We start from the raw sequence: 56,863 nt of genomic DNA on the forward strand, positions 1-56,863 counted from the left end.
GCGCGTATGGACGCGCCGCCCGCCCGCACCGCTGTGGGGACGCCGTCTCATCGTGAGCCTTCTCTCGCTTGGTGCAAGAAGTAACGAAAGGGTCTTAATGGACGTCCGGCGTGCGGGTGGGGTGCATCCGGCGTGTATGTTCCGGGGCCGAGAGCCATGGAAGGGACCAAACCGGTGAACAAGAAGCTCGCGGCCGCACTGTCCGGCGGTGCGGTACTGGTACTGGCGCTGTCGGGCTGCGGCGGTGACGACGACAACGAGAAGCTGGACTCCTGGGCCAAGCAGGTCTGCGACGCCGTGCAGCCGCAGGCCAAGAAGATCGAGTCGGCCAATGCCGCGATCCAGAAGGTGACCTCGGACAACAGCACGCCGGAGGACGTCCAGAAGACGGACGCGAAGGCCTTCCAGGACATGTCCGACGCCTACAAGGCGATCGGCGGAGCGGTGACCAAGGCCGGGGCACCGGACGTCGAGGACGGCGAGAAGAAGCAGAAGGACGCGGTCAAGGAGCTCAACTCGATCTCCGCGTCGTACGCCGACCTCAAGAAGCAGGTGGACGACCTCGACACCAAGGAACAGGGCAAGTTCGCCGACGGCCTCAAGGACATCGCCACCGAGCTGGACAAGCTGAGCCAGAGTGGCAACGACGCGCTGGCGAACCTGGAGGAGGGCGAGGTCGGCCAGGCCATGGCCCGCCAGCCGAGCTGCAAGGCGGCCACGCAGTCCGCGGGGGCCACGCAGAGCTGAGCGCCGCCGTGACCCGGGCGACAGCCGCCACCCGTCGAGGACGGTGCGGCGGCCGAGCCGTGTGGGACGGCTCAGGCGAGGGCCGGATGAGGCGGGAGCGGGGAACGCGCGCGTGCGGGAGCCGGTCCGGCGGCACACAGGGTCAGGACCACGGACGCCGGGCATGCGCGCGTGCGGGAGCCGGTCCGGCGGCCACAATGGGGGCGTGAGTAACGCCAGCCAGTCACCCCTGCCCCCGCTGCCCGCCTCCGACCGCCCCGATGTCGCCGCCCGGCTCAGGAAGGCCCTGCTCGCCGCCTCCTTCACCGCCGACGGACTGCTCGACCTGCTCGGGGCCGGCGCGTACGCCGCGCTGGCCCGGAGCGAGACCGTGCCCGCGCTCCGGGCGACCCGCGGGGACACGCCGTTGGAGATGCTCGTCCGGCTGTTCCTGCTGCAGCAGCCCGTGCCGCACGCGCGCGTGGCGGAGGTCCTGCCGGCCGACGCGTGCCTGGAGAGCGGGTGGCTGACCCGTTCCGCGCAGGACGAGCTCGCCGCGACGGTGGACGTGCGGCCCTACGGCGGGCCGGGCGGCGAGGACTGGTACATCGTGTCGGACCTGGGCTGCGCGGTCGGAGGCGCGGGCGGGATCGGCCGGCGCCACGAGGGAGTCGTCCTCGGCGTGGGCGGCGCCTCCACGACCCTGGCCGGCATCACCGTCCGCACGCCCGCCGCCACCGTGCTCGACCTCGGCACCGGCTCCGGCATCCAGGCGCTGCACGCCACGCTGCACGCCACGCACGTGACGGCCACCGACCTCAACCCGCGCGCCCTGCACATCACCGCCCTGACGCTGGCGCTGTCCGGAGCCCCGGCAGCCGAGCTGCGCGAGGGCTCCCTCTTCGAGCCGGTCCGGGCCGGCGAGACGTACGACCTGATCGTCTCCAACCCGCCGTTCGTGATCTCGCCCGGTGCCCGGCTCACCTACCGAGACGGCGGGATGGGCGGGGACGATCTGTGCCGCACACTCGTTCAGGAGGCGGGGGAGCGGCTGAACGAGGGCGGGTTCGCGCAGTTCCTCGCCAACTGGCAGCACGTGGAAGGGGAGGACTGGCAGGACAGGCTCAGGTCATGGGTGCCCCGGGGCTGCGACGCGTGGATCGTGCAGCGCGAGGTGCAGGACGTTCATCAGTACGCCGAGCTGTGGCTGCGGGACGCGGGCGACCACCGCGAGGACGTGGCGGAGTACCAGACTCGGTACGACGCATGGCTCGACGAGTTCGAGGCGCGCAAGGTGAGGGCCGTCGGCTTCGGCTGGATCACCCTGCGCAGGACGGGTGCCGCCGTGCCCTCCGTCACCGTGGAGGCATGGCCGCATCCGGTCGAGCAGCCGCTCGGGGAGACGATCCGGAAGCACTTCGACCGGCTCGACTACCTGCGGGCGCACGACGACGCCGCCCTGCTCGAGGGACACTTCCGGCTGGCCGCCGAGATCGTGCAGGAGCAGGTCGGGCTGCCCGGCGCGGAGGACCCCGAGCATGTCGTGCTGCGCCAGAACCGCGGCATGCGCCGGGCCACCCGGGTGGACACCGTGGGCGCGGGCTTCGCCGGGGTGTGCGACGGAACGATGAGCGCGGGCCGCATCCTCGACGCCATCGCCCAGCTGGTCGGCGAGGACCCGGTGCTGCTGCGCGACCGTACCCCTGCACAGATCCGGATGCTGGTGGAGCAGGGCTTCCTGGAGCCGGCCGACCGAAGCCGACGATGAGGGCCCTCGGCTCGGCTCCGCCCGCGACGCCGCTCACCGGCCCGCGCACGGTTGTCGCAAGGAGGCCACGGGCAGAGGTGTCCAGGGGCAGAGGGGTCCACGGGCAGAGGGGATCTACGGGCAGAGGGGATCTACGGGCAGGGGGGATCTACGGGTTCGCGAAGGTGCCCGCGGGACGTCGGCCAATAATTTCGAGTCGTTTTGGACACCTCGTCCGGAACGGGCCGCGAGGGCGGCACGTCCTTGATCCACTGACGTGGCGGCCCGGCGTTCACCCGGGGTTCGCCTGCCCGCCGCCCGCGCGTGTCAGCCTCCCGGGGCTGGGCATGGGCGGGTGGAGGAAGAGGGGCGCGGGGCGTCATGGAGAGCGGACCGGCGATCTTCGCGGGAGCGGTGTTCTCCCTGTTCGGGGGCGGGCTGCTGGCCTGGACCGTGACGCGCGTGCGGCAGGACCGGCCGGTCGCCGAGGGTGTCAGCCCGGTCGCGTCGGCGACCGTCGCGAGCGTGATCGCGGTGCTCGCCCTGGTGGTCGGAACCTGGTGCTTCACGCGCCTCTGAGGCGGGAAGCGGCGACGCTCCGGAACGTGACCGGGGGGTCGCGCTCCGCGAGAGGGGCGGAGTGCGCCGGGCACTCCGGGCGGCAGGAACGGTGGTAGTCGGGTTACCGTTCGAGTGGCCGTTGCGGGCTTTTCCCGTTTGACACGGGGGCGGGCTGTACCGTCACACTCCGCAGCGTCACCACGACCCAGCCCCGGAACAGCGACCCCGGGGAGGACCCAGCGTCGACCGGAGAGAAGAGCGAAGTTGTCCCCGACCAGCGAGACCGCGAAGGGCGGCCGCCGACTCGTCATCGTCGAGTCGCCTGCCAAGGCGAAGACGATCAAGGGCTATCTCGGCCCCGGATACACCGTCGAGGCGAGCGTCGGGCACATCCGCGACCTTCCCAACGGCGCCGCGGAGGTGCCTGAGAAGTACACCGGCGAAGTCCGCCGCCTCGGTGTGGACGTCGACCATGACTTCCAGCCGATCTATGTGGTCAACGCCGACAAGAAGGCGCAGGTCAAGAAGCTCAAGGACCTACTGAAGGACTCCGACGAGCTCTTCCTCGCCACCGATGAGGACCGCGAGGGCGAGGCCATCGCCTGGCACCTGCAGGAAGTCCTCAAGCCCAAGGTCCCGGTCAAGCGGATGGTCTTCCACGAGATCACCAAGGCCGCGATCCAGGCCGCCGTGGCCAACCCGCGCCAGCTCAACCAGAAGCTCGTCGACGCCCAGGAGACCCGCCGCATCCTCGACCGCCTCTACGGCTACGAGGTCTCGCCGGTCCTGTGGAAGAAGGTCATGCCGCGGCTGTCCGCGGGCCGTGTCCAGTCGGTCGCCACCCGTCTCGTGGTCGAGCGGGAACGCGAGCGAATCGCCTTCCGTTCCGCTGAGTACTGGGACCTGACGGGCACCTTCGCGACCGGCCGCGCCGGAGACCGGTCTGACCCGTCGTCGCTGGTCGCGCGCCTGCAGACCGTCGACGGCAGGCGGGTCGCGCAGGGCCGCGACTTCGACTCCCTGGGACAGCTGAAGAGCGCGAACACCCTCCACCTCGACGAGGCGAACGCCCGCGCCCTGGCCGCCGCCCTGGAGCAGACGCGGTTCGCCGTCCGCTCCGTCGAGTCCAAGCCCTACCGGCGCTCGCCGTACGCCCCGTTCCGTACGACGACGCTGCAGCAGGAGGCCAGCCGCAAGCTCGGCTTCGGCGCGAAGGCCACGATGCAGGTCGCGCAGAAGCTGTACGAGAACGGCTACATCACGTACATGCGTACGGACTCCACGACCCTGAGCGACACGGCGGTCTCCGCCGCCCGCGCCCAGGTCACGCAGCTGTACGGCGCGGACTACCTGCCGCCGCAGCCGAGGACGTACGCCGGGAAGGTCAAGAACGCGCAGGAGGCCCACGAGGCGATCCGCCCCTCGGGTGATCGTTTCCGCACTCCCGCCGAGACCGGGCTGACCGGCGACCAGTTCAAGCTGTACGAGCTGATCTGGAAGCGGACCGTCGCCTCCCAGATGAAGGACGCCACCGGCAACAGCGTCACGGTGAAGATCGGCGGCACCGCGGCCGACGGCCGGGACGTCGAGTTCAGCGCCTCCGGCAAGACGATCACCTTCCACGGCTTCCTGAAGGCCTACGTGGAGGGCGCCGACGACCCGAACGCCGAGCTCGACGACCGCGAGCGCCGGCTGCCGCAGGTCGCCGAGGGCGACGCGCTGTCGGCCGAGGAGATCACGGTCGACGGGCACGCCACCAAGCCCCCGGCCCGCTACACCGAGGCCTCCCTGGTCAAGGAGCTGGAAGAGCGCGAGATCGGCCGCCCGTCGACGTACGCGTCGATCATCGGCACGATCCTGGACCGCGGCTACGTGTTCAAGAAGGGCACGGCCCTGGTGCCGTCCTTCCTGTCCTTCGCCGTGGTCAACCTCCTGGAGAAGCACTTCGGGCGGCTCGTCGACTACGACTTCACCGCCAAGATGGAGGACGACCTCGACCGCATCGCCCGCGGCGAGGCCAAGGCCGTGCCGTGGCTGAAGCGCTTCTACTTCGGCGAGGCCAACGGCATCGGCGGCGCGGCGGAGGCGGGCAACGGCGACGGGGACCACCTAGGCGGCCTCAAGGAGCTGGTGACGGACCTGGGCGCGATCGACGCGCGCGAGGTCTCGTCGTTCCCGGTGGGCAACGGCATCGTGCTGCGGGTCGGGCGCTACGGCCCGTACATCGAGCGCGGCGAGAAGGACACCGACCAGCACCAGCGCGCCGACATCCCCGAGGACCTGGCGCCCGACGAGCTGTCCGTGGAGCTGGCCGAGGAGCTGCTGGCCAAGCCCAGCGGCGACTTCGAGCTCGGCACGGACCCGGCCACCGGCCACACCATCGTCGCCAAGGACGGCCGCTACGGCCCGTACGTGACGGAGGTCCTGCCCGAGGGCACACCGAAGACGGGCAAGAACGCGGTCAAGCCCCGCACGGCGTCCCTGTTCAAGTCGATGTCCCTGGACACGGTGACCCTGGACGACGCCCTGAGGCTGATGTCGCTGCCGCGGGTCGTCGGCACGGACGCCGAGGGCCAGGAGATCACCGCGCAGAACGGCCGCTACGGCCCGTACCTGAAGAAGGGGACGGACTCGCGGTCGCTGCAGTCCGAGGAGCAGCTCTTCACGATCACGTTGGAGGAGGCGCTGGCGATCTACTCCCAGCCCAAGCAGCGTGGCCGGGCCGCGGCCAAGCCGCCGCTGAAGGAGCTGGGCACCGACCCGGTCAGCGAGAAGCCGGTCGTGGTGAAGGACGGCCGCTTCGGCCCGTACGTCACCGACGGGGAGACGAACGCGACCCTGCGCTCCGGCGACAGCGTCGAGACCATCACCCCCGAGCGCGGCTACGAGCTGCTCGCCGAGAAGCGGGCCAAGGGCCCGGCGAAGAAGACCGCGAAGAAGGCGGTCAAGAAGGCCCCGGCGAAGAAGACGGCGACGGCCAAGAAGACCGCGGCGAAGAAGACCACGACCGCGAAGAAGACGACGGCGAAGAAGACCTCCGCCGCGAAGAAGACGGCCGCGCGGACGGCGGCCGCGGGGACGGCGGCCGCGGGGACGGCGGCCGCGGGGACGGCGACCGCCTCGAAGCCGGCGGAGGACTGAGCCCGTTCGGCTCCGGGGGACGCTTGCCTGCCCCCGGCGTTCTCCTCTTCACCCGGGTTTGGAAAGCGAACGCCCCGGCAACACTTCGGTGTCGGGGCGTGCGCATGTCAGCCCGGGCGCCCCGGGGTGACGGTGCCGCCCGATAGGCTGAACGCATGACGCGAGCCGAGCATCCAACGGCCCCTCAGCCGGCCCCCGACGACGCCCTGGTCGCGGACTCCCGCGAGCGTGCCGTCCGCGCCCTGCTGCGCCGACCGCAGCTGAAAAGGTTGTGGAGCGCACAGCTCGTGGGCGGTGTGGGGGACATCCTCGCCCTTCTCGTACTGGTCCTCCTCGCCCTGCAGGCGGCTGTCGCCGAGGGCGCGTTCGGGGGCGGGTACCGGGGCGTGGCGTTCGCAGTGACGACCGTTCTCGGGGTGCGCGTCCTCGCGACGCTCCTGTTCGGCGCCGTGCTCCTCGGCCCGCTCACGGCGCTCACCTCCAAGGACGGCCCGCTCGACCGCCGCTGGACCATGGTCGGCGCGGACGGGCTGCGTGCGGCGCTGCTCATCGTCGCGCCGCTGTGGATCGACTGGATGCCCGAGGACGCGCTGACCGTGCTCCTCGTCACCACCTTCGTGATGGGAGTCGCCGAGCGGTTCTGGACGGTGTGCCGGGAGAGCGCGGCCCCCGCGCTGCTGCCCGCCCCGCCCCCGGAGGGCGCGACGGTCCGCCCGCTCCCCGACCACATGGACGCCCTGCGCCGCCTGTCGCTGCGCACCGGCTTCGTCGCGATCCCCCTCGCCGCCGTGGTGCTGGTGGTCGCGTCCCTGTTCAACAACGTGCTGGGCGCCGGCATCGACTGGTTCGGCCAACACCAGGCGGCCCTCGCCTCCTACGTCGCGGCCGGGCTGTTCGCCGCGTCCCTGTCGGTGCTGACCTTCCTGGAGCTGCCCGGCACGCGCACCCCCCGCGCGCGCTCCCCGCTCGAGGGCCTGCGCCGCCCGAAGACCGGCACGGGCGCCGACAAGGGCCGCACCGGCGCCGTGACGCTGCTGGTGCTGGCGTGCGCCGCCGTCGCCACCGCGGTCTCGGCGGCCGTCGCCGTCGCCGTGCTGCACGCCCGGGACCTCGGCGGCGGGCCAGTGCTGTACGGCCTGTTCGCGGGTGCGCTCACCGGCGGTGTCGTCGTCGGCATACGGACCGCGCCCGCCCTGCTGCCGGCCCTGTCGCGGCGCCGGCTGCTCGCGCTGACGATCGCCTTCACGGGCGTCGCGCTGCTGGCCGCCGGGCTGGTCCCGGACGTCACGACCGTCCTGCTCATCCTGGCCCTGGCCGGTGTCGGCGCGGGCCTGTCCGCCAACATCGGGCACACCCTGCTCGACCAGGAGACCGAGGAGTACCGGCGGCCCCGCACGACGGAGCACCTGCACGCGGTCGTCCGCGTCTGCGTGGCGCTCGGCGCCGTGACCGCCCCGCTGGTCGCGGCCGCGATCGGACCGCACCGGCTGGAGAGCGGCAAGTTCGTCTTCGCGCACGGCGGCGCCGCGTTCACGCTGATGCTGGCCGGCGCCCTGCTGCTGCCGGTCGCCGCGCTGGTGCTGGCCAAGGTCGACGACCGCTCCGGCGTTCCGCTGCGGCAGGACCTCAAGGACGCGCTGCTGCGCGGCGACGACCCCGAGCAGGCACCCGCGGCCCACGGCTTCTTCATCGCCCTGGAGGGCGGCGACGGGGCCGGCAAGTCCACGCAGGCCGAGGCGCTCGCCGAGTGGATCCGCGGCAAGGGCCACGAGGTCGTGCTCACCCGCGAGCCGGGGGCCACGCCGGTGGGCAAGCGGCTGCGGTCCATCCTGCTCGACGTGTCGAGCGCGGGCCTGTCCCATCGCGCGGAGGCGCTGCTCTACGCGGCCGACCGTGCCGAGCACATCGACACCGTCGTGCGGCCCGCCCTGGAGCGGGGCGCCGTCGTCATCTCCGACCGCTACATCGACTCGTCCGTGGCCTACCAGGGCGCGGGCCGCGACCTGTCGCCCACCGAGATCGCCCGGATCAACCGCTGGGCGACGGACGGACTGGTTCCGCATCTGACCGTGCTGCTGGACGTCGCCCCGGAGACCGCGCGCGAGCGGTTCACAGAGGCGCCCGACCGGCTGGAGTCCGAGCCCGCCGAGTTCCACGCGCGCGTGCGGGCCGGTTTCCTCACCCTGGCGGCCGCCGACGCCGGACGTTACCTGGTGGTGGACGCCGGCCAGGAGCCGGAGGCCGTCACCACCGTCATCCGGCACCGGCTGGACCAGGTGCTGCCGCTGTCCGAGGCCGAGATCGAGGCCCGCGAGGAAGCCCGGCGGAAGGCCGAGGAGGAGGCCCGCCGCAAGGCCGAGGAAGAGGCCGCCCGCAGGGCCGAGGAGGAGCGCCTGGAGCGCGAGCGCCAGGAGCAGCTGGCCAAGCTGCGCGCCGAGGAGGAGGAGCGCAAGCGGCGCGAGCTGGAGGAGGCGCAGCGGCGCGAGGCCGAGCGGCAGGCGGAGGAGGCCCGGCGCCGGGCCGAGGAGGCGCGCCGGAAGGCCGAGGAGGAGCGGGCACGGCTTCTCGCCGAGGAGAAGGCCCGCGCCGAGGAGGAGGCCCGCCGCAAGGCCGAGGAGGAGCGGCGCCGTAAGCAGGCCGAGGAGGAGGCCCGGTTGCGGGCCGAGGCCGAGGCGCTCCGCCTGGAGAAGCAGCGCAAGGCCGAGGAGGCGCTGCTGCGGGCCGAGGAGGCACGGCGGCTCGCCGAGGCCGCCGCCGCGGCGGCGGAGGCCGGACCGAGGAACACCACCCCGCGGGGCGGCTCTCCCGGGGACGCCCCGGACCGCTCCGCGGACGAGACGACCGTGCTGCGCCCCGTCCGCGACGATGAACGTCGACAGCGGGAAGACCGCGGTGTTGACGCGGTAGGCGACGCCTCCGGCCACGACCGGGGCACCGGCGTGTCCGAGGCCGAGGTGACGGCCCGCCTGCCGAAACCGCCGGTGCCGGGCGCGGGCGACGAGACCGAGGTGCTGCCGCCGGTGCCCTCCGGGGCGGCGGACGAGACGGCGGTCCTGCCGCCCGTCCGCCCGGGAGACGCCGAGGACACGGCGGTCCTGCCGCCGGTGCGCGGTGACGGACCGGCGGACCGGGTGCCGCCCGGCTACTTCCGGGACGACGACCGGGCCTCCCCGGCCGGCGAGGACCGCACGCGGGAGCTGCCCCAGGTCGACGCCGACGGCGCACCGCGCCGCCGCCGGTCCGACTGGGCCGAGGAGACGCCGCTGGACGACCTGCCGTCCCTGGCGGACGAACTGCTCGGACCGCGCGACGACGACCCGGACGAGGGACGCGGACGCCGGGGCAGGGGCGGCCGGGGCCGCCGCTGAGACCCCCGGCACGCGAGCAGGCCTGACCGACGCGGGCCCGGACCGAACCGCGAACCGGTCCGGGCCCGCGGCCGTGGGCGTCGCGTGGTCCGCGGTGCCCGGACGGCCGCCCCGCGGTACCCGCCCGTCCGGCACTGTCAGTGCCCACCCGCACAATGGAACCCGCACCGCAGAACATGACGGAAGGGCGGCCTGACCCATGACCGTGTGGGACGACCTCGTCGGGCAGGAGAGGGTGAGCGCGCAGCTGGACGCCGCCGCCCGGGACGCCGACGCCCTGGTCACCGCGGCCGCCACCGCCACCCCGCCGCCCGAGGCGTCCAAGATGACGCACGCCTGGCTGTTCACGGGCCCGCCCGGCGCCGGGCGGAACCAGGCGGCGCGGGCGTTCGCGGCGGCCCTGCAGTGCGTCAGCCCGGACCGGGCCCTCGGCGGCGCCCCGGGCTGCGGCTTCTGCGACGGATGCCACACCGCGCTGGTGGGCACGCACGCCGACGTCACCACCGTCGCCGCGATCGGCTCCCAGATCCTCGCCGACGACATGCGCGACACCGTCCGCAAGTCGTTCACGTCGCCCGCGAACGGCCGCTGGCAGGTCATCCTCGTCGAGGACGCCGAGCGGCTGAACGAGAAGTCGGCCAACGCCGTCCTCAAGGCCGTGGAGGAGCCCGCCCCCCGCACGGTCTGGCTGCTGTGCGCCCCCTCCATCGAGGACGTGCTCCCGACCATCCGCTCCCGCTGCCGCCACCTGAACCTGAGCACGCCGTCGGTCGACGCCGTCGCCGACATGCTGGTGCGCCGCGAGGGCGTGGAGCCGGAGGTGGCCGCGGCGGCGGCCCGCGCGACCCAGGGCCATGTCGACCGGGCGCGCCGCCTGGCCACCGACCCGGCCGCGTACCAGCGCCGTGCCGCCGTGCTGCGGCTGCCGCTGCGCGTCGAGGACGTCGGTGGCGCGCTCAAGGCCGCCCAGGAGCTGGTCGACGCGGCCTCCGAGGACGCCAGGCAGCTCGCGGAGGAGACGGACGCCAAGGAGACCGAGGAACTGAAGGCCGCCCTCGGCGCCTCCCCGGGCGGCCGTATGCCGCGCGGCACGGCGGGCGTGATGAAGGATCTGGAGGACAAGCAGAAGCGCCGCAGGACGCGCACGCAGCGCGACAGCCTCGACCTCGCCCTGACCGACCTCACGGCCTTCTACCGCGATGTCCTCGCCCTGCAGCTCGGCTCCCGCGTGGCCATCGCCAACGGGGACGCGGAGGACGCCCTGGAGCGCCTCGCCCGCGGCAGCTCACCGGAGTCCACGCTCCGCCGCATCGAGGCGATCGCCGCCTGCCGTGACGCCCTCGACCGCAACGTGGCGCCGCTGCTCGCCGTGGAGGCCATGACCATGGCCCTCAGAGCCGGGTGAGCAGACGGGACGGCGGCACGGCGGCGCCGCATCGACGCCGGAACTCGTCCGAGGCACGCCCTGTACGCAGGGCTTCCAATCCATCGCGCAGAGTTACGCTCACTGGATGCACACAAGGCGCTCCCCCCGCACCGCCTCCGGCTCCGCCCCCCGCTCCGGTGGCCTCCACCGCAGGACACGGAGCACGGCCAGGACCGCGGCCGGCCTGCTCGCCGTGGCCGCGCTGCTCGTCTCCGCCTGCTCCTCCGGAAGTTCCACGACGTCCGCGGCCTCCGCCGCGCCGGGTGAGGAGGCGGCCCTGGCCGCGCTGCCACGGGCCACGCCCCCGGCACTCTCGTCGTACTACGCGCAGAAGCCGTCCTGGCGCGGCTGCGGCGTGCCGGGCTTCCAGTGCGCCACCGTCAAGGCACCGCTCGACTACGCCGAGCCGTCCGCCGGCGACGTGCGGCTCGCCGTCGCCCGCAAGAAGGCCACGGGCCCGGGCAAGCGGCTGGGCTCACTGCTGGTCAACCCGGGCGGGCCGGGCGGCTCCGCGATCGGCTACGTGCAGTCGTACGCCGGGATCGGCTACCCGGCCGAGGTGCGGGCCCGCTACGACATGGTGGCGGTCGACCCGCGCGGCGTGGCCCGCAGCGAGCCCGTCGAGTGTCTGGACGGGCCGGCGATGGACACGTACACGCAGACGGACACCACGCCCGACGACGCCGGGGAGACGGACGGTCTGACGGCGGCGTACCGGGCCTTCGCCGAGGGCTGCGGGGCCGACGCGCCCAAGCTGCTGCGGCACGTGTCCACCGTGGAGGCGGCCCGGGACATGGACATCGTCCGTGCGGTGCTCGGCGACGAGAAGCTGAACTTCGTCGGCGCCTCCTACGGCACGTTCCTCGGGGCGACGTACGCGGGGCTGTTCCCGGACCGGGCGGGCCGGCTGGTGCTGGACGGCGCGATGGACCCCTCGCTGCCCGCCCGGCGGCTGAACCTGGAGCAGACGGCGGGCTTCGAGACGGCGTTCCGGTCGTTCGCGAAGGACTGCGTACGGCAGGCCGGCTGCCCGCTGGGCGGCAAGGGCACCCCGCCCGAGAAGGTCGGCGCGAACCTCAAGGCGTTCTTCGACAGGCTCGACGCGCGCCCCGTGCCCACCGGGGACCGCGACGGCCGCAGGCTCACGGAGTCGCTGGCCACGACCGGCGTGATCGCGGCCATGTACGACGAGGGCGCCTGGGAGCAACTGCGCGAGGCGCTGACGTCCGCGATGAAGGAGAACGACGGCTCCGGTCTCCTGGTCCTCTCCGACAGCTACTACGAGCGGGACGCGGACGGCGCGTACAGCAACCTGATGTTCGCCAACGCGGCCGTGAACTGCCTGGACCTGCCGCCCGCCTTCGACACCCCCGACGAGGTGCGCAGGGCGCTGCCCCAGTTCGAGAAGGCGTCGCCGGTCTTCGGCGAGGGCCTGGCGTGGGCGTCCCTGAACTGTGCGTACTGGCCCGTGGGGGCCACGGGCGAGCCGCACCGCATCGAGGCGAAGGGCGCGGCGCCCATCGTGGTCGTCGGCACCACCCGCGACCCGGCCACCCCCTACCGCTGGGCCCGGGCCCTGGCCGGCCAGCTCTCCTCGGCCCGGCTCCTCACCTACGAGGGCGACGGCCACACGGCCTACGGCCGGGGCAGCTCCTGCATCGACCGCACGATCAACGCCTACCTCGTCCGCGGCACCCCTCCACAGGACGGAAAGCGCTGCTCGTAGCCGGTCCGCCCGGCCCCGGAGGGACCGCCTCCGGGGCCGGTACGGAGCACCCCCGGAAACTGTGTAGACTTACCGTCGTTGCTGGTCGCACCATAGTGCGGACAGCGCGCCGCCTTAGCTCAGATGGCCAGAGCAACGCACTCGTAATGCGTAGGTCTCGGGTTCGAATCCCGAAGGCGGCTCCGAAAAACCCCAGGACAGATAGCCGCTGACCTGGGGTTTTCTGCTGCTCGGGGCATGATGCGTCACACGGCCGGGGTGCCGCGAGATGGCTTGCGTGAGCGATGCGTGAGCGGAGCGGTCCGGTGCCCTACTTCTTGGGCTTCTTCCGCTTGGCCTTCTTCTTGGCCCTGGTCTCGGCTTTCGCCTTGGCCTTCTTTGCGGCCTTACAAGGCCGAACGCCTCGGCTGGAACCAGACCAGCCCCGAATGGCTCCAGGACCGCATCCGCGCCGCCATCCCCCACGTGACAGACGCCGAGGAATTCATCGCCTACCTCGAGGCCGGCGGCGTCGAGGTCCAGGTCCGGCGCGGCCCGTCAGGAGACCTCCTCGGCTACGCCACCGGCCGACCCGGCGACGTCAACGAGGCCGGCGAGCAGATCTACCACCCCGGAAGCAAGATCTCCCCCGACCTCTCACTGCCCAAAATCAAGGCCCGCCTCGAATCCAGCCGATCCGAGGAACACCCCACCGCCCGCCGCAACCACCCCAGCACTCCCTGGCACCAAGCCACCGACGCCCTCAACAGCGACCACACCGACCTCGCCCACGACACACACGCCCAGGCCCACATCACCGCCCTCGGCGAACTGATCGAAGCCACCGCCCAGACGGCACCCGCCCACCTGCAGGCCGAACTCCACGCCGCCTCCAAGGCGTTCGCACGGGCCCAGCGCTCCCAGATCCGGGCGGAAGACCGAGCCGCCCACGCCCTGCGCAGCGCGGCACGCGACATCGTGCACACGGCCACCGGCCCCGACGGCAGCGCCCGTGACGAGCATGATCGGGGCGGTGAAGCTCTTGATCCAATCGACTTGCTGCAAACTCGCGCAATCTTCCTGGGGGTTGAGAGACAGCCGTCCTACGGTCGTCTCCAAACCCGAGCAACCAAGGGAAGCCGGCGGACGCGCCTGAGGTGCGGAGCCGAGAGCAACTTCCCTGCCCGTGAGGTGTGGAGGACAGCGATGGCTCTTGCCTTGCAGAGTGCAACCGCTCCCGAGGCGACGCGCGGCAGATTACGGAGCGCTTCCGGCGGCATAGCCAGTGCAGTTCCGCCGCAGGGACGGGTTCCGCAGGTACACGGTCCGGGGAGAGACATGGACCAGCCAGTTCGCTTCGTCGCCTCCTGCACCCGCTCACCGCAGCGAGTAGGGAGCTGCGCCGGATCAGTGCCGCTCACCTCCGGCTGTGGGCGACGTGCTCCGACTGGTGGAACTCTTCACGATGCTGAAGCGAGGAGGGGCAGAGGCCAGCATCACGTACGCGTAGGCACCGTCATCCTGAGTGCCAAGGGGAGGGGGGCCGCGTGCCGAACGGCGGACGTTTGACGCGCCGCCAGGACTGAGGACAGCGTCGGGGGCCCCCATCGCGGTACCGCTGCTGACGACGTCGGGGTTCACACCGCCCGCCGCGGCCGGCGAGCATGCGGGCGCACTCAACGTGATGACGTACAACCTGCGCTTCGCGAGCCCTATCGGCACGCACCGCTGGTCCGATCGGCCGCTGTGGTGCTTGAGCTTGCCCTGTGGTGGCCGCGTCGGCCCATATGCGGCGTCACTGCTCATGGATGGGCCGGTGGCGGATGCGGAGGGTTGGCAGCAGTGCGGCATGGGGGGCGACGTAAGCGGATTTGAGGATTCCACGGTCCTTTCATGGAGGAGAACCGGTCACTCCATTACCTGGACATTACTCGTGGCGCGTGGGTGTCGTTGGAGAAATCCCAGGTCGATCACCATGCCGAGGCCGGGGCTGCCGTCATCCGGCATGCTTCGGTTCCGGCCAGGATGGCTTCATGGCCTGTTCTCCCTGTTCAACAGTCGCTAGTGTGGCGTTGCCTTCGGGAAGTGCAGCGGCCTTCTTGCAGGGAACTGCGGGTAGGCCGCTTGGTTACTGCATTCGAGTCATGCGGGATGTCGTCCTGCTCGACAGCCGATAGGGGCTAGTGGCTGACCATCACGGGTCCATCGGTTGTGAATTGTCCCGGAAATATCGAAAATCTGAGGCATGAGATGACCGAAATGGGGGATAGGTACGTGAGGTCGAATCTGGATACGGGTATTGACGCCCGTGGTGCTGCGAACATTCCCTTTATGCAGGGAAAGCATGCGGGTCTGTAGTGTCCCACTACCTGGCATGTCTTCTTATATAAGCCCTGCCAGTTGAAGGTCGCGCACAAAAAAAAAGCCAGGAGACTCCGGATCTCAAGACCGCCCACGCCTCGGCGAGAAATTTTACGGCGCATTATCCACTTTCGGTGTGACGCGCGTAGCAGCCGATTTCGCGAGGTTGATACACAAAGCCGCGCGGCCCCCTGCAATACCTCTCACAGACTTGCTTGACGTTTCGCGTCAGGCATGGTCGGTCCATGTCTTGGTCCGGCAGTACCACCAGCAAGAATCGGAATGCACCGCAACGCAATAGAGAGACGGGAGACAACGCGATGGAACAGAAGATCGCCGCGTTCATGAACGAGCAGGACCTCGGTTCGCTGGAGCAGGGCTACCGGGACGACGCCCCGATGCCGGTCCTGGCCACCCCCGCTGCGGCCGTCGCCACCTGCTGGTACGTCGGCGGTGCGGCCGCTGGTGCGGCCGCTGTTGTGGGTGCCTACGTCACCGGCCGCGTCGTCGGCTGAACCTCTCACCACGATCAATCTCGAAGGAGAAATGCCATGAGCAGGATCGTAGACAGTGTTGTCGCCGTCACCCCGACGGACCTGACGGACGACAGTCAGGGCGAGTTCGGCGCGATGGCGCCCGTTCAGGCCACCCCGACGCTGGTCGCGTTCGGCGTGGGCTTCGCCGGCGGCGCCGGTGTTGCGTGGGTCACTGTGCAGGCGTACGAGGCGGGCGCCAACGACTGATCGGTTCAACCCGACTGAGCATCACCTGCTGAGGAGCCCGGCGGGCTTCTGAGTGTGCTGCCACCTGGGAGTTGCTTCCGGGGAACGACAGGCTGTCGGGCCGCGGCGGAATCGCGGCCCGACAGCTTTTCCAGCCTACCCTCAACAGGTTCAACGTGGAGGAAAAATTCGGCATGATGCGAATAAAGAGACTTGCTTCTTCAGTATTTTCGCCAATTCCGATTTCCCGCGATCGCGCGATAGGGATATCCGAACGCCTCGCGGCCCTCTCCAGCCTTTCTTCTTCTCTCGAATACCTGCACCAGCATCGCAACCTGGCGCCGGGTGGTCTCAATGACTGGGAGATCATGAAGCAGACGCCGGAGAGTAAGATCCCGGTGATCCAGAAGCTCACCAACGCCGTGAGCGGCAGGCGGACCACGCTGACTCTGCACGCCACGCGCGTCGCCTGCAGCCTCGGAATACTGTTGCCCGGCAACGGCACGTGGCGGGCGGCGGGCAACCTCTACCTCGCCGCCACCACCACCCTTCTGCAGGCCCGTCACCGCTATGGCACCGACGGCTCGGACCAGGTCGCCACACAGGTGCAGACGGTCACCGGACTTGCTCGCATGTCGAAGAGTCCGCAGGTCAGTGACGCCTTGATGTGGTACCTGGCGATCCAGGCCAACATGTCCTACGCGACGTCCGGCTGGGCCAAGCTGGCGGGAACGAAGTGGCGTGACGGTTCGGCTCTCCCCGGCGTGCTGCGGACCCGCACCTACGGCTTCGAGCGCGCGTACCGGCTGACGCAGCGCTATCCCAGGGCCAGCAAGGTGACGCAGCACGCCGTACTGGCGATGGAATGTCTTTTCCCCGTCGTCTATCTGGCAGGCGGGAAGTTGACGCGACCGATGATCGGTTCGGCCGCGGGTTTCCATGTCGCCAATGCGTTCGTCATGGGGCTGGGCCGGTTCATGACCGCGTTTCCCGCCATGCATCCCATGATCGCCTATACGACGGCGCCTCGGACGCTCCCGGCGGTCGCCGGGCGGGACGACCGGATGGTCAGGACCGCGCTGGTGCTGCTGGCCGGTGGTGTCGCCGGTGCGGGTGTGCTGGCGTCCCAGCGGCGCGCGCGGGCCGTGGCGGGCTGGCCGAACTCGCGGACCGTCACCACCCGCAACGGCAACGTCCTCTTCTACGACACCGGAGGTCAGGGCCTCGACGACCGCCCGGTCCTGGTGTTCAACCACGGCCTTGCCTCGACCCCCGAGCACTTCGCGTGGATGGTCGAGCGGTTGGCGTTCGACCTCGGACACCCCGTGGTGACGTACGCCCGCGCCGGCTACGGCCCCAGCCGCCGGGTGAAGCAGGCCCCGTACACCATCCAGGAGTCCGTGGACGACCTGGAGGACCTCGTCCGCCAGGCACTTCCCGAGGACCGCAAGGTGGTGCTGGTCGGGCACTCCCTGGGCGCGGACCTCAACCGCCGGGCGGCGGCGCAGCTCGGTGAGCGGGTGGCGGGCGTCGTCTACCTCGACCCCACCCACCCAGGGCAGCTCGTGCGGTCGGAGAAGCAGCGCAAGGGCAGTGAGATGTTCACCTACTCCCTGACGGAGATGGCGCGCTGGACCAAGCTGGGCAGCGGTGCGTTGATGTCGCGTCCTCGCTGGGTGGACGACCTGCCGTACGCCTATCGCCAGAAGGTCTTCGCCCTCTACACCGACGCGCGGCTGTGGAGTGCGGCGGCGCGGGAGTGGGAGGTGGTCAGGGAGGAGTTCCGCTCCTTCGACGAGAGCCTGACCCCGGTGCCGGCACCGGGACTGGTCGTCGCCGCGCAGGTGACCGTGGACATGGATCCCGAACAGCTGCTCATGTACAACGACATCGTCCGCACCCACCAGGCGGCGAGCCGGCACGGGGACGTCGCCGTCGTGGAGCGTGCCGGTCACGACACCATCCTGACCGACGCTCGCCACGCCCGAACCGCCGCGGACCTGATCGCGGCCTTCGTGGACCAGCACTGCGCGCCGACCGTGGTGGCCCCGGCCGGGAAGCTCGCGGACAAGGCCGGGGAGGAGAAGTGAGCATCTCCGCATCCCTCAAGGAGGCACTCACCGGCCCCGGTGCGGTGACGCGTCTCGCAGGCGCCGCCCTGCTGGTGACGACCCTGGCCGCGCAGCATCCGAATCCGGCTTTCGAGCGCGCACGGGAGAAGGACCTCTTCTCTCTCGTGCCGAACTGGAAGTTCTTCGCGCCGAACCCCGCGACGCACGACTACCACTACCTCTACCGCACCCTCGACGAAAGCCATGAGACATCCCCCTGGATCGAACTCGACCTGATCCAGAACCGCAGGATGATCCAAGCGTTCTGGTTCTCGTCCCGCCGGACGGAAAAAGCGGTGTTCGATATCTGTACTGCCATCATCAAGAACATCGCAAAGGGCAGCGACCCGACCGGCACTCCACCCTTCCGGGTCCTGTCTGAATTCATCCGGAGGCAGATCAGGGACGCCCCGAATGTAGCCGATGTCCGTGGCTTCCAATTCGCTGTGGTCCGTGCCGCAGGTCATGACGACAGTGAGGATCCGGAGGTTCTCTACGTTTCCACCTATCAGGCGATGAACGCTGCGCCACCAGTCTTTCTGCGGGCCGCCTGAGACCGACTACTCCCGCTACGAGGAGTGTCCTCACCCAAGAGAAACGGAGAGCCGATGACAATCGCGGACATTGGCTATGGCAAACAGTTCGAGGGCTGGTACGACCGCATCTTCCAGGACGACGCCTCCACACGGGTCACCGTTGAGGCCCTGACCGGACTCCACCCCGACCCTGCCTGGGGCACATTGGAGTTCGGCGTTGGGACAGGCCGGATCGCACTGCCACTGTCGCATCGCGTCGGCCTGGTCGCCGGCGTGGACTCCTCTCAAGAGATGCTCAGGGCTCTGGAGAAGCGGGCGGGGGAAGGGCAGGTGATCGCCGAGCTCGGCGACATCCGGACCTACCGTGGCGACCGGCAATACGGCCTGGTCTACTGCGTCTGCTCCACGCTCGCGCTGGTCCTCGACCCCGAGGGACAGCGCGAGGCCATCGCCCGCGCGGCCGAACACCTCCGGCCCGGCGGCCGACTGGTGGTCGAGACCCACAACCGCCCGGGAGTCGTCTCTCAGCACGAGGGCCTGACGCGCACCACGATGTTCGTGCCCTACCCGGAGCCGAACACCGGCATCCAGATGCACGCCACGCTTTTGATGGACAACCGGATCTGGCAGGTGTCCACCGTGTGGTTCGAGGCCGACGGCACCCACCGCATCGGCACCGAAGTCGCCCGCCTGCTCACGCCCGACGAGGTGGACGGCTACGCGCAGGACGCCGGGCTGCAGACCGAGGGTCACTACAGTGACTGGCAGCGGACCGAGTACGTCCCCGCGACCGGCCTGTTCATCGCCACCTACACCAAGCCGGCATGAACCTCAGGGAGATAGTCCTCCGCCACCGGGGCCTGCTGATCGCCGGTATCGGCATGGGCCTGCTCGGCGCGGCGGCCACCCTCGCCCAGCCCTGGATGCTGGGCCGACTGATCGAGGCCGTGGCCCTGGACAAGCCGATCGCCTGGCCCATCACGTTCATCGCGCTGTTCTTCGTCGCGGACGCGGCGCTGAGCGCCGGCCATACCTATGCCATCGGCAGGGCCGGCGAGAACATCGTGTTCGACGCCCGAAGCATCCTCGGCGGCCGTCTGCTGCGCAGTCGGATTCCGCACTTCTCGCGCTGGGAGCACGGTGACGTCTTCTCGCGCACGGTGTCCGACACCTCCATCGCCTGCTTGATCATCGCCCAGGCCCTGGCACAGGTGGTGACCTCCGTCTTCATGGTGATCGGCGGCATTGCGCTGATGGCCAGGCTCGACTGGAAGCTGCTGCTCACCACGCTCGGTTGCCTGGGGCTGGCCAGCGTCAGCGCGCTCCTGCTGGCTCGTCAGGTCCGAATCGCCGCGCTGCAAAACCGGCAGAACATCGGTGCGTTCGGCTCGGGCCTACAACGGGTGCTCGGTGCGATCACAACGGTCAAGGCGTCCCGCGCCGAAGGGCGGGAGACCGAGCAGCTGATACGCCTGGCCGACCGGGCTCGACGCAGTGGAATCCGGGTCACTGGATTCAGCTCTCTGCTCACCCCGATGATGAACGTTGGCACGCAGCTCTCGCTCGCCGTCGTCATCACCTGGGGTATGGCCCGGGTCGCCACCGGATCGCTCACGCCCGCCGACCTCACATCATTCGTGATGTACCTCTTCTATTTGGTGGCACCGCTGGTGATGCTCTTCATGTCGATCGCCCAGATCCAGCAGGGGCGCGCCGCCATCCAGCGCGTGACTGAGCTGGGGACGATCCCGCAGGAGGAGCAGGAGGACGGGCAGCCAACGGAACGGCAGGAGCGCGCGTCCGTCGTGGAATCGGAGCCGGCGGTCAGCTTCGAGGGCGTCGGCTTCGCTTACCACGAGAATGCCCCGGTCTTGAGGGACGTCTCGTTCACCGTGCCGCGTCGCGGCCTGACCGCGATCGTGGGCGCCTCCGGCACGGGCAAGACGACGACGTTCCAGCTCATCGAGGGCTTTCACCAGCCGGACACCGGCACCATCCGGGTCACGGGCCACGACATCGCCGCCCTTCCGCTTACCCAACTGCGCTCGCTGGTCGGTTATGTCGAGCAGGACGCACCGCTCCTGCGCGGTACCATCCGCGAGAACCTGACGTACGCGAACCCGGAGGCCGACGAGGCCGACATCGCTCGCGCGCTGCGGCTTGCCAGCCTGGAGGAGTTCATCACCGCGTTGCCCGACGGCCTCGACACTGAGCTGGGTGAGCGCGGCGCCGGCCTGTCCGGCGGCCAGCGGCAGCGGCTCGCCATCGCACGGACGTTGCTGCAGCGTCCGGAGCTGATCCTGCTCGACGAGGTCACCGCCCACCTCGACAGCGACACCGAGGCGGCACTGCGCGACGCGATCATGGAAGCCGGCCGTGAATGCGCCGTGCTTGCCATCGCGCACCGGCTGTCCACCATCGTGCAGGCCGACCGCATCATCGTGATGGAGGAGGGACGGGTACGGGCGACCGGCACCCACCGAGAGCTCATCGAATCCGACGCGGTCTACCGGCGGCTTGCCAGTGGGCAGTTCGCGATCGAGGACGCGTTGGCATGACACGGGTCGATGTCGCGGTCGTAGGCAGTGGCCCCAACGGTCTGACCGCCGCCGTCACCATGGCGCGCGCCGGGCTGACCGTGGAGGTCCACGAGCAGGCTGCCGCCATCGGCGGCGGGCTGCGCGGCGAAGCCCTGTTTGACTCCGAGGTACGGCACGACCTCTGCGCTGCCGTCCACCCGATGGCGGCCGCCTCCGCGTTCTTCCGCGCGTTCGACCTGGAGGCCCGCGGCGTACGGCTGCTGCAGCCGCCGATTTCCTACGCACACCCGCTGGATGGTGGTGTCGCTGCGTTCGCGTACCGCGACCTCGCCGAGACGCGCGACCGGCTGGGCCCGGACGGGCAGCGCTGGTACCGGTTGATGGCGCCGCTGGTGAGACACAGCCCAGGCGTGACCGACTTCCTGCTTTCCGGCCAGCGGTCCCTGCCGCCCGACCCCGCTGTACCGCTGTTCCTGGGCCCGCGGGTGCTGGGTCATTTCCTGCGGGGCAACGGGCTACGTACGGAGGCCGCCCGCGCGTTGCTGACGGGAGTCGCGGCGCACGCGGTGGGTCGGTTGCCCAGCCTGCCTGCTGGCGCCATCGCGATGTTGCTCGGCCATCTGGCCCATGCGACCGGCTGGCCGCTGCCACAGGGCGGCAGCCACCGCATCGCCGAGGCCCTGGCTGATGACCTGACGGCGCATGGCGGCGCTGTGCACACCGGCCGACGGGTCACCGACCTCGCGGAGCTGGACGCACGGGTGATCATGCTGGACACCACGCCGCGCGGTCTGCTGGCGCTGGCCGGCGACCGGTTGCCACCCCGATACCGCTGGGCGCTGGATCGCTTCCGTTACGGTCCGGGCGCGGCGAAGGCCGACTTCCTGGTCAGCGAGCCCATTCCGTGGGCCGATCCGGAGGTGGGGCGAGCCGGGACCGTGCACCTGGGCGGTACCCGTGCCGAAACACTCGCGACGGAGAACGCCGCCGCCCGGGGCCAGGCCGGACAGGAGCCTTTCGTCCTGCTGGTCGACCCAGCCGTGACCGATCCCGGCCGAGCCGTCGGCGGGCGCCGCCCGATATGGGCGTACGCGCACGTCCCGAACGGCGATACCCGGGACCCGGTGCCGCTGATCACCCGAAGGGTCGAGCGGTACGCGCCCGGTTTCGCCGACACGGTCATCGCGGCGCGCGGCGTGTCGGCGGCCGCGTACGAGACCTACAACCCGAACTATCCCGGCGGGGACATCGGCGCCGGAGCCATCACACTCACGCAGTCGGTGTTCCGGCCCGTACCCGCCTGGAATCCGTACCGCACCCCGCTGCCCGGGGTGTACCTGTGTTCGGCCTCTACACCACCCGGCCCCAGCGTGCACGGCATGTGCGGCCACCTCGCCGCGATGGCCGCCCTGCACCGGGAGTTCCACATCACCGCCGTGCCGCCCCTGGGACCCGACGGCGGACTCACCCCCACACAGAACAGTTCGACCCCCACAGAGGAAAGCAGGACAGCGTCATGAGCATCAGTCACCGCCCCACCGCCGCGGAGGACTTCGCCGGGTATCTTCGCGCCTACCATGCCGATGCCATCGACGGCGGCGACCCGGTCGCGGAGGTCTGGGACCGCTATCACCTGCCCGACGGCACACACCAGGTCAACGGCCGGATCTGGGACCGCGACAAGATCCTGGGCAGCCTCCGCTCCCGGCGTTCCCTCGGGGCGCCGTACGAGCTGTACATCCACGAAGTGACCGTGGAAGGATCTCGCGCCGCCGCCCGGTACACGATCAGCACGCCCATGCTGGGGAAGATCCAGTCTGCTACGGAAGCGGCCGTCTTCGCCGAACTGGCCGAGGACGGGCGGGTGGCCCGTACGATCTCCTTCTCCGCCACCCGGCCCGGCTGGTCGGGGCGGGACCGGGACGAGCCGTTCGACAGCGAGGCCCGCCCCGCGCCGGGCACCTCGCCCGCACTGCCGCCCGCCGAGGGAGAGGAACCGACTCCCGCCCAGGACCCGGCGCACTACCTGCGGGCCTACTACGCGGCCGGGTACGACGTGACGGTGCCGGCCGCCGAGGCGCACGACCGTTTCCACACCCCCGACGCGCTGCACCAGGTCGGGCGAAAGGTGATGCAGCGCTCGGGCGTCCTGAAGGCGCTGGAGGAGGGGCGCAAGCTGGGCCACACCTATCCGGTGGAGGTTCACGAGACGCTGCGAGAGGGCAACCGCTTCGCGGCCCGCTACACCACCAGCAGGGACGGGAATCCGGCGCGGCCGCAGGAGGTCTTCGCCTTCGGCGAGTTCGCCTCGGACGGCCGTGTCCGGTCGGTTCGCTTCGCGCTCGATCCCGGCTATGACGCGGCGTAGGGGTTCGACGAGTCGGCTGGGGCGCGCCGGACGGGGACGAAGCAGGTGTTGTCGGCGGGTACGCCTTCGTGCTCGTGGCCGTCGTCGTCCTGGTACCGCCAGGTGAAGCGCAGGCCGTGGGCGGTGGTGAGGTCAGGGCTGTCCATGAGCTGGAAGTGCAGGTGGGGCTCGGAGGAGTTGCCCGAGTTGCCGCACTCCGCGAGTGACTGACCGGCCGTCACATGGTCCCCGACAGCCACTTTCAGCGAGTGGCGCCGCAGGTGCGCGAAGACGGCGTACGCTCCGTTGCCCAAGTCGAGGATCAAGTGGTTGCCGAGCAGGTGGCGCGGAAGGCCGAGGGAGCGCATGAAGCCCTCAGGCAGCACGTAAAGCAGGCCGGCCAGGGAAGTACGCGTCAGGTGGTCACGCTGGCCGTCTCTGGCAGCGACCACCTGGCCGTTCGCGGGGGCGAGCAGCGGTTCACCGAAGGACGGGTAGGACTCGGGGCGCCGTGTCAGCGGCCACAGCCACACGGGTTCGGGCGCCGGGCGGCGGGCCAGGTCAATCGCGTAAGTCTGCGCGAGGTTGTGGGTGTGGCTGGGCACCTTGGTGGCGGGCCCGTTGCGGGCCATCCAGCGGCCGTTCACGGGGATGTCCAGTGCCAACGGTGGGGCTTCTTCACTCGGCGGGCGCTGGGCACGCGTCATCGCCCGCCGCATCAGCAGACCTGTCACCAGCAGGGCAAGCCCGACGAGCCATAACGGCCCGATGCCCTTGCCGTTGACGAGGATGCACGCGGCGCCGGCGGCCAGTACCAGGCCGTGGCGTTTCCACAGGGACTGTGGCATGTGGGGGCCTTTCGATGGGGGGACTTGCAGGTGGCGCAGCGTTCCAGAGTCCTGGTCTGCCGGCCCACCCGGGACCTCAACGCGGCGGCGACTGTGTGTGGGAGGTGGCCTTCATCGAGTTGTTGATCGGCCACGTAGTGAGGGATGTGGCCGATCCGCAGTCTCTGGTGTCCGCGGTGCCCCGACACACCTTCAGCCGGCCGGTGGTGGTCGGTCGATAGGGGCTCAGCCGAAGGTTGACGGGAGAGACTTCGTCTCCGCATTGGGTGGCATGTTTGGTAGAGGGGGAAGGAATGAAGTCACGGGTCCACTGGACCCAGACCGAAGAGCATCCGGTGCCTGTGTTCCGGATTTCTCCCTTGGCCACGAGGACTGTCCCGCTGCCGTCATGTTCGGTCCAGCGGGTACCGGACGCGCTAGCCGAACTGTGGGTTGCCGACCACTCGACCGGAGCAGCCGCAGAACTTGCGGGACTCGCTGCCGCCGAGTTCGCTGAGAAAGATAAGGCAGCGATGACGACAGCGATTGTCGAGAGTGTTCGTTTTGATGGCTTGAGGTTCATCTGGAATCACCTGGGGTTTCCTGGAGAGATATGCACTGGATGGTTCCTGGCTCCTTGAAGCCGGCGCCTGTGTCGGCGCTAGCTGGCAGGTCAATGCTATGCGGGGAGAGGGGAAACGCAAGAGTGAGTCGAGTGAGAAGTCTGGTGTGTGACTCTTTCAAGTCAACTTTCCCTTGGCCGGAGCTCTGGACCGGTCCCTGCATTGGTGAGGGTGCCGTTCATGGCCGCTATGCTCACCCTGCTGCACTTGCTGGAATTTGTCACGCGACCGTTGATGCATTATTAAGTCCCTTCGCGTCTGCGCAACGCCTTGGTGGAGGAGAGTCTTTATGCTTCTCCTGGAGTGAAGCGGGTTGTCGGAGTCGGCTAATGTCTCTCATACCTTCCAGGCGCGGGGTGATACCGGTATCGGGTTGCGTGACATCTGGTAAGGCGGTGGCGATGCTTGTTGCCGGTGAACTGCTGTAAGCCAAGCCTGCTTGCCTGTGCTCGACCACCGCAGCGGTGACGACACCTACAGCACCGGCAGCGCCGTAAGCCACGCATGACGCTCGGTAGTGTGTTCGGTTCGGGGAGGGTGGCGGAGGGTAGGCGGCCGCGGCCGCAGACACGGTCCCGCGGCCCCGGACCACGGCCAACGGGGCTCTTGACCAGGCACACCGACAACCACGGACCACGGTCCGTGGGTCAGAATGGGGAACACCGATGACGACTGTTCACGCGTCGCTCGACGGACGGGGCGGTGCACCGCCGCAGAGCGACAAGGTCATCGACGTACGCGAATTATGGATGGGCTATTGCAGTCAGGACGTACTGAAGGGGGTCGGCTTCACGGCCCGGCGGGGTGAGGTACTTGTCCTGCTCGGCCCGAACGGCGCTGGTAAGACGACCACGATCGAGATCCTGGAAGGCTTCCGGATGCGCTCGTCCGGTGACGTCGCGGTGCTGGGCGCCGATCCGGCGCACGGGGACGAGCGGTGGCGAGCGCGGCTCGGTATCGTGCTGCAGTCTTGGCGCGACCACGGTAAGTGGCGGGTGCGGGACTTGCTGGCCCATTTGGGCTCATACTACGCGCCGTACTCGACCATGTTCGTGCGTCGTCCGTGGGGCGTCGATGAACTCCTCGCCGCCGTTGGGCTGACTGAGCAGGCGTACAAGCGGGTCGGAGCGCTGTCCGGGGGGCAGCGCAGGCGGCTCGACGTGGCCATCGGCATTGTGGGCAGGCCCGAACTGCTGTTCCTTGACGAGCCGACGGCCGGCCTGGATCCAGAGGCCAGGAGTGAGTTCCACGGCCTGGTGCGTGGGCTCGCGGACGAAAACACCACGGTCTTGATGACCACCCACGATCTCGCCGAGGCGGAGAAACTCGCTGACCGGATCCTCATCCTGGCCGGCGGCCGGATTGTCGCTGACGGGTCCGCCGAGGACCTGTCCCGACAGGCCTCGGCCGAGGCCACTGTGCGCTGGACGCGGGACGGGCGGCCTTTCGAGCAGGAGACGACGGAGCCCACTCAGTTCGTCCGTCGACTGTTTGAGGAGCACGGCGGCGCCATCGGCGACCTGGAGGTGCGCCGGGCAAATCTGGAAGACACCTACCTGACGATGGTCAGGCAGTGGGAGGCGGGGAACGTCTCCGGCGAGCGGGTGGCGCACACATTTGGGGAGGGATCGCGGTGAACCCGGTGTGGTATGCGGCGCGAGCCGGGGTGCGGCGCGGCTGGACGGAGCTGCGCCAGACCTTCACCACGGGTCAGGACCTGTTCGGGCACGCCCTGTGGACGGTTCTGCTGATCGTACCGATGTTCCTGGTCAGGGACGATCCGCTGAAGGGCGCAGGCATCTCGGCCGGCGCGTTCATGCTGCCGAGCATGTTGGGCATGACGCTTGCGTTCACTGGGGTGATGACCACGGCGCAGTTGCTCGCGGCCGAGCGTGAGGACGGCACCCTGCTGCGGGCGAAGGCCGTGCCGCACGGCATGGTCGGTCACCTGGTCGGCAAGATCATCTTGGTGTCGGGTACGGCGCTGGTCTCCATGGCTCTTGCCCTGGTTGCCGGTGTGTTCCTGGTCGACGGTGTGGCCCGGCAGGGCGGCGGAGCATGGCTGATGCTGCTGTGGGTCGTGCCGTTGGGTCTCCTGGCGAGCCTGCCGATTGGCGCCGTCATCGGGGCCCTTGTGGAAAGCCCTCGCACCGTCGGGCTGCTGATGCTCCCGGTGATGGGCCTGGTCGTGATCTCCGGAATCTACTTTCCGCTGACGAAGCTGCCCGAGTGGTTGCAGGCCGTCGGGCAGGTCTTCCCCGTGTACTGGCTCGGGCTCGGCCTCCGCTCGGCGCTACTTCCGGCCGACGCTGTCGCTGCTGAGATCGGCGAGTCCTGGCGACATCTGGAGACGGCAGGGGTGCTGGGCGTCTGGGCGGTCGCCGGACTGTCGCTCGCCCCCTCCGTCCTGCGCAGGATGGCCCGCCGAGAGTCCGGTTCGGCAGTGGCGGAACGGCGCCGGAAGGCAATGCAGCGGGTCGGCTGATGGCAGCCCCACCTACGTGTACAGGCTGAGCGGGCATGCCAGTCTCGGGCGGGACAGCGTGACGGAACGCGTGAGCGATGCGTGAGCGGACGGTGCGGCACTCGGTGGACTGGGTCTCATGGGGATCCACGGTCGCACCTCTCTGACCTGGCAAAACAGGATGCCGCGTCAGGTACTGACATCCACGATCACGATCCTGTCAGCCCTCGTAATGCGTAGGTCTCGGGTTCGAATCCCGAAGGCGGCTCCGGCAAAGGCCAGGTGGCATAGTCCGTGACCTGGCCTTTTGTGTTGCTCCGGCGGTGTCGGTGGCGGAGGAGACGGCCGACCTGGTCCTCCAGGGCATCAAGGCCGAGGAAGCGCTGGAGGCTCTGGTCAGCGGTACGGAGTGGGTCGCCGGTCATGCGGTGGGAATCCCCGCCCACGAGACGGTGATCCGCATCCCCGCTCGCATGGTGCCCGTTCTGAGGGAGGCGTGGGATGTCGCAGAACGGCGTGCCGAGCTTCGCTGAGCTGCTGGCCGGTACGTGCCGCAGCGCCGTGCATCTGGAGATGCGCGACGCGTAGGGCGTCGGTGATGAGGCCGAGGAGTTCGAGCACCTGCGCAAGGACGCCGGCCCCACCGGGAAGGAACGTTCCGCCCGGTGCGGCTGGCACCCTGCGAGAACCACCCTCTCCACAAGGGCGAGGTACAAGGGCGAGGTACAGCTGACGGGGACATCCGTGCCTGGTGTGCTGCCCGTGGTGCCGCCGGCCGGGCGGACCCCCTGTTCGCTACGGCCCGTGCCGTCGACTCGATGAACGTGGAGTGGCGCAGGAGCCAGCGGATGGGCATGCGCAAGACCCAGGAGGACATCTACGACCGCTACGCGCGGAGCGGCGTCACCCGCGCGTACGTCTCCGACGTCATGCCTGGCTTCTTCCAGACCCCGTCCACGGCAACGCTGCCCGCGCCTTGATTGAGACGGCGATCAGCTCCCTCGGATCACGTCGCGCAATTCCCCGCAATTCTGTTGAGGCGAAACTCCAGCTCTCCGTAAGGTCGTTGGAGTCACCGGGCAGCTCCAGGCTTCTCCTCGGCGGCAGTGGAGGAGAGTCCCGCCCGCGCCCCCATGGCGCGCGGGACGTCCCAGCCCCGAGGAGACGACCCCGTGAGCGTCATGACCAGACCCACCGCAGTCGGACCGCCCGGCTACGGCGAAACCCTCCCTTGCGGGCCCGAGACGGACCGCCGTGCCAGGCGCCGCGCCTCGGCCGCGCTGAACACCCGGGACACAGCGGAGTTGGTGGACCCGGGCGCGCTGATCGTCTCCGGGCTCGTGGGCAACGCGGTCCGCCACACCTCGTGCCGTCTGGACCGGGTATCCGTCCGGCGAGTCACGGACGATCTCGTACGGATCGGCGTCACCGACGAATCCCACGCCCTGCCGAGAATGGATCTGATCGCCGGCGGCGATGACACCGGGCGCGGCCTGGTACTGGTCGACGCGCTGTCACACCGCTGGGGCTACGACGAGACGGGCTGGGGCAAAACCGTCTGGGCCGAGCTGGTGGTCCCGGCGTGCTGACCTTGCGGCTGCTGCCCGAAGACGAACGGACAGGCGTCGCCGAGCAGGCCGGTCCTTCACTCACATCGTCGATACCCCGCACGCACGCGTGGCCGAACTGACCATCTGCGCCCAGGTACTCCAGCCCGCCGACCGTACGCCGTCCCACAAGGAGCTGGCGGGCCCTGTGGAGGAGTACCTGGACGCGACGTACAAGGGGGGCGTGAGCGTCGTCCTCCGGTCGACGGCCCTCGCCGAGGTTCCCGCCGCGCAGGGGATCCGAGGCGCATCGGCGGCGTCCCGCCCCCCACTGCCGACGGTGAAAGATCCCCTGAACAACACCCCCACTTCGACGACCTGCGCAGGCGGGCTAGGTAGCCGGTCACCTCACCGGGCACCGGGCGACCAGCACGTGAACGGGATCACCGTCAGTCGCCCGCGGCCCGCCCCACAGCGCAGGTCAGGCGTACCGTCCGCCGCTACCTCCACCTCCCCGGTCTCGCCCGTCCGACAGGACGGATCCGGTGGTGGGCATATACCTGACCCCGGACTCTTCACAAGATCGGACAGAGTCTTTACAGGACCGAACGCGTGCGCCATGATCGTGCGCGGCACCGTACAACTGCGGTCGGCAGCAACCTTGGACGAGCAGGGTTGTGTGTCAACAACGGGGGAGTTCCTTCATGTACAGCCACACCATCCGCCTGGGTGGCTCTGCGGCGCTGACCATCGCCGCACCTCTCAGGTTCAACGACTTCGATCCCTTCCACGAGGGTGTCGTGACATGTACAGGCACGGTTTCGGCATGACGTCGTACTCGGTTCTTGTGCCTTTCGTGCCCCGTCGGCCCGAGCAGGTGCTGCCGTACGCGGGCCTTGTCCACTGGACCCAGGCAGAACGACTGTGGCAAGGCCAGGCCCTGCTTGTGGAGCCTCACCAAAGCTTTGCGCACGCGGCAGGCTCGGGTTTCAGAGTGCCTACAGGGCTCGGTGTGACGCTCATGCCGTTGCGTCATCCCTTCGAGGCCGCGCTGCAGGCTCGGTCATTGGCGATGACCACCGGTCAGCCCGTGACAGCCGGGTTCGGTCCAGGAGCGAAGTCCCTCCAGCAGAGCCTGCTCGGCGCGCCCTACGCGAGCCCGCTGACCGCGGCGAGGGAGTATCTCACCGCCGTGCGCGGGCTGTTGGCGAACGAGATCGTCGACATCAAGGGTGAGTACGTCTCCTGCCACGGCTCTCTGCCGCCCTTCCCGGCGCCACCGGTGGAGGTCGGCCTCGGAGTTCTGCGACCGGGCATGGCCCGGCTCGCCGGTGAGCTCGCCGATGTCGCCATTACCTGGCTGACGCCTGCCGTCTATCTGCGGGACGTTGTGCTTCCGGCGATGCGTGCTGGGGCGGAAGCGGCGGGCCGGCCGGTGCCGCGCCTGACCGCGATGGTACCGGTTGCGCTCGAGCACCCTGGTCACGAGCCGGCGGATCTGGCGCTAGCCAGCAATGCCGCCCACTTGAAGGGGCCGCACTACATCGACATGCTGCGCCGGGCGGGTGTGGAGGCCGAGGGCCGGGACCCGGCGGCCGACGCCAGGGCTCTGGTGGACGGCGGGGCCTTCCTCAGCGGTGACACCGACCAACTGCTCGAAAAGCTCAAGGCGTACGAGACAGCGGGCGTGGATGAAGTCGTCCTGAACCTGACCGGCGTGTACAACCTGGTCGGTGCACAGGCGGCGATGGCCGACCTGAAGACGCTTCTGACTGCTCTGACCCGGTAGGCGCGTAGCCGCTCCAGCTCACAAGGCGCGCCGTCGACAGCGGATGTCGGTGCATCGACGCGTGCTGCCCTGGTCCAGGGCACGAGCCTGGCCAGATCAGCAACGGTTCAGCTTGTCTCCGAGCCTTTGGATCCTCAGATCAATTCGAGTCGTCAACTGAGTGTGCGAACAGGGGAAATGCATGTCTGCGGTGAAAGAGCACCTGATGAGCTGGGCAACCGGCCGCGCGGGGCGTTTCCCTCGTGGGCGGGAGTCCGCCCTGACGGTGGTTCTCGAGAACCCTGAGCATCTGTCGGCTCTGTTTGCCTCCGACGTGGTGGACGCCAGCACGATGGTCTTTGCGCCCGGTCATGCGGGCGGCACGGACGGTCCTGTGGTCGTCGGCTACGAAGGCTCACTCAGTGAACCGGGCGCGGAGTTCTCCCACGATCCCGGCTTCTACCTTCAGATCCAGGCATACGGCATCAGCGAGTACATGTCGGTGGTCGGCCCCACTCTGATCCGGGTGGCGGACGGTACGGACTTCGAGATCTATCTCCGTGATGCCGACCGCGCACGCCACGAGGGTGTGTTCGCCGAGTTCCTGACCAACCCGGTGATCCAGCTCGCGGATCTGCCCGCCCTGGGAGCGGGTCCGCAGGACGACGGCCCCGTGCTCCGGCTGCACGTGGGGCGGTCCGGGGAGTTGTCGACTTCCCCGGGTGGCAAGCGACTGGGCACCGTGGGTGACAGCTTGGACCAGGTCGCCGCCGAGTGGGCGCGCGTGAACTCCGAGAGCGCACAGCCCTGCGCGGTGTGCCTGGGCGGATCGCTGCCCGAGCCGACCCGGGCCTCCGCGCTGGCCGAACGGCCATGGCTCGGACGGTATCTCGCTGCCCTGCACGGCATTCGTGATCTCCGAGCGCGAGGTCTGAACATCACCGGGGTGTCCGGTTTCGGCCGTCGCCTCGTGGCCGCCCTCAGTGAGCTGCCCGATGCGGCGGACGCCGTCGATCCCGCATTGCCACTCCTCCTGTGGACAGACGACTCGGTGTACGCCCACAGCGCAGCCCACGGGCGGAGCTTTCAACTGGAGCACGTCACGGCCGAGGTGACGGAGGCTCTACTGGCGTGCGGTTCAGTGGAGGCCGCAGCTCGCTTCGCTGACCGGGAGAACCTCGAACAGGTGCGAGTGCTGTTCGACCGTGCGGGCATCGAGCTCGGCTCCCCCGTTCTCAGTGCTGCGGGGACGTGATGATGGACATGACACTGAACAGACCCCTGATCCCCGGCCGCGCCGGCGCGCTCCTGGCGGAGCTCGGCGACAGAGCGGTGTGCTGCGACCTCTACGACGAGGTCGGCGCGCCCGTCTACCACGACCTGGCGGGGCAGGACACACACGAGGTACGTGAACTACTCACACTGGTGCGGACCGTACCCGGGCCGGTGCTCGACCTGGCGGCCGGTTCCGGACGCCTGACCATGCCCTTGCTCGCGTCGGGGCGGGACGTCACCGCACTGGAGCTCTCCGGCAGCATGCTGAAGCTGCTGACCGCACGGCTTGCCGAGGCGCCCGAGGCCCTGCGGAACCGGTGTACACCGGTGCAGGCCGACATGAGCGACTTCGCTCTCGGGCGGGAGTTCGGTGTGATCGTCCTGGGCACGACGTCCGTGTCGCTCCTGGACGCCCCTGGCCGGAAGGGCCTGTACCACTCCGTACGCGCCCACCTCGCACCCGGTGGCCGCTTACTGCTGTCCACCGTGGACTTGACAGCTGGTGATCAGGCGCCGACCGAGACCGAAGTCGAGTTCACCGCCGACAGCGGCCGGAGTTACCGGATGTTCGAGTACTGGACGCCCGGAGCGGAAGCCCGCACCGTCACGGTGTTCCCGGCGGTGATCGGAGGGGAACAGGTCGACGTGTGCACCACCACCATCCGCGTCCTGTCGGCCGATCAGCTCGAAGAGGAACTGCGCCAGAGCGGGTTCGCCGTGTGCTCCCGGCGTCTGCTGCCCGACGTCGGCGCGCGCCACCACAGCGTGCTGATAGAGGCGGAGGTGACCGCGTGACCTCGCAGCGGAACGCACTGTGGCCCTCGCTGCTCACACCCGATCAGCATGGCCGGGACGACCTGTGCGCGGTGTCCGCGGAAGGCGTGCGCGTGAGGTTCGCCGACGGGCGGGAACTGCTCTGCGGCACCAGCGGCCTGTGGAACACCAACCTCGGATACGGCAATCAGGCCATCGCCGAGGCCGCTGCCGAAGCACTGCTCACGGCCTCGTACCTGAGCGTCTTCCGCTTCGAGAACGAGTACGCCCGACGTGCGGCGGATGCCCTGGTGGAGCTCGCGGGTGCCGGACACTACCGGCGGGTGCTGTTCTCCACCTCGGGCGGCGCGGCCAACGATCTCTCGATGAAGCTTGCCCGGCAGTACCAGGCCCTGCGCGGCAGGGGCGGGCGCAAGGTCGTGGTCGGCCTGCGCGGCAGCTACCACGGTCTGACCTTCGGCGGCTTCGCCCTGACCGGTGAGGACCTGGGGCAGCAGGTCTACGGGGTCGACCAGCGGCTGGTCCGGCACGTCACCCCGAACGAGCCCGGGGAACTGGCGACGCTCATGGCCCGCCAGGGTGCTCAGGTCGCGGCGGTGGTGGTCGAGCCGGTGCTGGGCTCGGGAGCCGTGCCGCTCAGTGAGGAGTACGTCGGCGAGCTGCTGCGGCTGCGTGAGGAGCACGGATTCCTGCTGGTGGCCGACGAGGTGGCCACCGGGTTCGGCCGCACCGGGGACTTCTTCGCCTCCCAGCGGTGGCCGGCCCAGCCCGACCTCCTCATCACCTCCAAGGGCCTGACCAACGGCACCAGCGCCGCCGCCGCGGTGCTGGCCGCACAGTCGGTGGCAGACGTCTTCGATGACACGGGCGTGGTCCTCAGCCACGGCGAGACGCAGGCCGGAACGCCGGTGACCTGCGCGACCATCCTGGCCACCATCTCCGAGATGCGCAGGCTCGACGCGGTCGCCCTGGGGCGGAGGCTGGCCGGCCGGCTGGACGAGGAACTGAGCACGCTTGTCGCCGAGCATCCCCTGGTGACCGGCACGACGGGCGTGGGCTGCTTCCGGTCGGTTCGGGTCACGGCGGCCGACGGGAGCGGAGTTCCGCTGCCGCAGTCCGAGGTCCCCTCGCTCGTCGCCGCGGTCCGGGAGGCGGGTGCCATCGTGCACCCCGGTCTGCACGGTATCCAGCTCTTCCCCGCACTGACCTACACCGACGCCGAACTGGACGAACTCCTCGCGTGTGTCCGGGCCGGTCTCGGCCTGTATGCCGACCGGGTCGCCGCGCGAGCGGAGGCCCGGGGATGACGACCATGGGCGACGACAAGCGGCAGCCGCTGAGGGGAACGGACGAACTGGCGCGGCTGCTGAGGAACGACGACGCCATCCGTGGCCGGAACGTCACGGTTCTCGTCGACGACGCGGTCCGTGACAGCGTGATCCACCGGCGGGTTGCGGGCGCCCTGGGCGGGGCCTGTGCCGAGACCCTCGTGTTCCACGGATCCGGCGATCTGCGCAGCGTGCTCGCTCTCGCGGAACGTCTGGCCGGTGCGGAACTGGTCGTCGGGCTGGGTGGTGGCTCCCTGCTCGATCAGGCCAAACTGGCCACGCTGGCGGTGGCCGGCCCCGAGGTGTGCGCCCGGCTGACGGTGCCCCAGCGCAGTGGCCTGATCGTGCTCGCTCCCAAGCCACTCCGGCCTGTGCCGCTGATCGCCCTACCCACCACCGTGGGCACGGGGTCGGAGTCCAGCGCTGTCGCATGCCTGACGTACCCGCAGGGAAAGCGGCTGGTCATGGGCAAGGCGCTGCGGCCCGAGATCGCCGTGATCGACCCTGAGGCCACAGTCACGCTGCCGCAGGAGCTGGTTGCCGAGGGTGTGCTGGAAGCGCTGTTCCGCTTGGCCAGCCCGTATGTCGGCGACCACGGCGACCTGCCGCCCCAGGACGCACGCGTAGAGGACGCCGCCAGGCGACTGGTGCGGCTCGGGTACGAGGTGCGAGACGCGGAACGGGCCGGACAGCGGTGCTCCGACGAGCTTCGGCTCGAGATCGCCGAGCTGAGCGGCAGCAGTCATGACGAGTGGTTCCACTCGGGCCGCGATCCGTACGCGGTCAAGGGCTGGCTTGTCGCCAACGAGCTTTCCTCGGCACTCGCCATCCGCAAGATGACAGCGGTGGCCGCCCTGTTGCCACCGTTGTGGCGGGCGATCGACTCTGGCGAGGGGCGGCTGGGCTCGGCCCGGCGGCTACGACGGCTGTGGTCCCTGCTCCGGTCGGAAGGACCGGGGCAACTTCCCGCAGACCCGGCCTACGGGGTGGCCGCACTCATCGACTCGTGGGGGATCGACCGGAGCGTCCTCCTGACGCCTGACCATGCCGGGGCCATTGCGCTGCGGATCGTACGGGCTTGGGGGGCAGGGCTGCCCATGCTCGGTGGTCTCGCCGCCGACGACCTGTTGAGCCTGCTGCGCGACGCCGCCGGAGGGGAACCTCCGCTCCAGGAGCTGCCCCCGGCAGCCTGAACAGCGCCACGTGCGCCCATTGAGGACTTCCGTTTCGGTCCGCAGTCCAGCGGCTCGAAGCGGGGGAAGTGAAGAACTTCGACAAGAGAAGGAGGGGAAATGCAGGAGATCGAGAAGATCCAGCCCGTGCTGGAGCTGGGTATGCAGGAGCTCGAGGCCATGGACGCGCCCGGTTGGTGGACCGCCGCCGGTGTCAGCGTCGGAATCATCGTCAGCGCCTCCGCTGCCTACGGCAGCGCCGCGCTCTCGGCCGCGGCGATCACCTGATCCCGTTGTCGTCAGGTCACCGGAGCAACCGGTGACGACACGATCGGGAAACGTTCGGACCTGAATGTGAGGGGGTGTCATCAATGCAGGAGATCGAGAAGATCCAGCCGATGCTGGAGCTGGGTATGCAGGAGCTGGAGGCCATGGAGGCCCCCGGTTTCTGGACCGGTTTCTCGTACGGCGTCGCCGTGAGCGGTGCAGCCGCCGCGAGCGCCGCTGTCAGCGTGGCCGTCAGCATCGCCACGTGATGAGCTACGGGAACTGAGCCGGGAGTCTGTGGTGGCGGGCATCATCCGCCACCACGGACTCCCGGCTGCCACACAGAAAGTAGCACCAAGCGGTGGATGAGGAGCAGGCATGAACACTAGGAGCCAGTTGGGCATCACCTCGGCGATGGCCGGCCTCTGTGCGCTGATCGCACTGGGAGTGGTGATGGCCACGATGAACCTGTCCGGAGGGGTACGTATCGGCGTCACCGCCGTACTCGTCCTCGCGCTGGCGGGCGCCATGGCCGTTGTCGGAGCCGCCTTGGCACGGAGCCGTCGTGAGTGAGGTTCCCGTCATCGAGTTCCGCGGCGTCAGCAAACGGTTCGGGCCGGTCTCGGCCGTGGAGGACCTCTCCTTCACCGTCCGGCCCGGACGGGTCGTGGGCCTGCTCGGCCGCAATGGCGCCGGCAAGACCACGTCGCTCCGGATGCTCCTCGGACTGGCCCGACCCACCGCGGGGAGTGCGACCGTACTCGGCCACGCCTACGGCGATCTGCCCCATGCCGCCCGAAGGGTCGGTGTCAGCATGGACGCGATCGGGCCCACCCCGGGCACCACAGGCCGGCGCGATCTCCTGGTCTGGGCCAGGACGCTGGGTCTGTCCAGGGCCCGGGTGGACGAAGTGCTCGACCTGGTCGGCCTCACCGACAGCGCCGATCGCAAGGTCAAGGGTTACTCGACCGGCATGAAACAGCGGCTGTCCCTGGCCACGGCACTGCTCGCCGACCCCGAGCTGCTGGTACTCGACGAGCCGGTCAACGGCCTGGACCCGGACGGCATTCGGTGGCTGCGCGGACTGCTGCGCTCCCTCGCCGCCGAGGGACGCACCGTTCTGCTCTCCAGCCATCTGCTCGCCGAGGTCGAGCAGACCGTGGACGACGTGGTGATCCTGCAGCGCACCCTGCGCTATGCGGGCGAGCTCAGCGCCCTGACCTCCAGCGGCACGGAGCGTCTGGAGGACCGATTCTTCGAGTTGGCGGGAGCGGGCGGCGGAGGGAGTACGCATGCGTGAGGCATTGTGGGGCGAGTGGACGAAGGCATGGACCGGCCGCGCCTGGGCCGTGCTGACCTCGATCGCCGTCTTCATGTCCCTCCTGACGAGCTTCGGCTACGCATCCGAGGGCGACAAGAAGATCGGCAGTGGCCAGACCGACATCGCGGCCATCACCGACGACGTGGTGCGTTCGTGGATGATGACCTTCCTGTTCGCCTCGCTGTTCGGCGCGCTTCTGGTGACCCGGGAGTACACCTCCGGCTCCGTCAGCCGCTCCGTGCTCTTGACCGGCAGAAGTCGCCTGTTCACCGCGAAGCTCTTGGTCGGCACGGCCGTGGGCGCTCTGTCCGGGCTGCTCGCCGTCCTGCTGGCGGCCGTATCGAGCTGGGTGACGCTCGCCGGGTACGACCGCAGTCCTGAGTGGACCTCGGAGACCTCGCTGATCGCCCTCGGTGTGTTCGCCTGCAATGTGCTGGCCGCCCCGTGGGGTGTCTTCATCGGCTGGATCATCCGGCACCAGATCGGCGCCGTTGGGGCACTGATGGCCTTGACCCTGCTCCTCGACCCCGCTCTGCAACGCCTGATACCCGATCTCGCGAAGTACCTGCTCACGATCGCCATGAGCTCGGTCTACCGCGATGTGCACACCGATCTGCTCTCCCCCGAGATCGCCCTCCTGGTCATAGCGGGCTGGCTGAGCGCGGCAGGGTTCGCGGCGCACAGGCTGTTCCGCTCCCGCGATATCACGTGAGGCGAACCATCATGTCCTCCAGGACCGCGCCGCCGGTCGAGATCGCTCCTGAGCTCCTGGCCCGGCCCAGGCTCGCTGCCGACGTGTCGGTGCACGAGCCTGCCGAGGAAGGAGCCCCCTGGGTCATCCAACGCGGCCAGCACAAGTACTTTCGTGTCCAGCCCGACCTGGCTCGACTGGCGCTCGCCGTCAACGGAACACGCGACCACGCCGGCCTGGCAGACATCCTGGGACCGCCGTGGACCGTGGAGGCGGTCGGCACTGCCGTCGACACACTCGCCGAGGGTCGGCTGCTCGACAACGGCGAGCGGGTCAGGCAGCACGGTCGGTGGGTCAAGTTCGTCCCGCCCCTGACCGTGCAGTTCACCGTGCTGAGACCCGAGCGCCTGCTGCGCCGGTTCTCGCCGCTCGTCAGGCTCCTGACGAGCCGAGCGGGGGGAGCTGCGGCCGTCGCGCTCGCGCTGTGCGGTCTGCTGGCGCTGGCCTCTCAGGCACCCCAGGTGAGGATGGCCTTGGGGCAACCGCTGCCGTTGTCCACGTACCTGGCCGTCGTCGGCGGAGTCCTCGCCACCACAGCGGTCCACGAGTTCGGTCACGGCGCCGTCCTCAGCCACCACGGCGGCCGCCCCGGGCGGATGGGCGTCATGCTATTCTACATGTCGCCCGCCTTCTTCTGCGACGTCTCCGACGGCTGGCGGCTCCCTCGTAGGCAGCAGCGTGTCGCGGTGGCCCTGGCCGGGATCGCCACACAGGTGGTCATCGCCGGCGCGGCAGCCATGGCCTCGCTGTTCGCCGAGGCGCATGTACGGGACGGCCTGATCGTCTTCGCCGTCGTCACCTACATCTCCGGGCTGCTCAACCTGACTCCGTTCGTCAAGCTGGACGGCTACATCGCGTTGATGAGCCATCTCGACATCCCGCACCTGCGGGACCGCGCCCTGGACGACGCACGGCGCTTCACAGCCCGGATCCTGTTCGGCGGACGCTACGAACGCCGACTTCCTCAGCGGTGGGCGATTCCCTTCGGCCTCGCCTGCATGGCCTTCCCCCTCTACATGGTCGCCACGGCCATGCGGCTGTGGGCGGACTCGCTGCAGCGCCTCGGGGCCTTCGGCGCGTCGTTGGTGCTGTGCGGCATCTGCTACCTCGTCTATCACCTGGTGCGCGGTCTGGTGCGCGTGGTCCGTGAGGCGAGGACCGGGGGAGCCCATGCCCTGCGGATCGGCGCCGTGGTGACGCTGGCCGTGGCCGTGGCCGGAGCAGCACTCACGTTCGTCAAGGTGCCGTACTCCGTCAGCGGCGGCTATCTCGTGCGAGACGGAGGGCAGGTCGAGCTCATCCTCGCCCCTTCGGCCGACCAATCGGTGATGCGCGAGAACACCACAGTGCGCCTGTACCGGGCGGGTGTGGCCGTCCGAACGGAAACCGGCCAGGCCGTCGTCGCCGGTGACGACGGCACGGACACGACCGCTCCCCTGTCGGTGTTCCTGCCTGTGCGCACTGACGCGCTGCCCGCGCCCGCTGTCAGTTATCCGCTGACGACGAGCAAGACCCCCGATGACCGGGTGGGTGTGGCCCAAGTGGACGCCGGGACCAGGTCAGTCGGGGCGTGGCTGTACGCCAGGTACGTCGCTCCGGCCTGGCGCTGGTAGACGAGCGAGAGAACGGCAAGGAAAACGCATGGACTTCCGGTACTTCACCTTCTGCCAGCCCGGCGGCTCCTTCTACGACGTGCCGGACACCTCTTCCTCGGAAGGGGACTTCGCCGCCGCGAGCGCCCCTCTCCCGGACGGCTGGCGCAGGAGCACCAACGACGACTGGGTGGTACTCACGCCCCCCGGCGTTCAACTCCCGTTCCAGGGCTGGAAGATCCATGTGTCCGCTACCCCCGGGAACGCCGAGAGGATCATCGAGGTGGTCAGCGCGTACTGCCTGCCACGCAAGGTGACCTTCAAGTTCCTCCGCGGAAGCGGCGTCCTGATGCGCCGCAACAGCAAGTACGGCGATCGCGGCAGCAGCGGCAAGTTCGTCACGGTATACCCGCTCGACGAGGCGCACCTGGCCGAGATCCTGACCGAGCTCGGCGAACTCCTCGACGGTGAGCCCGGCCCGTACATCCTCAGCGACCTGCGCTGGCGCTCCGGCCCGCTGTACGTGCGCTACGGCGGATTCGTGGCCCACCTCGTCCGCTCCGAGTCGGGTGAACTCGTGCACTGCATCCAGGACCCGGACGGCAAGTGGGTGCCGGATGTCCGCGGCCCCGGGTTCCGCCCTCCCTCGTGGGTGACCCTGCCCGCCTGCCTCGAGGAGTCGCTGGCGGCGCGCAACGCCGGAACTCTGGACGACTTCCCGTTCCGTCCCACGAAGGCCCTGCACTTCTCCAACGGCGGAGGGGTCTACGAGGCCACGGACATCAGGTCGGGCGACACCGTGCTGCTGAAGGAGGCTCGTCCGCTCGCCGGCCTGGATGCCGAGGGCGCTGACGCGCTGGAACGCCTGCGCCGGGAGCACTGGGCTCTTCAGCGTCTCGAACAGCTGGACTGCATGCCCGCGCTGGTGGACTTCCGCAAGGGGCGCGAGCACTACTTCCTGGCCCGCGAGTTCGTCGAGGGACAGCCCCTGGCGCGCGAGATGCAGCAGCGCAATCCCCTCCTCGTCCCACGCACGCCGACCGCCGACGACCTCGCCGACTACACGCAGTGGGCGCAGTCCGTACTCGACCAAGTCGAACGTGGCATCCAGGAACTGCACGAACGGCAAGTGGTCTTCGGCGACCTGCACCCGAACAACGTCCTCGTACGCCCCGACGGAACGGTCGCCTTCATCGACCTGGAGGCCAGCAGGGAGTCCGGCTCCGCCGCTCAGCAGGCCCTGGCGGCCCCCGGCTTCCAGGCCCCGGCGGGCTACAGCGGCCCGGACATCGACCGCTATGCCCTGGGCTGCCTGCGCCTGGGCGTCTTCCTTCCGCTGACGCAGGCGTTGCCCTGGAGCCCTGTCAAGGTCGATCAGTTCATCGAGCTGATCGCCGGAATCTTCCCGGTTCCCGCGGACTACGCCGAACAGGTCCGGCGTGACCTCGGCCCCGCCACCCCTCCCGACCGTAGCGAACCCGGCTTCGCGCCGCGGCCACTCTGGCCTGTGGCCGGCCCTGGGCGGGAGGACTGGCCCGCGCTGCGCTCGGGCATCGCTGAGGGCATCGTCGCCGCCGCGACTCCCGAGCGCGACGACCGGCTCTTTCCCGGAGACATCGAGCAGTTCCACGGCCAGGGAGGCGGGGCGAACTTCGCCTTCGGCGCGTCCGGTGTCCTCTGGGCACTGGCCGAGGTCGGCCTCGCCGTCTCCGACGATCACATCGACTGGCTCACAAACTCCACCAGTCGTGTGACAGAACCACGGCCGGGGTTCTACGACGGCCTCAGCGGTGTCGCCTACGCCCTCGACCGGCTCGGCCGCACCCAGGAGGCACGAGAACTCCTCGGCCGCGTCGCGGACCTGCCTGACGAGGATGTCGACCACAGCCTCTTCAGCGGCAGGGCCGGGATCGGGCTCACCCTCCTGCACTTCGCCCGCCGCTATGGCGAGAGCGCACTCCTGGAGCGCGCCGTTCGCCTCGCCGATCGCATCACCGGCCACGCAGAGCACGTCTCCGGGCCACGGCAGCGGCCGGGCCTGATGCACGGTGGCTCGGGCAGCGCGCTGTTCCTGCTGCGCCTGCACGAACAGACACAGGACCGAAAGCACCTGGACCAGGCCGTCGACGCGCTCAGGCACGACCTCGTCCACAGCGGCTGGGCGTCCGGGCAGTCCGCAGCGCAGGACGCTCCGTGGCGTACGCCCGTCCTGACCGCCGGTGCGGGGACAGCCCTGGTCCTTCACGAACTGCTCGCGCACGCTCCGGATCAGGAGCTGGGGAAGGCCTTCGATGACCTGCGGGAGACGATCGCCCCGCGTTTCTTCGCCCACGCGGGACTGTTCACCGGCCGCGCCGGTGCCGTACTTGCCCAACACCAGCTGCGCAGGTCCGCCGGGCCGGACGACACCCTGCGACAGCACCTGGCGGCCTTCGGCTGGCACGCCATCCCGCATGCCGACAACCTCGCGTTCCTCGGCGACCAGTGCCTGCGGTTGTCGACCGACCTCGCCACCGGCGCGGCGGGAGTGCTCTTCGCGGTCGACGCTGTCCTGGGCGGCAAGGACCTCGCACTGCCCTTCCTGACGCCCCGGCCGGGTGGCCGGCCGAGGGCCGAGCAGTGACGAAGACCCCATCGGCCCCCCGCATCTCGGTGGTATGCCCCACCTACAACCGCTCCCGGGCGATCACCAGCACGCTCGACTCGGTACGGGCTCAGGCCGTCACCGACTGGGAGCTGCTCGTCGTCTCGGACGGCAGCACCGACGACACGGACGACTGGGTACGCCGGGCCGCCGACGAAGACGCGCGCATCCGGTTGATACGCGCCGAGCGGCACGGCCATCCCAGTGGCCCCCGCAACATCGGGCTGGCCGAAGCACGCAGCGAGTTCGTCGCCTATCTGGACCACGACGACCGCTGGCGCGAGGAGCACCTTCAGCTCCTGCTGTCCGTCCTCGGCACCGGGGCCGATCTGGTGGCGACCGGCTTCGAATGCAGGGACATGTCCGAGGGCGTCACTTCCCGCTCCGATGTCCTCGACCTCTGCTGGCATCCGGAGATCCAGTTGCTCGGCCCGATGTTTGAGCCCTCAAGGGTGGCGCACCGCCGCCGGCTCGCCGACCGGGTCGGCGGTTGGCGTCCGGGAGACGGCCTGGAGGACTGGGACCTGTGGCTGCGCATGGCGGACGACAGCGTGCGCTTCAGCACCGTGCGTGATCGCAGCGCGCTCCTCCTCGACGACAGAGGCACCCGCCGGCACCGCACGGTGCGCAGGCACCGCCTGCAACTCGCTGTGTTCGACGACCCGCGCCACGCGCGCGCGGCGCTGGGAGAGCTTCGACACGAACGCCACGAAGCCGCGTTCCGCGAAGCCTACGCCGCCGACACCATCGCCTGGTACGAACGGATGCAGGCCACGGCGCAGTTCACTGCACCGCTCGGTTGGCAGGGAGACCTGAGCGCAGAGATCGCCCGAGCGGCCGAGAAACCCGGCCCGCTCTGGCCCGATCTCGTCGTCGTACCCGGACAAGGGCGCTACGTACTGGCTCAGCCCTTGTGGTGCCCTACCGCCGAACACGCCCGCCGCATCGAGGAACTCGTGCGGCGCGTCCAGCGCAGGCAGCTGGACCTGATCGCCGAGATCGCCGCGGAGTGCACCCCGTGAAGGCTCTCGTCCTGGCAGGCGGAACCGGAAGCAGGTCGCGGCCGATCACGCACACCGTGGCCGCGTAGCCCGTACCGGTGGCCGACAAGCCCGTTCTCTTCCACTGCATCGAAGCGTCATGAGTGAATCCGGGCGAGATCACGCTCCGGAAAGCGAGAAGGACGCTTCCGAATCACGTCGCGGCATCCTGGGTGAACTCCTCGGCCCGACTCCGGCACCGGCCCCCGACTGGTGGACGCGGAACTCCTCGCGGAGATGCGCGCAGCCGCCGGCGGCACGGCACCGGAAGGCTTCGAGTGACGGTGCCGCCGTAGGGGAGGCGGGCGGGTTCGAGTACAACGACGGCCCGTACTGGAACTGGGCCAGGGTTCCGTGACCTTGGGCGGCCTGCTCTTCCCCGCCGCCCAGGCGGCGATCGTCTGGAGCCGGTCGTCGAGCAGCCGGATTCCCGTCGGTGTCGTGTCGCCGACCGTGATCCGCCCGTCGTCCGCGGACAGACGGCCGGACATGACCAGTTCGAGGACGATCCCGCCCGCCACGGCCCACTGGCAGGCCTGCCGCTCGCGCACCGCCCCGGACTCGTCGTCCGGTGACAGCAGCATGATCTCCTCCGCCAGGGTCACCGTCATGCCGACTCCCCTCGCCCGGACTCCGTGTACAAGACGCGTCGAACGCCGGGACAGTTCCGGTCCGAGGGGGTGAGGGCGGCCGGCTGGACGGCGACGCCGCATCGCCGTCCGGCAGGCAGGAACGAGGGGTCCTCAACGTGAACGGATAGCATCGCCCGTCGATCCGTCAGCCGCCGACCGGGACGAGGTGAGGACATGGGGGCGCCCAGGATCGCCGTCGCCGTGGTGACCATGGGGAATCGGCCCGAGGAGGTCGACGCCCTGCTGCGTTCCGTGGCCAAGCAGGACCTGCCGCCGGAGCGGATCGTCGTCGTCGGCAACGGCTGCCCGCTGCCCGAGTTCGCCGAGCGGCTGGGGCTGCCCGGCGAGGTCACCCCCGTCGAACTCGACGAGAACCTGGGGTGTCCCGGCGGGCGCAACGCGGCCCTCGCCCAGCTCCGGGAGTTCGGCGACGTCGACGTCGTGGTCGACCTGGACGACGACGGGCTGCTCGTCGACCCCGATGTGCTGCGCCGGGTGCGGGACCTGTACGCCGCCGACCACCGGCTCGGCATCGTCGGCTTCCGCATCGCCGACGAACTGGGGGAGACGCAGCAGCGGCACGTGCCCCGGGTCGGCAACTCCGACCCCCTGCGGGGCGGTTACGTCACCGGGTTCCTCGGCGGCGGGCACGCGCTGCGGATGGCGATGCTCGACGAGATCGGCGACTGGCCCGCGGAGTTCTTCTTCGCGCACGAGGAGACCGACCTCGCCTGGCGCGCCGCCGAAGCCGGCTGGCGGATCCTCTACGCGCCCGAGCTGCTGCTCCGGCATCCGAAGACCTCGCCCGCCCGGCACGCCATCTACTACCGCGTCAACGCCCGCAACCGGGTCTGGCTCGCCCGCCGCAGGCTTCCCCTCGCGCTCGTCCCGGTCCACCTGGGCGTCTGGGTGCTGCTCACGCTGGCCCGCAACCGGTCGGGTGCCGGGCTGCGGGCGTGGTTCGGCGGATTCCTGGAGGGCGTACGGGAGCCGGCGGGGGAGCGGCGGCCCATGCGCTGGCGCACGGTGTGGCGGCTGACCCGCCTGGGCCGGCCGCCGGTCCTCTGACCGGGTCCCGGCCCGCCCCGGTCGTCCGGCCGGCCACTCGGCCCGCCCCGGTCGTCTGGCCGGGCGCCCGGGTCGCCCCGGTTGCCCGGCCGGGCGTCTGCGGGCTACTCGGCTTCAACACCCATGTGGATCTGGCCGGTTACCTGGCTTCGCTGGCCGGTTACTTGGCTTCGGCGCCCGCCTGCGCCCGTGTCGCTCCCGGCTACCCCCGACTACCGCACACCCCCCAACTACTGCGCCACGCCGGCTACTTGGCGTCCGCATAGCACTCCACCACGGCCGTCGTGAACGGGAACCGCACCGGTGTCTCGCCGAACGTCAGCCGGCCGGCGAGGGCCGCCGCCTCCCGGATCGCCGCGACCACCGTCTCGGCCTCCTCCCGCGGGCAGTGCACGATCACCTCGTCGTGCTGGAAGAAGACCAGCTCGGCCGCCAGGTCCGCGCAGGTCCTGCGCAGCGCGGCGAGCAGCAGCAGGGCCCAGTCGGCGGCGCTGCCCTGGACGACGAAGTTGCGGGCGAAGCGGCCGCGGGCACGGGCGTTGGTGGAGGCGTAGCCGGGGACCCACTGCCTGGTGTCCTCCTCGGCGTATGGAATGCCCGCTTCCGGCCTGGCGTCGTCGGGTGCCCGGGCCGCCGGGGGGCACGTCCGTCCCAGCCACGTCCGTACGAGCCGCCCCTCCTCACCGGCCCGGGCCGCCTCGTCGACGTACGCCACCGCCGTCGGGAAACGGCGTCGGAGCGCGGCGAGGTTCTTCAGGCCGTCGCCCGAGGTCTGGCCGTAGACGGCGCCGAGCACGGCGAGTTTGGCCTGGGCGCGGTCGCCGGAGAAGGCGCGGTCGGAGACGGACTGGTACAGGTCGGTCTCCCGGCCCGCCACCTCCATCAGCCCCGGGTCGCGGGAGATCGCGGCGAGGACGCGCGGCTCCATCTGGTCGGCGTCGGCGACGACGAGCCGCCAGCCGGGGTCGGCGACCACGGCCCGCCGGATCACCTTGGGGATCTGCAGCCCGCCCCCGCCCTTGGTCACCCACCGCCCGGTCACCGTGCCGCCCGCGAGGAACTCGGGCCGGAACCGGCCCCCGCGCACCCAGTCCTGGAGCCAGGACCAGCCGTGGGCGACCCGGATGCGGTACAGCTTCTTGTACTCGATCAGGGGCTTCACGGCCGGGTGGTCGACGGATTCCAGCTCCCAGCGGCGGGTCGAGGAGAGCTTGATGCCGGCCCGGGCGAAGGCCTTGACCACGTCGGCCGGCAGGTCGGGACGGACGCGGTGGCCGAACGCGGCGGAGACCTCGTCGGCCAGCTCGGCCAGGCGGCGTGGCTCGCCACCGCCCGCGTACCGCTCGCCGAGCAGGTCGTGCAGCAGCGCGCGGTGCACGTCCACGCGCCAGGGCAGCCCTGCGCGGTTCATCTCCGCGGCCACCAGCGTCCCCGCCGACTCGGCCGCCGTGAGGAGCCGCATGCGGTCGGGGTGCTCGGCCCGCTCGTGCCGTGTCAGCTGCTCGGCGTGGACCGCGAGGAGGTCCGGCAGGGGCAGTGGGACGCCCTGGGGTTCGAACAGCGAGGACTGCGAGCCCGGTTCGGCGGACCGCGGCGGCGGATCGGGCGGGACGGGGCCGCCGCGCAGCCGGGCCAGGGCGGCCCCGGCCGAGCGGGGTTCCCCGTACCGCCCCTCGTGGCCGAGCAGGAGCGTCTCGGCGGCCTCGACGTCGTAGCACCGGTCGACTCGCACCCCCGCGGCGAGCAGACGTGGGTAGACCTCGGCGGTGGACCGCCACACCCACCGCGTGACAGCGGGACGGCTCCGTACGGCCTCGGCGGGATCCGCCTCCCGCAGCACCGGTCCGGCGGGCAGGCCGTCCGGACCGAGGGGGGCGACGTCGACGCCACCGTCCTCGGCCGGAGCGAGCGCCCACCGGTCGGCCATGCCGCGAGTCTGCCAGGGCGGTCTGTTGCGCCCCGATGCGCGTCACCCGGTAGTTGACAGTGGGAGGGTCGTTCTCCGGGCCGGAACCCGGCCCGGCGGTGCCGCGTGACACCATCGCCCCGTGAGTACGTCCACCACCGTCGACCGCGCGTTCGAGATCGCCCTCTACGAGACCGGCGAGGCCGCCCTGGACAGCGGCGCGTCCCTGCTCGCCTCCGATCCGGCGGCGGACGGGGAACTCGGTCGGCGCGGCCAGGAGTTCGTGGCGGCGCTCTGGCGGCGGGGCTGGCAGCCGGCCGACGTCGTGCGGATCGTCCGGCGGGAGCTGGACGACGTCCACGTGCTCCTGGTGGCCGCCCTGATACGCGCGCAGGTGCCCGCCGACCGGGCCCGGGGCCGCCGCTGGAACGCGCAACTGGCGGAGCTGCCCGCCGGCGCCCCGCCCCGCGCGGACCGTTTCTCGCACGCCACCGCCGTGCTGGAGCTGTACCGCCTGCTGCTGCGCCTGCCCTCCCTGGAAGCGCTGGACGAGCTCGCGGAGGCACCCGGGGAGGCGCGGCCCGAGTCGCGCATGCTCACCCGTATCCGTGCCCTGCTCGCCAAGGCGGAGGCCACCGGGTTCCCGGAGGAGGCCGAGGCGCTCACCGCCAAGGCACAGGAGCTGATGGCCCGGCACAGCGTCGACGAGGCCCTGCTCGCGGCCCGGGCACCGTCGCCCGAGACGCCCGGCGCCTGCCGGATCGGTGTCGAGCCGCCGTACGAGCAGGCCAAGGCGGTGCTGCTGGACGCCGTCGCCACGGCCAACCACTGCCGGGCGGTGTGGAACGAAACCCTGGGCTTCTCGACCGTCGTCGGCTTCGAGACCGACCTGGAGGTGGTCGAACTCCTCCACACCTCGCTGCTGGTGCAGGCCACGACCGCGATGACGAAGGCGGAGGCCGCCCAGCGCGCCGGGGGCCGCAAGCGCACCAGGACGTTCCGCCAGTCCTTCCTCGCGGCCTACGCCCACCGCATCGGCACCCGTCTGGCGGCCGCCGCCGAGACCCAGGTGACGGAGGACCTGCTTCCCGTCCTCGCCTCCCGGGACGTCGCCGTCACCGGACGGCTGGACCGCCTGTTCCCCGAGACGACCACGACCCGGCTGCGCGGCGTGCGCGACGCGGCCGGCTGGACGGAGGGCGAGCGGGCGGCGGACCGGGCCCGGGTCCGTCACCGGCCGCCGCTGCGCTGACCCGGCGTCAGCCGGCCGAGGACTCGAAGCCGCTCACCGAGGCGTCCAGCCCGCCCTCGCCCTTGTAGGCCACCTCGCCGTAGGACCAGGTCAGTTCGTGTGCCGCGGCGGTGGCGCCGGGCAGGGTGAAGGACGCCTTCCGCACGGCGAGGCTCCGCTCGGAACCCGCCTCGCCCCGGACGTAGGTGACCGTGAAGGACGTGGTGGCGTCCTTCACGAGCGTCAGCGGCTGCGCGCCGGCCGCCTCTTCCGTGGGCACGGGCGTCGTCCCGTCGTCGGCGAGCAGGTCGACCGCGGGGAAGCCCTTCAGGGTGCACCGGGCACCGCGGTTGGTGAGGGTGACGGTGACGTTGCCGGTGTCCCCGGCCGCCGGGGCGGCACCGGCCCCCACCTCCACGCCCAGGTCGTCGAGCGCACAGGCCGACGTGCTGGGCCGGTCCGCGTTCTCGACGTCGTCACCGGCCTTCTCCGAGGTGCTGCAGGCGGTCAGCAGGAGAGTGGTGGCGAGGGCGGTGGCCAAGGGGAGGGGGAAGGTGCGCACGGGGTCCTCCGGGCGTGGTCGGCGTGAGCGGCGTCTGGCTCCTGGATCATCACGCACGCGCGCGCCGCAGGGGCACGCGCCCCCTCCGAGTCGGATCCCTACGGTGCTCCGAGGCTCGCCGTCGGCAGGCCGGTCGGCAGCTTGCCGCCCTCCGCCTTGGTGTACGTCTCCTCGCCGAGGCCGCCCTGCCAGGTGACCTTCAGACTGCTCCCGTCCACGGAGTCGACCCTGCCGGTGGCCCGCTTCTCGGAACCGTCCGCGCACTTCAGGCGGATCATCCGGCTGCCGGACGCCTCGCCGGCGGTGCCGCTGCACACGCTGCCACCGGTGGCGAACAGCGCGGCCTGCCTGCCGGTGACCACCAGGGCGACGGCCTTACCGTCGGTGGTCGCGAGCCAGCTGCCCTCCAGTTCACCGGAGGCGGATCCGCCGGAGCCCTCGCCGGAACCGTCGCCGCCCGTTCCGGCGGACGCCGAGGCGGACGGCGACGGGCTCGACGCGGAGTCGTCCCCCGGGTCGCCGTCGCCGCTGCACGCGGCCAGCGCGAGCGCGCCCACCAGCCCGGCGGCCGCCGCCGCGACGCGCACGGCGCCGGTGCGACGCCAGAAGGTCACCGAAGTCACTGCAAGCCCCCAACCTTCAGCCGACCCACCCTGGCCGGCACGATCGCAGCAAGCTATCAGGGCCGGTCGAGCCGCCCCAGAGCCACTCAGGACGGAACGACCCGCGGTCCCGCACGGAGGCGGGACGCACGGCCTCCCCTCGGAGGAGTGCGCGGGCTAGCGCCACCGCGAAGCGGCGCCTTCGGCCGGCTCCGCATGGTCGCGGGGTGCCCTGCCCCTCGGCCGACCGCCCGACCACAGCCGCCCACATCGCCGGCGCCGGGCGCCCCACCCCCGTGTCAACCGTCAAGCCCTTACCAGGACCCCTTCCGCACCCCCGGCAGATACCCCGCGTGCGCCTGCCCCCGCAGGTTCACCCGTGACAGCCCGAACGCCCGGAAGTACCCGCGCGGCCGGCCGTCCACCTGGTCCCGGTTGCGGACGCGCGTCGCGCTCGCGTCGCGCGGCTGCCTGCGCAACTCCCCCTGGGCGGACAGCCGTTCGGCGTCCGTGGACGAGGGACGGCGGATGATCTCCTTCAGCTCGGCCCGCCGGGCGGCGTACCGCGCGACGATCTCCTGCCGCTTGTCGTTCTTCGCGATCTTGCTCTTCTTCGCCATCAGACCTTCCCTCCCCGGGCCCGGATCCGGGCGACGGCCGCCTCGACCCCGATCGTGTCGACGGTCTTGATCCCCCTGGCGCTCAGCCGGAGGCGGACGTACCGGCCCTCGCTCGGCAGCCAGTAGCGCTTGGACTGGATGTTGGGGTCGAACCGGCGTGACGTGCGCCGGTGGGAGTGCGAGATGCGGTTGCCGAAGCCGGGCTGTGCGCCGGTCAGCATGCAGTGCGCGGACATGGGTGGTGACGTACCTCTCTGCGATCAGGTGATGTAAATGGAATTCATTTTCAGTAGCATAGCGGCATGGCACGCAACGAACTCCGGCCGGTCATCAGACTCCGGTCCACCGCCGGGACCGGCTTCACCTACGTGACCCGCAAGAACCGCCGCAACGACCCGGACCGACTGACCCTGCGCAAGTACGACCCGGTCGCCGGCCGCCACGTCGACTTCCGAGAGGAGCGCTGACCATGCGCGAGGGAATCCACCCGGACTACGGCCCGGTCGTCTTCCGCGACCGCGCCGCGGACTACGCCTTCCTCACCCGCTCGACCATGACGAGCGACAAGACGATCGAGTGGGAGGACGGCAACACGTACCCGGTCGTGGACGTCGAGATCTCCGACGTCAGCCACCCCTTCTACACGGGCACCGCCCGCGTCCTGGACACCGCCGGCCGCGTGGAGCGCTTCGAGCGCCGGTACGGAAGGAAGGGCTGAGTCCGTGACCGTCTCCCCGGGGCTCCCCGTCGTGATCGTCGGCGGGCTGCACGCCGACGCCCGCAAGGAGGCCGTGGCGCGGCTGCTCGCCGACGTGCCCGGCAGTGTCGTCCTCCACCACGACCTGGCGACGGCCGCCGCCGGCACGGTCGTACGGACGATCCGGGACGCCTCCGGCCTGCTGGACGCGGGCGAGGCGCCGCTCGTCAACGACTGCGCCTGCTGCGCCCTGCGCGAGGACCTGGTACCGGAGCTGGAGCGGCTGCGGGACGCCGGCGGCACCCGGCTCGCCGTCGTCGAGCTGTGGGACTCCGTCGAGCCCAAGGCCATGGCCGAGGTCGTCACGGCCGGCGGGCTCACCGTCACCGGCGTGATCACCGCCGTCGATCCGGCCCTGGTCCTGCCGTACCTCGCCAACGGCGACGACCTGGCCGACGGAGGTCTCGCCGCGGCCGCCACCGACCAGCGCACGGTCGCGGACACCTTCGCGCGCCAGCTGGAGTACGCCCCCGTCCTCGCGATCGCCGACTCCCCGGAGGCCGACGACGAGGACCGCGAGCTGCTCGCCCAGCTGCACCCGACGGCCCGCCACGTCCCCATCGGCCAGGGCGGCCCGGCCACCGGGCGGACGGCCGGCGGCCCGGTGGGCGCGGCCGGGGGCGACCTCACCGCGCCCGCTCCCCGTCGCGGTCCGCTGCCGCCGCTGGCCCGGGCCGCCCTGGCCGGCTTCGACGTCGAGGCCGCGGCCGCGGCCCAGCACCCCGCCTGCGCCCTGCTCCCCGCCGAGGCCGACGCGCACGGCGTCTCCACCCTGGTGTGGCGCCGGCGCCGTCCCTTCCACCCTGAGCGGCTCTACGCCGCCCTGGAGGACCTGACCTGCGCCGCGGCCCGCAGCCGCGGCCGGTTCTGGCTCGCCGACAAGCCCGACACGCTGTTCCACTGGGACGCGGCGGGCGGGGCCCTGTGCGTGGAGGGCGCGGGCCCGTGGCTGGCCTCCCTGCCGGACGCCGCCTGGGAGATGGTCCCGCCGGTGCGCCGGGCCGCCGCCGCGCTGGACTGGCACCCCGAGCACGGCGACCGCTGTCAGCACCTCGTCCTCACCTCGCCCGGCCTCGACCGGGACGGCGTGGAGCGGCTGCTGGAGTCCTGCCTGCTCACCGACGCCGAGTACGCCGCCGGGCCCGACGCCTGGCAGCGGCTGCCGCACGCCTTCGACACCCTCCTGGAGGTCTGACCCGCGATGCCCCGCAAGCACGACCGCACGCCCGCCAAGAGCCGGCCCAACCCCCTGGACCGGGACGGCATCACGTACATCGACTACAAGGACACCGATCTGCTGCGGAAGTTCGTCTCCGACCGCGGCAAGATCCGCAGCCGCCGTGTCACCCGCGTCTCCGCCCAGCAGCAGCGGCAGCTGGCCAAGGCGGTCAAGAACGCCCGGGAGATGGCGTTGCTTCCGTACGGCAGCCGCTGAATCCGGGAGGTCCCCCGCTCGACGCGCGGGGGACCCCTCCGGGGGCGCACCACCGGCCGGCGGCCTGCCGGCTCCCGTTCGCCGCACCCGCGTCCGTCGATGGTCCGACCCGGTCACCGGACCGAAGGACGAGGTCACGCTCCTCCAACCGGCCCATTCCGCCCTGCTCCCCGCCGCCCCCTCCGCTTCCGGATGCGGGCGGCCCGGCAAGCCCCGCAGCCGGGCCGCCCGCCCCCGCCGTCGAGCGGATGCTCCGCCTCCACCTGACCTCCGCCGAACCCGACGCGTTCACGCCCGGTCCCGGGGAACGCGCGAAGAGGCAGGGTCGTCAAGCAGTGAAGAACTCCTCTCGCGCGGTCGTCGCAGCTGTAACCGGGGGACCACCCCGCGTGCACGTGCATCTGCTCATGCATCTGCACATGAACGGGGCTATGATCCGGGTCAATTGACCATTGCATCAATGGCCACACCAGCCAGTGCACCATCGGGGAGCGACCTGTGGACCACGACGTGTACAACGGTATGGCGGCCGCCGGGCTGCGTGGTGTGGCCTGGCAGAAGAGCCGGCACAGCAACTCGCAGGGGTCGTGCGTGGAGTTCGCCCGGCTGCCGGGCGGTGACGTGGCCGTCCGCAACTCCCGCTTCCCCGACGGCCCCGCGCTGGTCTACACCCGGGCGGAGATCGAGGCGATGCTGCTCGGCGTGAAGGACGGCGAGTTCGACCACCTCGTGGGCGGCTGACCCTCCCTCCCGCCCCGGCGGTGCCGGGGCCATCGGCACGGCGAGCGCGGCGACGCACGTGGAACCGCGGCGCGAGGAAGCGCCGCGGTCACTCATGTGCCGTTCGGCCGGGCTGCGTCGCGTGGCAGCCGGAACAGCGCCCAGACCACCTTGCCGCTGAGCGCGCCCGCCATGGGATGCCAGCCCCAGCTGTCGCTGAAGGAGTCGACGAGGAACAGGCCGCGGCCCGACTCGGCCGAGAAGTCGTCGGCCTCCCGGGTCACGGGAGTGTCGTGACTGGGGTCGCGTACCGCGCACACCAGCCGCTCCGTCCAGCGCAACAGGTACAGCCGCACCGGGGATTCCTGGACGCCGGAGCGCGCGCAGTCCGCCGGCACGGCGTGGCGCAGGGCGTTGGTGACGAGTTCCGAGACCACCAGGCAGACGTCGTCGAAACGGTCGCCCATCTGCCACTGGTCGAGCATCCTGCGGGTGAAGCGCCGGGCCTCGCGCACCGCTTCGCAGCGGGCGGGAAGGGCACAGGAGGCGGCGTCGGACGCGGCCGCGGGATCCAGCGGCGGAAGGCCCTGCCGTAACGGCTGGAGCATGGTCGATCCATTCGTCCCCATGCGAGGCACTCCCGGGAATTCGCGGTCGGTGCGATGCGGCGGTGGTGCGGGACCATGGTTTCGGATGCGTACAGCAGATGCAAGGGCAGATGCACGTGCAGCTGACCGGAATAGGGCGGCCCGTACCGCTTGTCGGTCATTTTTTCCGTCATCTTCGGGTCGCCCTGAGGTCGTTCTCCCGTCGATATTCACAACGCGCCTGCGTGCGCCGCCCGTTTCGATTCCGTTTCTGTAATCGGACGAGTACTGCTCGGAGTGTTTTAGTGGCAGACTTCGGCACCTGGAGACGTTGGGGAGGCTGGCGAACGTGAGCGCGGGAGAGCCGGGATCGGTGGTGCGGCGCATGCTGCTCGGATCACAACTGCGGCGACTGCGTGAGGCGCGGGGCATCACGCGCGAGGCGGCGGGCTACTCGATCCGCGCCTCCGAGTCGAAGATCAGCCGGATGGAGTTGGGCCGGGTGAGCTTCAAGACCAGGGACGTCGAGGACCTCCTGACGCTGTACGGCATCACGGACGAGCAGGAGCGCGCCTCCCTGCTCTCGCTGGCCAAGGAGGCCAATGTCGCCGGCTGGTGGCACAGCTACTCGGACGTGCTGCCCGGCTGGTTCCCCACCTACGTCGGCCTGGAGGGCGCCGCCTCGCTGATCCGCGTGTACGAGGTGCAGTTCGTGCACGGCCTGCTGCAGACCGAGGCCTACGCGCACGCCGTCGTCCGGCGGGGCATGCAGGGCGCGAGCCAGGCGGACGTCGACCGGCGGGTGGCGCTGCGCCTGGAGCGGCAGAAGTACCTGGTCTCCGAGGACGCCCCGGACTTCCACATCGTCCTGGACGAGGCCGCCCTGCGCCGTCCCTACGGCGACCGCGAGGTGATGCGCGGCCAGCTCCAGCACCTCATCGAGATCTCCGGGCGGCCCAACGTACGGCTCCAGGTCATGCCGTTCAGCCTCGGCGGGCACTCCGGCGAGAGCGGCGCGTTCACGATCCTCAGCTTCCCCGAGTCCGACCTCTCGGACGTCGTCTACCTGGAGCAGCTCACCAGCGCGCTCTACCTCGACAAGGCCGAGGACGTCGCCCAGTACGAGCGGGCCCTCAAGGAGCTCCAGAGCGACAGCCCGGGCCCCTCGGAGAGCCGGGATCTTCTCCGAGAGCTCCTTCAACTCCTGTGAACCACAAGTACGATGACGTGTGATCAGATCGCAAGGGCGCGATCAGAGGTCTGCCAGGGATCGAGGGATCACACATGTCGTCGGCCTACTTCACCGACCTTGCCCAGCAGTACATCGACGGTGAGTGGCGCCCGGGCACCGGTTCCTGGGACATCATCGACCTCAACCCGTTCGACCATGAGAAGCTCGCGTCGATCACCATAGCCACGGCCGACGAGGTCGATCAGGCGTACCGGGCGGCGGCCCGCGCCCAGCAGCAGTGGGCCGCGACCAACCCCTACGCTCGCCGCGCCGTCTTCGAGAGGGCTCTGCGGCTCGTCGAGGAGCGCGAGGCGGCGATCTCCGATGCCATCGTCGCCGAGCTCGGGGGCACGCGCCTGAAGGCCGCCTTCGAGCTGCACCTCGCCAAGGAGTTCCTGCGCGAGGCGGTGCACCTCGCGCTGGCGCCCGAGGGCCGGATCATCCCCTCCCCGGTGGACGGCAAGGAGAACCGCGTCTACCGCGTGCCGGTCGGGGTGGTGGGCGTGATCAGCCCCTTCAACTTCCCGTTCCTGCTGTCGATCAAGTCCGTCGCCCCGGCCCTCGCGCTCGGCAACGCCGTGGTGCTCAAGCCGCACGAGGACACGCCGATCCTCGGCGGCGCCCTGGTCGCGCGGCTCTTCGAGGACGCGGGGCTGCCCGGCGGGCTGCTCAACGTCGTCATCACGGACATCGCGGAGATCGGCGACGCCTTCATCGAGCACCCGGTCCCCAAGGTCATCTCCTTCACCGGCTCCGACCAGGTCGGCCGGCACGTGGCCACCGTCTGCGCCCGGCTGTTCAAGCGCTCGGTGCTCGAACTGGGCGGCAACAGCGCGCTGGTGGTCCTCGACGACGCCGACCTCGACTACGCCGTCGACGCGGCCGTCTTCAGCCGCTACGTCCACCAGGGGCAGGTCTGCATGGCCGCCAACCGTGTGCTGGTCGACCGGTCGGTGGCCGAGGAGTTCACGGAGAAGTTCGTCGCCAAGGTGAAGACGCTCAGGACGGGCGACCCGCGCGACCCGGAGACCGTCATCGGCCCGGTCATCAACTCCTCCCAGGCCGAAGTGATCACGGGCGTGGTCGAGCAGGCCCTCGCCGAGGGCGCCACGGCCCTGGTGCACGGCGGGCGGACGGACAACCTCGTCGAGCCGTCCGTGCTGACCGACGTGCCCGCCGACTCGGCGCTGCTGCGGCAGGAGGTCTTCGGACCCGTCGCCTTCCTCGTCCCGTTCGACGGCGAGGAGGAGGCCGTACGGCTGGTCAACGACACCCCGTACGGGCTGAGCGGCGCCGTGCACACCGGGAACGTCGAGCGGGGCGTGGCCTTCGCCCGGCAGATCGACACGGGCATGTTTCACGTCAACGACGGCACGGTCCACGACGAGCCGATCGTCCCGTTCGGCGGGGAGAAGCACTCGGGCATCGGCCGGCTGAACGGCGACACGATGCTGGACGCCTTCACCACGACCAAGTGGATCTCGGTGCAGCACGGCCGGAGCGGCTTCCCTTTCTAGACCTCGCGTGGCCGGCCGGACCCCGGCTGAGCCATGTGGACCCTTGCGGACGGAAGCCGACCGCAAGGGTCCGTAGTTTCGTCGCTGTCAGGCAGCGGACACCCGGACGAAAGGCGGCCGGACATGGTCACGCACGTGGGACCCGAGGCACCCGGTGACGAGCGCGGAGCGCTTCTTTCCTTCATCGCCGAGCAGCGCGGCGGTATCCGGCGGGCGGTGCTCGGGCTGACGGAGGAGCAGGCGAACTCCCGGCCCACCGTCAGCGAGCTGTCCCTCGCCGGGCTGCTCAAGCACGTCGCCGAGGTCGAGCAGGGCTGGATCGCCCGGGCCGGGGGCGAGCCGCCCGCCGTCCAGCGGGACGAGTCGAACTGGCACGAGTGCTTCCGGCTGACCGGCGACGAGACGGTGGAGTCGCAGCTCGCGTACTACGAGGAGGTGGCCGCCGGGACGGAGGCGTTCATCCGCGCGGTGCCCAGCCTCGACGACACCTTCGAGCTGCCCGCGACGTCCTGGAACCCGCGGGACGAGCGGCTGTCGATGCGCTGGCTGTGCCTCCACCTGATCCGCGAGACGGCACGGCACGCGGGGCACGCCGACATCATCCGCGAGTCGCTGGACGGCAGGACGGCCTTCGAGCTGGTGGCCGAGGAGCAGCGGACGCCGGCCGGGTCATAACCTTGGCCGCATGTCAGCCATCCGTCTCCTCGTGCTCGGCGCGGTCCGCGTGCACGGTCGCGCCCACGGCTACCAGGTGCGCAACGACCTGGAGTACTGGGGCGCGCACGAGTGGTCCAACGCCAAGCCCGGCTCGATCTACCACGCGCTGAAACAGCTGGCGAAACAGGGACTGCTGCGGGCGCACGAGACCGCCCCGTCCACGGCCGGCGGCCCGCCGCGCACGGAGTACGAGATCACCGAGCGGGGCACGGAGGAGTACTTCCGGCTGCTGAGGGAGGCGCTGGTCACCTACGACCAGCGCGGGGACGTGAAGACGGCCGCGGTCGGCTTCCTCGTGGACCTGCCGAGGGCGGAAGCGGTCGCCCTGCTGAGGGAGCGCACCCTGCGGATCGAGCAGTGGCGGGCCTCGGTCCTGGAGCACTACGTGCCCGAGGGGGGGCCCGGGCAGCTCGGTCACATCGGCGAGATCATGAACATGTGGGTCCACACGGCCGACTCCGAGGCCGAGTGGACCCACGGCCTGATCGAGCGGATCGAGGGCGGTGCCCACACCTTCGCCGACGAGGGCGACCCGTTCGTCGGCGTCCTGGCCGAGGACGGGGAGAACCCGTACGCGACGGGGGAGCGGCATCC

General features: G+C 70.5%; 52 protein-coding genes, 1 tRNA gene and 1 pseudogene (1 of these 54 cut by a window edge). 46 read left to right on the forward strand and 8 right to left on the reverse strand.

Annotated features, from left to right (window positions below):
* Positions 1-156 precede the first annotated feature (156 nt).
* From ACFW6P_RS23775 to ACFW6P_RS23855, 17 genes and pseudogenes are all read left to right on the forward strand, one after another.
* The gene (locus ACFW6P_RS23775; protein WP_386424692.1) at positions 157-747 is read left to right on the forward strand and encodes a small secreted protein; all 591 of its coding nucleotides are present in this window, start codon (positions 157-159) and stop codon (positions 745-747) included.
* Positions 748-910: 163 nt separating this feature from the next.
* Entirely contained in the window at positions 911-2,494 is a 1,584-nt protein-coding gene (locus ACFW6P_RS23780; RefSeq protein ID WP_386424695.1) for a methyltransferase, read from the forward strand.
* Between the two features lie 360 nt (positions 2,495-2,854).
* Positions 2,855-3,052 (forward strand): hypothetical protein, encoded by a 198-nt coding sequence (locus tag ACFW6P_RS23785; protein ID WP_386358761.1) that lies wholly within the window; start codon positions 2,855-2,857, stop codon positions 3,050-3,052.
* 246 nt (positions 3,053-3,298) lie between these two features.
* Positions 3,299-6,175, forward strand: coding sequence for a type I DNA topoisomerase (topA, locus tag ACFW6P_RS23790; RefSeq protein WP_386424697.1), 2,877 nt, complete (start codon positions 3,299-3,301; stop codon positions 6,173-6,175).
* 155 nt (positions 6,176-6,330) lie between these two features.
* Positions 6,331-9,543, forward strand: coding sequence for a dTMP kinase (gene tmk / locus ACFW6P_RS23795; RefSeq protein ID WP_386424700.1), 3,213 nt, complete (start codon positions 6,331-6,333; stop codon positions 9,541-9,543).
* 199 nt (positions 9,544-9,742) lie between these two features.
* The gene (locus ACFW6P_RS23800; protein WP_386358767.1) at positions 9,743-10,948 is read left to right on the forward strand and encodes a DNA polymerase III subunit delta'; all 1,206 of its coding nucleotides are present in this window, start codon (positions 9,743-9,745) and stop codon (positions 10,946-10,948) included.
* A 106-nt stretch (positions 10,949-11,054) separates the two neighbouring features.
* The gene (locus ACFW6P_RS23805) at positions 11,055-12,695 is read left to right on the forward strand and encodes an alpha/beta hydrolase (RefSeq protein WP_386358768.1); all 1,641 of its coding nucleotides are present in this window, start codon (positions 11,055-11,057) and stop codon (positions 12,693-12,695) included.
* A gap of 108 nt (positions 12,696-12,803) precedes the next feature.
* Positions 12,804-12,877 (forward strand) — tRNA-Thr (locus ACFW6P_RS23810).
* Positions 12,878-13,082: 205 nt separating this feature from the next.
* Positions 13,083-13,685, forward strand: a pseudogene (locus tag ACFW6P_RS23815) (mobilization protein); the annotation flags it as partial.
* 1,670 nt (positions 13,686-15,355) lie between these two features.
* Positions 15,356-15,550 carry a hypothetical protein gene (locus ACFW6P_RS23820; RefSeq protein ID WP_006132579.1) on the forward strand — a complete coding sequence of 65 codons (195 nt, stop codon included), beginning with the start codon at positions 15,356-15,358 and terminating at the stop codon, positions 15,548-15,550.
* A 36-nt stretch (positions 15,551-15,586) separates the two neighbouring features.
* Positions 15,587-15,778, forward strand: a complete 192-nt coding sequence (locus tag ACFW6P_RS23825) for a hypothetical protein (RefSeq protein WP_386358770.1) — start codon at positions 15,587-15,589, stop codon at positions 15,776-15,778.
* 347 nt (positions 15,779-16,125) lie between these two features.
* Positions 16,126-17,847 (forward strand): alpha/beta fold hydrolase, encoded by a 1,722-nt coding sequence (locus tag ACFW6P_RS23830; RefSeq protein ID WP_386358772.1) that lies wholly within the window; start codon positions 16,126-16,128, stop codon positions 17,845-17,847.
* On the forward strand, positions 17,844-18,422 hold the full coding sequence (locus ACFW6P_RS23835; protein WP_386358774.1) for a hypothetical protein: 579 nt from the start codon (positions 17,844-17,846) through the stop codon (positions 18,420-18,422). The genes ACFW6P_RS23830 and ACFW6P_RS23835 overlap by 4 nt, the downstream gene beginning before the upstream one ends.
* Positions 18,423-18,476: 54 nt before the next feature.
* Complete coding sequence (locus ACFW6P_RS23840; RefSeq protein WP_386358775.1) at positions 18,477-19,232, forward strand: class I SAM-dependent methyltransferase; 756 nt, start codon at positions 18,477-18,479, stop codon at positions 19,230-19,232.
* Entirely contained in the window at positions 19,229-20,962 is a 1,734-nt protein-coding gene (locus ACFW6P_RS23845; protein WP_386424703.1) for an ABC transporter ATP-binding protein, read from the forward strand. Before ACFW6P_RS23840 ends, ACFW6P_RS23845 begins: the two co-directional genes overlap by 4 nt.
* Positions 20,959-22,464 (forward strand): phytoene desaturase family protein, encoded by a 1,506-nt coding sequence (locus ACFW6P_RS23850; RefSeq protein ID WP_386358778.1) that lies wholly within the window; start codon positions 20,959-20,961, stop codon positions 22,462-22,464. Before ACFW6P_RS23845 ends, ACFW6P_RS23850 begins: the two co-directional genes overlap by 4 nt.
* A complete protein-coding gene (locus ACFW6P_RS23855; protein ID WP_386358780.1) occupies positions 22,461-23,312 on the forward strand; it encodes a nuclear transport factor 2 family protein in 852 nt (283 codons plus the stop codon). The genes ACFW6P_RS23850 and ACFW6P_RS23855 overlap by 4 nt, the downstream gene beginning before the upstream one ends.
* Here the strand turns inward: ACFW6P_RS23855 and ACFW6P_RS23860 are convergent.
* Positions 23,297-24,139 (reverse strand): M23 family metallopeptidase, encoded by an 843-nt coding sequence (locus ACFW6P_RS23860; RefSeq protein WP_386424706.1) that lies wholly within the window; start codon positions 24,137-24,139, stop codon positions 23,297-23,299. The genes ACFW6P_RS23855 and ACFW6P_RS23860 overlap by 16 nt on opposite strands.
* A 1,267-nt stretch (positions 24,140-25,406) precedes the next feature.
* On the opposite strand from ACFW6P_RS23860, the gene ACFW6P_RS23865 reads away from it, so the two are divergent.
* The 18 genes from ACFW6P_RS23865 (at position 25,407) to ACFW6P_RS23950 (ending at position 42,666) form a co-directional block, all read left to right on the forward strand.
* Complete coding sequence (locus ACFW6P_RS23865; protein WP_386424709.1) at positions 25,407-26,378, forward strand: ABC transporter ATP-binding protein; 972 nt, start codon at positions 25,407-25,409, stop codon at positions 26,376-26,378.
* Positions 26,375-27,226, forward strand: coding sequence for an ABC transporter permease (locus tag ACFW6P_RS23870; protein WP_386354167.1), 852 nt, complete (start codon positions 26,375-26,377; stop codon positions 27,224-27,226). The genes ACFW6P_RS23865 and ACFW6P_RS23870 overlap by 4 nt, the downstream gene beginning before the upstream one ends.
* Positions 27,227-27,492: 266 nt before the next feature.
* Positions 27,493-27,738, forward strand: coding sequence for a hypothetical protein (locus ACFW6P_RS23875; RefSeq protein WP_386424732.1), 246 nt, complete (start codon positions 27,493-27,495; stop codon positions 27,736-27,738).
* Between the two features lie 285 nt (positions 27,739-28,023).
* Positions 28,024-28,185 carry a hypothetical protein gene (locus ACFW6P_RS23880; RefSeq protein WP_386354170.1) on the forward strand — a complete coding sequence of 54 codons (162 nt, stop codon included), beginning with the start codon at positions 28,024-28,026 and terminating at the stop codon, positions 28,183-28,185.
* Between the two features lie 201 nt (positions 28,186-28,386).
* On the forward strand, positions 28,387-28,794 hold the full coding sequence (locus ACFW6P_RS23885; RefSeq protein WP_386354442.1) for an ATP-binding protein: 408 nt from the start codon (positions 28,387-28,389) through the stop codon (positions 28,792-28,794).
* 784 nt (positions 28,795-29,578) lie between these two features.
* Positions 29,579-30,541 carry an LLM class flavin-dependent oxidoreductase gene (locus ACFW6P_RS23890; RefSeq protein ID WP_386354173.1) on the forward strand — a complete coding sequence of 321 codons (963 nt, stop codon included), beginning with the start codon at positions 29,579-29,581 and terminating at the stop codon, positions 30,539-30,541.
* Positions 30,542-30,722: 181 nt separating this feature from the next.
* Positions 30,723-31,775: a daptide biosynthesis RiPP recognition protein gene (gene mpaB, locus ACFW6P_RS23895; RefSeq protein WP_386354176.1), complete on the forward strand. Its 1,053-nt coding sequence runs from the start codon at positions 30,723-30,725 to the stop codon at positions 31,773-31,775.
* A gap of 8 nt (positions 31,776-31,783) precedes the next feature.
* Positions 31,784-32,590: a daptide-type RiPP biosynthesis methyltransferase gene (gene mpaM, locus ACFW6P_RS23900; protein WP_386424712.1), complete on the forward strand. Its 807-nt coding sequence runs from the start codon at positions 31,784-31,786 to the stop codon at positions 32,588-32,590.
* The gene (gene mpaD, locus ACFW6P_RS23905; protein WP_386354181.1) at positions 32,587-33,876 is read left to right on the forward strand and encodes a daptide-type RiPP biosynthesis aminotransferase; all 1,290 of its coding nucleotides are present in this window, start codon (positions 32,587-32,589) and stop codon (positions 33,874-33,876) included. Before mpaM ends, mpaD begins: the two co-directional genes overlap by 4 nt.
* Entirely contained in the window at positions 33,873-35,090 is a 1,218-nt protein-coding gene (gene mpaC / locus ACFW6P_RS23910; protein WP_386354184.1) for a daptide-type RiPP biosynthesis dehydogenase, read from the forward strand. Before mpaD ends, mpaC begins: the two co-directional genes overlap by 4 nt.
* Positions 35,091-35,189: 99 nt before the next feature.
* Positions 35,190-35,357, forward strand: a complete 168-nt coding sequence (locus ACFW6P_RS23915; RefSeq protein ID WP_386354187.1) for a daptide-type RiPP — start codon at positions 35,190-35,192, stop codon at positions 35,355-35,357.
* An 83-nt stretch (positions 35,358-35,440) separates the two neighbouring features.
* Positions 35,441-35,605 (forward strand): daptide-type RiPP, encoded by a 165-nt coding sequence (locus tag ACFW6P_RS23920; protein ID WP_386354190.1) that lies wholly within the window; start codon positions 35,441-35,443, stop codon positions 35,603-35,605.
* A 109-nt stretch (positions 35,606-35,714) separates the two neighbouring features.
* Positions 35,715-35,909 carry a hypothetical protein gene (locus tag ACFW6P_RS23925; RefSeq protein WP_386354193.1) on the forward strand — a complete coding sequence of 65 codons (195 nt, stop codon included), beginning with the start codon at positions 35,715-35,717 and terminating at the stop codon, positions 35,907-35,909.
* Complete coding sequence (locus tag ACFW6P_RS23930) at positions 35,902-36,636, forward strand: ABC transporter ATP-binding protein (protein ID WP_386354195.1); 735 nt, start codon at positions 35,902-35,904, stop codon at positions 36,634-36,636. The genes ACFW6P_RS23925 and ACFW6P_RS23930 overlap by 8 nt, the downstream gene beginning before the upstream one ends.
* A complete protein-coding gene (locus tag ACFW6P_RS23935; protein ID WP_386354198.1) occupies positions 36,629-37,369 on the forward strand; it encodes an ABC transporter permease in 741 nt (246 codons plus the stop codon). Before ACFW6P_RS23930 ends, ACFW6P_RS23935 begins: the two co-directional genes overlap by 8 nt.
* An 11-nt stretch (positions 37,370-37,380) precedes the next feature.
* Positions 37,381-39,021, forward strand: coding sequence for a daptide biosynthesis intramembrane metalloprotease (gene mpaP, locus ACFW6P_RS23940; protein WP_386354201.1), 1,641 nt, complete (start codon positions 37,381-37,383; stop codon positions 39,019-39,021).
* 28 nt (positions 39,022-39,049) lie between these two features.
* Positions 39,050-41,623, forward strand: coding sequence for a class III lanthionine synthetase LanKC (gene lanKC / locus ACFW6P_RS23945; RefSeq protein ID WP_386354204.1), 2,574 nt, complete (start codon positions 39,050-39,052; stop codon positions 41,621-41,623).
* Complete coding sequence (locus tag ACFW6P_RS23950) at positions 41,620-42,666, forward strand: glycosyltransferase family 2 protein (protein ID WP_386424714.1); 1,047 nt, start codon at positions 41,620-41,622, stop codon at positions 42,664-42,666. The genes lanKC and ACFW6P_RS23950 overlap by 4 nt, the downstream gene beginning before the upstream one ends.
* Positions 42,667-42,782: 116 nt before the next feature.
* Here ACFW6P_RS23950 and ACFW6P_RS23955 read toward each other — a convergent pair whose 3' ends face one another.
* Positions 42,783-43,397, reverse strand: a complete 615-nt coding sequence (locus ACFW6P_RS23955) for a GPP34 family phosphoprotein (protein WP_386354210.1) — start codon at positions 43,395-43,397, stop codon at positions 42,783-42,785.
* 93 nt (positions 43,398-43,490) lie between these two features.
* Here ACFW6P_RS23955 and ACFW6P_RS23960 point away from each other — a divergent pair, with 93 nt between their 5' ends.
* Positions 43,491-44,384: a glycosyltransferase family 2 protein gene (locus ACFW6P_RS23960; RefSeq protein WP_386424716.1), complete on the forward strand. Its 894-nt coding sequence runs from the start codon at positions 43,491-43,493 to the stop codon at positions 44,382-44,384.
* A 247-nt stretch (positions 44,385-44,631) separates the two neighbouring features.
* Here the strand turns inward: ACFW6P_RS23960 and ACFW6P_RS23965 are convergent, their stop codons facing one another.
* Positions 44,632-46,311, reverse strand: coding sequence for a bifunctional 3'-5' exonuclease/DNA polymerase (locus ACFW6P_RS23965; RefSeq protein ID WP_386424718.1), 1,680 nt, complete (start codon positions 46,309-46,311; stop codon positions 44,632-44,634).
* Between the two features lie 121 nt (positions 46,312-46,432).
* Between ACFW6P_RS23965 and ACFW6P_RS23970 the strand changes: the two genes are divergently transcribed.
* Positions 46,433-47,542, forward strand: a complete 1,110-nt coding sequence (locus tag ACFW6P_RS23970) for a DUF2786 domain-containing protein (protein WP_386424720.1) — start codon at positions 46,433-46,435, stop codon at positions 47,540-47,542.
* Positions 47,543-47,549: 7 nt separating this feature from the next.
* Here ACFW6P_RS23970 and ACFW6P_RS23975 read toward each other — a convergent pair whose 3' ends face one another.
* The 4 genes from ACFW6P_RS23975 to rpmB all read right to left on the reverse strand — a co-directional run bounded on the left by ACFW6P_RS23975 (position 47,550) and on the right by rpmB (position 49,541).
* Positions 47,550-48,083: a DUF4232 domain-containing protein gene (locus ACFW6P_RS23975; RefSeq protein ID WP_386424722.1), complete on the reverse strand. Its 534-nt coding sequence runs from the start codon at positions 48,081-48,083 to the stop codon at positions 47,550-47,552.
* A 98-nt stretch (positions 48,084-48,181) separates the two neighbouring features.
* The gene (locus ACFW6P_RS23980) at positions 48,182-48,697 is read right to left on the reverse strand and encodes a hypothetical protein (protein WP_386354225.1); all 516 of its coding nucleotides are present in this window, start codon (positions 48,695-48,697) and stop codon (positions 48,182-48,184) included.
* A 302-nt stretch (positions 48,698-48,999) separates the two neighbouring features.
* Positions 49,000-49,305 carry a 30S ribosomal protein S14 gene (gene rpsN, locus ACFW6P_RS23985; RefSeq protein ID WP_386354228.1) on the reverse strand — a complete coding sequence of 102 codons (306 nt, stop codon included), beginning with the start codon at positions 49,303-49,305 and terminating at the stop codon, positions 49,000-49,002.
* Positions 49,305-49,541 (reverse strand): 50S ribosomal protein L28, encoded by a 237-nt coding sequence (gene rpmB, locus ACFW6P_RS23990; protein WP_386354231.1) that lies wholly within the window; start codon positions 49,539-49,541, stop codon positions 49,305-49,307. The genes rpsN and rpmB overlap by 1 nt, the downstream gene beginning before the upstream one ends.
* 66 nt (positions 49,542-49,607) lie before the next feature.
* On the opposite strand from rpmB, the gene rpmG reads away from it, so the two are divergent.
* The 5 genes from rpmG (at position 49,608) to ACFW6P_RS24015 (ending at position 52,238) form a co-directional block, all read left to right on the forward strand.
* Positions 49,608-49,772, forward strand: coding sequence for a 50S ribosomal protein L33 (gene rpmG, locus ACFW6P_RS23995; protein ID WP_063482661.1), 165 nt, complete (start codon positions 49,608-49,610; stop codon positions 49,770-49,772).
* A gap of 2 nt (positions 49,773-49,774) precedes the next feature.
* Positions 49,775-50,023: a type B 50S ribosomal protein L31 gene (locus ACFW6P_RS24000; RefSeq protein WP_386354234.1), complete on the forward strand. Its 249-nt coding sequence runs from the start codon at positions 49,775-49,777 to the stop codon at positions 50,021-50,023.
* A 4-nt stretch (positions 50,024-50,027) separates the two neighbouring features.
* On the forward strand, positions 50,028-51,257 hold the full coding sequence (locus ACFW6P_RS24005) for a CobW family GTP-binding protein (RefSeq protein ID WP_386354237.1): 1,230 nt from the start codon (positions 50,028-50,030) through the stop codon (positions 51,255-51,257).
* A gap of 6 nt (positions 51,258-51,263) precedes the next feature.
* On the forward strand, positions 51,264-51,497 hold the full coding sequence (rpsR, locus tag ACFW6P_RS24010) for a 30S ribosomal protein S18 (RefSeq protein WP_386354240.1): 234 nt from the start codon (positions 51,264-51,266) through the stop codon (positions 51,495-51,497).
* 522 nt (positions 51,498-52,019) lie between these two features.
* Entirely contained in the window at positions 52,020-52,238 is a 219-nt protein-coding gene (locus tag ACFW6P_RS24015) for a DUF397 domain-containing protein (RefSeq protein WP_050810297.1), read from the forward strand.
* Positions 52,239-52,330: 92 nt separating this feature from the next.
* On the opposite strand, the gene ACFW6P_RS24020 is transcribed toward ACFW6P_RS24015, so the two are convergent.
* Positions 52,331-52,846 (reverse strand): ATP-binding protein, encoded by a 516-nt coding sequence (locus ACFW6P_RS24020; RefSeq protein ID WP_386354243.1) that lies wholly within the window; start codon positions 52,844-52,846, stop codon positions 52,331-52,333.
* Between the two features lie 343 nt (positions 52,847-53,189).
* Between ACFW6P_RS24020 and ACFW6P_RS24025 the strand changes: the two genes are divergently transcribed.
* The 4 genes from ACFW6P_RS24025 to ACFW6P_RS24040 form a co-directional block, all read left to right on the forward strand.
* Positions 53,190-54,014: a helix-turn-helix domain-containing protein gene (locus ACFW6P_RS24025; protein WP_386354445.1), complete on the forward strand. Its 825-nt coding sequence runs from the start codon at positions 53,190-53,192 to the stop codon at positions 54,012-54,014.
* 74 nt (positions 54,015-54,088) lie between these two features.
* The gene (locus ACFW6P_RS24030) at positions 54,089-55,552 is read left to right on the forward strand and encodes an aldehyde dehydrogenase family protein (RefSeq protein ID WP_386354246.1); all 1,464 of its coding nucleotides are present in this window, start codon (positions 54,089-54,091) and stop codon (positions 55,550-55,552) included.
* Between the two features lie 123 nt (positions 55,553-55,675).
* Entirely contained in the window at positions 55,676-56,227 is a 552-nt protein-coding gene (locus ACFW6P_RS24035) for a DinB family protein (protein ID WP_386354248.1), read from the forward strand.
* A 10-nt stretch (positions 56,228-56,237) separates the two neighbouring features.
* On the forward strand, positions 56,238-56,863 hold the 5' portion of the coding sequence (locus tag ACFW6P_RS24040) for a PadR family transcriptional regulator (RefSeq protein ID WP_386424724.1). Its footprint extends 16 nt past the window's final position; the window shows 626 of its 642 coding nt (coding positions 1-626); the start codon lies at positions 56,238-56,240; its stop codon lies beyond the right edge, outside the window.

Source organism: Streptomyces sp. NPDC058741 (genome assembly GCF_042746715.1).
Classification (GTDB): domain Bacteria; phylum Actinomycetota; class Actinomycetes; order Streptomycetales; family Streptomycetaceae; genus Streptomyces.

Coding starts and splice junctions, on each gene's coding strand:
- ACFW6P_RS23850 (WP_386358778.1), top strand. CDS start 20,959: ATGACACGGGTCGATGTCGCGGTCGTAGGCAGTGGCCCCAACGGTCTG.
- ACFW6P_RS23785 (WP_386358761.1), top strand. CDS start 2,855: ATGGAGAGCGGACCGGCGATCTTCGCGGGAGCGGTGTTCTCCCTGTTC.
- ACFW6P_RS23780 (WP_386424695.1), top strand. CDS start 911: ATGCGCGCGTGCGGGAGCCGGTCCGGCGGCCACAATGGGGGCGTGAGT.
- ACFW6P_RS24025 (WP_386354445.1), top strand. CDS start 53,190: ATGCTGCTCGGATCACAACTGCGGCGACTGCGTGAGGCGCGGGGCATC.
- mpaP (WP_386354201.1), top strand. CDS start 37,381: ATGTCCTCCAGGACCGCGCCGCCGGTCGAGATCGCTCCTGAGCTCCTG.
- ACFW6P_RS23820 (WP_006132579.1), top strand. CDS start 15,356: ATGGAACAGAAGATCGCCGCGTTCATGAACGAGCAGGACCTCGGTTCG.
- ACFW6P_RS23955 (WP_386354210.1), bottom strand. CDS start 43,397: ATGCGGCGTCGCCGTCCAGCCGGCCGCCCTCACCCCCTCGGACCGGAA.
- ACFW6P_RS23880 (WP_386354170.1), top strand. CDS start 28,024: ATGAACGTGGAGTGGCGCAGGAGCCAGCGGATGGGCATGCGCAAGACC.
- ACFW6P_RS24035 (WP_386354248.1), top strand. CDS start 55,676: ATGGTCACGCACGTGGGACCCGAGGCACCCGGTGACGAGCGCGGAGCG.
- lanKC (WP_386354204.1), top strand. CDS start 39,050: ATGGACTTCCGGTACTTCACCTTCTGCCAGCCCGGCGGCTCCTTCTAC.
- ACFW6P_RS24020 (WP_386354243.1), bottom strand. CDS start 52,846: ATGGGGACGAATGGATCGACCATGCTCCAGCCGTTACGGCAGGGCCTT.
- tmk (WP_386424700.1), top strand. CDS start 6,331: ATGACGCGAGCCGAGCATCCAACGGCCCCTCAGCCGGCCCCCGACGAC.
- ACFW6P_RS23965 (WP_386424718.1), bottom strand. CDS start 46,311: ATGGCCGACCGGTGGGCGCTCGCTCCGGCCGAGGACGGTGGCGTCGAC.
- ACFW6P_RS23840 (WP_386358775.1), top strand. CDS start 18,477: ATGACAATCGCGGACATTGGCTATGGCAAACAGTTCGAGGGCTGGTAC.
- ACFW6P_RS23885 (WP_386354442.1), top strand. CDS start 28,387: ATGACCAGACCCACCGCAGTCGGACCGCCCGGCTACGGCGAAACCCTC.
- mpaB (WP_386354176.1), top strand. CDS start 30,723: ATGTCTGCGGTGAAAGAGCACCTGATGAGCTGGGCAACCGGCCGCGCG.
- ACFW6P_RS24015 (WP_050810297.1), top strand. CDS start 52,020: ATGGCGGCCGCCGGGCTGCGTGGTGTGGCCTGGCAGAAGAGCCGGCAC.
- ACFW6P_RS23925 (WP_386354193.1), top strand. CDS start 35,715: ATGAACACTAGGAGCCAGTTGGGCATCACCTCGGCGATGGCCGGCCTC.
- ACFW6P_RS23860 (WP_386424706.1), bottom strand. CDS start 24,139: ATGCCACAGTCCCTGTGGAAACGCCACGGCCTGGTACTGGCCGCCGGC.
- ACFW6P_RS23915 (WP_386354187.1), top strand. CDS start 35,190: ATGCAGGAGATCGAGAAGATCCAGCCCGTGCTGGAGCTGGGTATGCAG.
- ACFW6P_RS24030 (WP_386354246.1), top strand. CDS start 54,089: ATGTCGTCGGCCTACTTCACCGACCTTGCCCAGCAGTACATCGACGGT.
- rpsR (WP_386354240.1), top strand. CDS start 51,264: ATGCCCCGCAAGCACGACCGCACGCCCGCCAAGAGCCGGCCCAACCCC.
- ACFW6P_RS24000 (WP_386354234.1), top strand. CDS start 49,775: ATGCGCGAGGGAATCCACCCGGACTACGGCCCGGTCGTCTTCCGCGAC.
- mpaC (WP_386354184.1), top strand. CDS start 33,873: ATGACGACCATGGGCGACGACAAGCGGCAGCCGCTGAGGGGAACGGAC.
- ACFW6P_RS23825 (WP_386358770.1), top strand. CDS start 15,587: ATGAGCAGGATCGTAGACAGTGTTGTCGCCGTCACCCCGACGGACCTG.
- ACFW6P_RS23865 (WP_386424709.1), top strand. CDS start 25,407: ATGACGACTGTTCACGCGTCGCTCGACGGACGGGGCGGTGCACCGCCG.
- ACFW6P_RS23890 (WP_386354173.1), top strand. CDS start 29,579: ATGACGTCGTACTCGGTTCTTGTGCCTTTCGTGCCCCGTCGGCCCGAG.
- ACFW6P_RS23830 (WP_386358772.1), top strand. CDS start 16,126: ATGAAGCAGACGCCGGAGAGTAAGATCCCGGTGATCCAGAAGCTCACC.
- ACFW6P_RS23845 (WP_386424703.1), top strand. CDS start 19,229: ATGAACCTCAGGGAGATAGTCCTCCGCCACCGGGGCCTGCTGATCGCC.
- ACFW6P_RS23960 (WP_386424716.1), top strand. CDS start 43,491: ATGGGGGCGCCCAGGATCGCCGTCGCCGTGGTGACCATGGGGAATCGG.
- ACFW6P_RS23935 (WP_386354198.1), top strand. CDS start 36,629: ATGCGTGAGGCATTGTGGGGCGAGTGGACGAAGGCATGGACCGGCCGC.
- ACFW6P_RS23800 (WP_386358767.1), top strand. CDS start 9,743: ATGACCGTGTGGGACGACCTCGTCGGGCAGGAGAGGGTGAGCGCGCAG.
- rpsN (WP_386354228.1), bottom strand. CDS start 49,305: ATGGCGAAGAAGAGCAAGATCGCGAAGAACGACAAGCGGCAGGAGATC.
- ACFW6P_RS23775 (WP_386424692.1), top strand. CDS start 157: ATGGAAGGGACCAAACCGGTGAACAAGAAGCTCGCGGCCGCACTGTCC.
- ACFW6P_RS23805 (WP_386358768.1), top strand. CDS start 11,055: ATGCACACAAGGCGCTCCCCCCGCACCGCCTCCGGCTCCGCCCCCCGC.
- rpmG (WP_063482661.1), top strand. CDS start 49,608: ATGGCACGCAACGAACTCCGGCCGGTCATCAGACTCCGGTCCACCGCC.
- ACFW6P_RS23855 (WP_386358780.1), top strand. CDS start 22,461: ATGAGCATCAGTCACCGCCCCACCGCCGCGGAGGACTTCGCCGGGTAT.
- rpmB (WP_386354231.1), bottom strand. CDS start 49,541: ATGTCCGCGCACTGCATGCTGACCGGCGCACAGCCCGGCTTCGGCAAC.
- ACFW6P_RS23920 (WP_386354190.1), top strand. CDS start 35,441: ATGCAGGAGATCGAGAAGATCCAGCCGATGCTGGAGCTGGGTATGCAG.
- mpaM (WP_386424712.1), top strand. CDS start 31,784: ATGACACTGAACAGACCCCTGATCCCCGGCCGCGCCGGCGCGCTCCTG.